Annotated in this window: 55 protein-coding genes, 1 pseudogene and 1 riboswitch (1 of these 57 cut by a window edge); of the genes and pseudogenes, 27 read left to right on the forward strand and 29 right to left on the reverse strand. The window is 70.9% G+C overall.

All coding sequences use genetic code 11. From position 1 onward, the window contains the following. Positions 1–152: 152 nt before the first annotated feature. The gene (gene sodN / locus ACFVX6_RS14875) at positions 153–548 is read right to left on the reverse strand and encodes a superoxide dismutase, Ni (protein WP_030709803.1); all 396 of its coding nucleotides are present in this window, start codon (positions 546–548) and stop codon (positions 153–155) included. 192 nt (positions 549–740) lie between these two features. Here sodN and sodX point away from each other — a divergent pair, with 192 nt between their 5' ends. Beyond that, the gene (sodX, locus tag ACFVX6_RS14880; protein ID WP_389691416.1) at positions 741–1,208 is read left to right on the forward strand and encodes a nickel-type superoxide dismutase maturation protease; all 468 of its coding nucleotides are present in this window, start codon (positions 741–743) and stop codon (positions 1,206–1,208) included. Here sodX and ACFVX6_RS14885 read toward each other — a convergent pair. Continuing rightward, positions 1,112–1,741, reverse strand: coding sequence for a CGNR zinc finger domain-containing protein (locus ACFVX6_RS14885; protein WP_266955249.1), 630 nt, complete (start codon positions 1,739–1,741; stop codon positions 1,112–1,114). The two genes, sodX and ACFVX6_RS14885, sit on opposite strands and share 97 nt — an antisense overlap. Positions 1,742–1,808: 67 nt before the next feature. Between ACFVX6_RS14885 and ACFVX6_RS14890 the strand changes: the two genes are divergently transcribed. Beyond that, positions 1,809–2,594 carry a class I SAM-dependent methyltransferase gene (locus tag ACFVX6_RS14890; RefSeq protein WP_389691419.1) on the forward strand — a complete coding sequence of 262 codons (786 nt, stop codon included), beginning with the start codon at positions 1,809–1,811 and terminating at the stop codon, positions 2,592–2,594. Positions 2,595–2,679: 85 nt separating this feature from the next. On the opposite strand, the gene ACFVX6_RS14895 is transcribed toward ACFVX6_RS14890, so the two are convergent. The 3 genes from ACFVX6_RS14895 to ACFVX6_RS14905 all read right to left on the reverse strand — a co-directional run bounded on the left by ACFVX6_RS14895 (position 2,680) and on the right by ACFVX6_RS14905 (position 5,410). Further along, the gene (locus tag ACFVX6_RS14895; RefSeq protein WP_266960087.1) at positions 2,680–3,432 is read right to left on the reverse strand and encodes an amino acid ABC transporter ATP-binding protein; all 753 of its coding nucleotides are present in this window, start codon (positions 3,430–3,432) and stop codon (positions 2,680–2,682) included. An 11-nt stretch (positions 3,433–3,443) separates the two neighbouring features. Next, positions 3,444–4,394: an amino acid ABC transporter permease gene (locus ACFVX6_RS14900; protein ID WP_389691421.1), complete on the reverse strand. Its 951-nt coding sequence runs from the start codon at positions 4,392–4,394 to the stop codon at positions 3,444–3,446. A 68-nt stretch (positions 4,395–4,462) separates the two neighbouring features. Then, entirely contained in the window at positions 4,463–5,410 is a 948-nt protein-coding gene (locus ACFVX6_RS14905) for an ABC transporter substrate-binding protein (RefSeq protein WP_389691423.1), read from the reverse strand. 524 nt (positions 5,411–5,934) lie between these two features. Here ACFVX6_RS14905 and ACFVX6_RS14910 point away from each other — a divergent pair. From ACFVX6_RS14910 to ACFVX6_RS14930, 5 genes are all read left to right on the forward strand, one after another. Further along, positions 5,935–7,137 carry an NADP-dependent malic enzyme gene (locus ACFVX6_RS14910; RefSeq protein ID WP_389691425.1) on the forward strand — a complete coding sequence of 401 codons (1,203 nt, stop codon included), beginning with the start codon at positions 5,935–5,937 and terminating at the stop codon, positions 7,135–7,137. 345 nt (positions 7,138–7,482) lie between these two features. Continuing rightward, positions 7,483–8,445: a zinc-binding dehydrogenase gene (locus tag ACFVX6_RS14915; RefSeq protein WP_389691427.1), complete on the forward strand. Its 963-nt coding sequence runs from the start codon at positions 7,483–7,485 to the stop codon at positions 8,443–8,445. A gap of 92 nt (positions 8,446–8,537) precedes the next feature. Continuing rightward, positions 8,538–8,747, forward strand: coding sequence for a helix-turn-helix domain-containing protein (locus ACFVX6_RS14920; protein ID WP_243336126.1), 210 nt, complete (start codon positions 8,538–8,540; stop codon positions 8,745–8,747). Next, positions 8,747–9,259 carry a Clp protease N-terminal domain-containing protein gene (locus tag ACFVX6_RS14925; RefSeq protein WP_389691430.1) on the forward strand — a complete coding sequence of 171 codons (513 nt, stop codon included), beginning with the start codon at positions 8,747–8,749 and terminating at the stop codon, positions 9,257–9,259. Before ACFVX6_RS14920 ends, ACFVX6_RS14925 begins: the two co-directional genes overlap by 1 nt. Before the next feature lie 102 nt (positions 9,260–9,361). Further along, complete coding sequence (locus ACFVX6_RS14930; protein ID WP_389691432.1) at positions 9,362–10,417, forward strand: ALF repeat-containing protein; 1,056 nt, start codon at positions 9,362–9,364, stop codon at positions 10,415–10,417. 58 nt (positions 10,418–10,475) lie between these two features. On the opposite strand, the gene ACFVX6_RS14935 is transcribed toward ACFVX6_RS14930, so the two are convergent. Further along, positions 10,476–11,399, reverse strand: coding sequence for a helix-turn-helix transcriptional regulator (locus tag ACFVX6_RS14935; protein ID WP_389691434.1), 924 nt, complete (start codon positions 11,397–11,399; stop codon positions 10,476–10,478). 1 nt (position 11,400) lies between these two features. After that, the gene (locus ACFVX6_RS14940; protein ID WP_389691436.1) at positions 11,401–12,369 is read right to left on the reverse strand and encodes a DUF4097 domain-containing protein; all 969 of its coding nucleotides are present in this window, start codon (positions 12,367–12,369) and stop codon (positions 11,401–11,403) included. Positions 12,370–12,515: 146 nt separating this feature from the next. Here ACFVX6_RS14940 and ACFVX6_RS14945 point away from each other — a divergent pair, with 146 nt between their 5' ends. Then, a complete protein-coding gene (locus ACFVX6_RS14945; protein WP_389691509.1) occupies positions 12,516–13,334 on the forward strand; it encodes a hypothetical protein in 819 nt (272 codons plus the stop codon). A 17-nt stretch (positions 13,335–13,351) separates the two neighbouring features. Here ACFVX6_RS14945 and ACFVX6_RS14950 read toward each other — a convergent pair whose 3' ends face one another. Continuing rightward, the gene (locus ACFVX6_RS14950) at positions 13,352–14,296 is read right to left on the reverse strand and encodes a LysR family transcriptional regulator (RefSeq protein ID WP_389691438.1); all 945 of its coding nucleotides are present in this window, start codon (positions 14,294–14,296) and stop codon (positions 13,352–13,354) included. 206 nt (positions 14,297–14,502) lie between these two features. On the opposite strand from ACFVX6_RS14950, the gene snpA reads away from it, so the two are divergent. Further along, positions 14,503–15,162 carry a snapalysin gene (snpA, locus tag ACFVX6_RS14955; RefSeq protein WP_389691440.1) on the forward strand — a complete coding sequence of 220 codons (660 nt, stop codon included), beginning with the start codon at positions 14,503–14,505 and terminating at the stop codon, positions 15,160–15,162. Here snpA and ACFVX6_RS14960 read toward each other — a convergent pair. The 5 genes from ACFVX6_RS14960 to ACFVX6_RS14980 all read right to left on the reverse strand — a co-directional run bounded on the left by ACFVX6_RS14960 (position 15,159) and on the right by ACFVX6_RS14980 (position 19,399). Then, complete coding sequence (locus ACFVX6_RS14960; protein ID WP_389691442.1) at positions 15,159–15,407, reverse strand: hypothetical protein; 249 nt, start codon at positions 15,405–15,407, stop codon at positions 15,159–15,161. The two genes, snpA and ACFVX6_RS14960, sit on opposite strands and share 4 nt — an antisense overlap. A gap of 36 nt (positions 15,408–15,443) precedes the next feature. Next, entirely contained in the window at positions 15,444–16,028 is a 585-nt protein-coding gene (locus ACFVX6_RS14965; RefSeq protein WP_389691444.1) for a dihydrofolate reductase family protein, read from the reverse strand. 102 nt (positions 16,029–16,130) lie between these two features. Continuing rightward, positions 16,131–16,730, reverse strand: coding sequence for a GNAT family N-acetyltransferase (locus tag ACFVX6_RS14970; protein WP_389691446.1), 600 nt, complete (start codon positions 16,728–16,730; stop codon positions 16,131–16,133). A 137-nt stretch (positions 16,731–16,867) separates the two neighbouring features. Next, positions 16,868–17,914 (reverse strand): family 2 encapsulin nanocompartment cargo protein polyprenyl transferase, encoded by a 1,047-nt coding sequence (locus ACFVX6_RS14975; protein WP_389691448.1) that lies wholly within the window; start codon positions 17,912–17,914, stop codon positions 16,868–16,870. A gap of 78 nt (positions 17,915–17,992) precedes the next feature. After that, complete coding sequence (locus tag ACFVX6_RS14980; RefSeq protein WP_389691450.1) at positions 17,993–19,399, reverse strand: family 2B encapsulin nanocompartment shell protein; 1,407 nt, start codon at positions 19,397–19,399, stop codon at positions 17,993–17,995. Positions 19,400–19,624: 225 nt separating this feature from the next. On the opposite strand from ACFVX6_RS14980, the gene ACFVX6_RS14985 reads away from it, so the two are divergent. The 4 genes from ACFVX6_RS14985 to ACFVX6_RS15000 all read left to right on the forward strand — a co-directional run bounded on the left by ACFVX6_RS14985 (position 19,625) and on the right by ACFVX6_RS15000 (position 23,107). Then, a complete protein-coding gene (locus tag ACFVX6_RS14985; RefSeq protein WP_389691452.1) occupies positions 19,625–20,077 on the forward strand; it encodes an RrF2 family transcriptional regulator in 453 nt (150 codons plus the stop codon). 170 nt (positions 20,078–20,247) lie between these two features. Beyond that, entirely contained in the window at positions 20,248–21,444 is a 1,197-nt protein-coding gene (locus ACFVX6_RS14990; protein ID WP_389691454.1) for a globin domain-containing protein, read from the forward strand. Positions 21,445–21,538: 94 nt separating this feature from the next. Continuing rightward, complete coding sequence (locus tag ACFVX6_RS14995) at positions 21,539–22,129, forward strand: N-acetylmuramoyl-L-alanine amidase (RefSeq protein ID WP_389691456.1); 591 nt, start codon at positions 21,539–21,541, stop codon at positions 22,127–22,129. Between the two features lie 75 nt (positions 22,130–22,204). After that, positions 22,205–23,107 (forward strand): 1-aminocyclopropane-1-carboxylate deaminase/D-cysteine desulfhydrase, encoded by a 903-nt coding sequence (locus ACFVX6_RS15000; protein WP_389691458.1) that lies wholly within the window; start codon positions 22,205–22,207, stop codon positions 23,105–23,107. Positions 23,108–23,134: 27 nt separating this feature from the next. Here the strand turns inward: ACFVX6_RS15000 and ACFVX6_RS15005 are convergent, their stop codons facing one another. Continuing rightward, positions 23,135–24,712, reverse strand: a complete 1,578-nt coding sequence (locus ACFVX6_RS15005) for a Na+/H+ antiporter (RefSeq protein ID WP_389691460.1) — start codon at positions 24,710–24,712, stop codon at positions 23,135–23,137. Between the two features lie 63 nt (positions 24,713–24,775). Between ACFVX6_RS15005 and ACFVX6_RS15010 the strand changes: the two genes are divergently transcribed. The 3 genes from ACFVX6_RS15010 to ACFVX6_RS15020 all read left to right on the forward strand — a co-directional run bounded on the left by ACFVX6_RS15010 (position 24,776) and on the right by ACFVX6_RS15020 (position 26,746). Further along, positions 24,776–25,036: a UBP-type zinc finger domain-containing protein gene (locus ACFVX6_RS15010; protein ID WP_250750367.1), complete on the forward strand. Its 261-nt coding sequence runs from the start codon at positions 24,776–24,778 to the stop codon at positions 25,034–25,036. 226 nt (positions 25,037–25,262) lie between these two features. Further along, complete coding sequence (locus ACFVX6_RS15015; protein WP_214949331.1) at positions 25,263–25,676, forward strand: anti-sigma regulatory factor; 414 nt, start codon at positions 25,263–25,265, stop codon at positions 25,674–25,676. Beyond that, positions 25,673–26,746: an RNA polymerase sigma factor SigF gene (locus ACFVX6_RS15020; RefSeq protein WP_389691462.1), complete on the forward strand. Its 1,074-nt coding sequence runs from the start codon at positions 25,673–25,675 to the stop codon at positions 26,744–26,746. Before ACFVX6_RS15015 ends, ACFVX6_RS15020 begins: the two co-directional genes overlap by 4 nt. Before the next feature lie 18 nt (positions 26,747–26,764). Here the strand turns inward: ACFVX6_RS15020 and ACFVX6_RS15025 are convergent, their stop codons facing one another. Beyond that, complete coding sequence (locus ACFVX6_RS15025; RefSeq protein WP_389691464.1) at positions 26,765–27,199, reverse strand: hypothetical protein; 435 nt, start codon at positions 27,197–27,199, stop codon at positions 26,765–26,767. 85 nt (positions 27,200–27,284) lie between these two features. Here ACFVX6_RS15025 and ACFVX6_RS15030 point away from each other — a divergent pair, with 85 nt between their 5' ends. Continuing rightward, a complete protein-coding gene (locus ACFVX6_RS15030) occupies positions 27,285–28,250 on the forward strand; it encodes a diacylglycerol kinase family protein (protein WP_250750363.1) in 966 nt (321 codons plus the stop codon). A 332-nt stretch (positions 28,251–28,582) separates the two neighbouring features. Further along, entirely contained in the window at positions 28,583–28,840 is a 258-nt protein-coding gene (locus ACFVX6_RS15035) for a WhiB family transcriptional regulator (protein WP_004937597.1), read from the forward strand. Positions 28,841–29,000: 160 nt separating this feature from the next. Here the strand turns inward: ACFVX6_RS15035 and ACFVX6_RS15040 are convergent, their stop codons facing one another. Continuing rightward, positions 29,001–30,470: a sensor histidine kinase gene (locus ACFVX6_RS15040; protein WP_389691511.1), complete on the reverse strand. Its 1,470-nt coding sequence runs from the start codon at positions 30,468–30,470 to the stop codon at positions 29,001–29,003. 896 nt (positions 30,471–31,366) lie between these two features. Between ACFVX6_RS15040 and nagB the strand changes: the two genes are divergently transcribed. Next, positions 31,367–32,152, forward strand: a complete 786-nt coding sequence (nagB, locus tag ACFVX6_RS15045) for a glucosamine-6-phosphate deaminase (protein ID WP_389691466.1) — start codon at positions 31,367–31,369, stop codon at positions 32,150–32,152. A gap of 179 nt (positions 32,153–32,331) precedes the next feature. Here the strand turns inward: nagB and ACFVX6_RS15050 are convergent, their stop codons facing one another. The 4 genes from ACFVX6_RS15050 to ACFVX6_RS15065 all read right to left on the reverse strand — a co-directional run bounded on the left by ACFVX6_RS15050 (position 32,332) and on the right by ACFVX6_RS15065 (position 37,184). Beyond that, the gene (locus tag ACFVX6_RS15050) at positions 32,332–33,822 is read right to left on the reverse strand and encodes a glycoside hydrolase family 3 protein (RefSeq protein WP_389691468.1); all 1,491 of its coding nucleotides are present in this window, start codon (positions 33,820–33,822) and stop codon (positions 32,332–32,334) included. Positions 33,823–33,828: 6 nt separating this feature from the next. Then, positions 33,829–34,665, reverse strand: coding sequence for a carbohydrate ABC transporter permease (locus tag ACFVX6_RS15055; RefSeq protein ID WP_389691513.1), 837 nt, complete (start codon positions 34,663–34,665; stop codon positions 33,829–33,831). Positions 34,666–34,721: 56 nt separating this feature from the next. Beyond that, entirely contained in the window at positions 34,722–35,744 is a 1,023-nt protein-coding gene (locus tag ACFVX6_RS15060; RefSeq protein WP_389691470.1) for a carbohydrate ABC transporter permease, read from the reverse strand. Between the two features lie 156 nt (positions 35,745–35,900). Next, positions 35,901–37,184, reverse strand: a complete 1,284-nt coding sequence (locus ACFVX6_RS15065) for an extracellular solute-binding protein (RefSeq protein WP_389691472.1) — start codon at positions 37,182–37,184, stop codon at positions 35,901–35,903. 296 nt (positions 37,185–37,480) lie between these two features. Here ACFVX6_RS15065 and ACFVX6_RS15070 point away from each other — a divergent pair, with 296 nt between their 5' ends. The 6 genes from ACFVX6_RS15070 (at position 37,481) to ACFVX6_RS15095 (ending at position 45,188) form a co-directional block, all read left to right on the forward strand. Further along, positions 37,481–38,245, forward strand: a complete 765-nt coding sequence (locus tag ACFVX6_RS15070; RefSeq protein ID WP_250750353.1) for a GntR family transcriptional regulator — start codon at positions 37,481–37,483, stop codon at positions 38,243–38,245. Positions 38,246–38,444: 199 nt separating this feature from the next. Then, the gene (locus tag ACFVX6_RS15075; protein ID WP_389691515.1) at positions 38,445–40,607 is read left to right on the forward strand and encodes a carbon starvation CstA family protein; all 2,163 of its coding nucleotides are present in this window, start codon (positions 38,445–38,447) and stop codon (positions 40,605–40,607) included. Beyond that, the gene (locus ACFVX6_RS15080; RefSeq protein WP_389691474.1) at positions 40,604–40,801 is read left to right on the forward strand and encodes a CstA-like transporter-associated (seleno)protein; all 198 of its coding nucleotides are present in this window, start codon (positions 40,604–40,606) and stop codon (positions 40,799–40,801) included. Before ACFVX6_RS15075 ends, ACFVX6_RS15080 begins: the two co-directional genes overlap by 4 nt. A 112-nt stretch (positions 40,802–40,913) precedes the next feature. Further along, on the forward strand, positions 40,914–41,411 hold the full coding sequence (locus tag ACFVX6_RS15085; RefSeq protein WP_389691476.1) for a GNAT family N-acetyltransferase: 498 nt from the start codon (positions 40,914–40,916) through the stop codon (positions 41,409–41,411). 91 nt (positions 41,412–41,502) lie between these two features. Then, a riboswitch (cobalamin riboswitch) is annotated at positions 41,503–41,585 on the forward strand. A gap of 181 nt (positions 41,586–41,766) precedes the next feature. Then, positions 41,767–44,169 (forward strand): ribonucleoside-diphosphate reductase subunit alpha, encoded by a 2,403-nt coding sequence (locus tag ACFVX6_RS15090; protein WP_389691478.1) that lies wholly within the window; start codon positions 41,767–41,769, stop codon positions 44,167–44,169. Further along, on the forward strand, positions 44,169–45,188 hold the full coding sequence (locus ACFVX6_RS15095; RefSeq protein ID WP_389691480.1) for a ribonucleotide-diphosphate reductase subunit beta: 1,020 nt from the start codon (positions 44,169–44,171) through the stop codon (positions 45,186–45,188). The genes ACFVX6_RS15090 and ACFVX6_RS15095 overlap by 1 nt, the downstream gene beginning before the upstream one ends. Here the strand turns inward: ACFVX6_RS15095 and ACFVX6_RS15100 are convergent. After that, positions 45,185–45,427, reverse strand: a complete 243-nt coding sequence (locus tag ACFVX6_RS15100) for a hypothetical protein (protein ID WP_389691482.1) — start codon at positions 45,425–45,427, stop codon at positions 45,185–45,187. The two genes, ACFVX6_RS15095 and ACFVX6_RS15100, sit on opposite strands and share 4 nt — an antisense overlap. Before the next feature lie 81 nt (positions 45,428–45,508). Here ACFVX6_RS15100 and ACFVX6_RS15105 point away from each other — a divergent pair, with 81 nt between their 5' ends. Then, a complete protein-coding gene (locus ACFVX6_RS15105) occupies positions 45,509–46,489 on the forward strand; it encodes a helix-turn-helix domain-containing protein (RefSeq protein WP_389691484.1) in 981 nt (326 codons plus the stop codon). 257 nt (positions 46,490–46,746) lie between these two features. On the opposite strand, the gene def is transcribed toward ACFVX6_RS15105, so the two are convergent. From def to ACFVX6_RS15145, 8 genes and pseudogenes are all read right to left on the reverse strand, one after another. After that, entirely contained in the window at positions 46,747–47,382 is a 636-nt protein-coding gene (def, locus tag ACFVX6_RS15110; RefSeq protein ID WP_389691486.1) for a peptide deformylase, read from the reverse strand. A gap of 65 nt (positions 47,383–47,447) precedes the next feature. Continuing rightward, complete coding sequence (locus tag ACFVX6_RS15115; protein ID WP_389691488.1) at positions 47,448–48,455, reverse strand: tetratricopeptide repeat protein; 1,008 nt, start codon at positions 48,453–48,455, stop codon at positions 47,448–47,450. A gap of 117 nt (positions 48,456–48,572) precedes the next feature. Then, positions 48,573–49,832: an HD-GYP domain-containing protein gene (locus ACFVX6_RS15120; protein ID WP_389691490.1), complete on the reverse strand. Its 1,260-nt coding sequence runs from the start codon at positions 49,830–49,832 to the stop codon at positions 48,573–48,575. Positions 49,833–50,107: 275 nt separating this feature from the next. Further along, positions 50,108–51,475, reverse strand: a pseudogene (locus ACFVX6_RS15125) (HD-GYP domain-containing protein); the annotation flags it as partial. A 229-nt stretch (positions 51,476–51,704) separates the two neighbouring features. After that, the gene (gene rsrA, locus ACFVX6_RS15130) at positions 51,705–52,043 is read right to left on the reverse strand and encodes a mycothiol system anti-sigma-R factor (RefSeq protein WP_389691492.1); all 339 of its coding nucleotides are present in this window, start codon (positions 52,041–52,043) and stop codon (positions 51,705–51,707) included. Further along, positions 52,040–52,684, reverse strand: a complete 645-nt coding sequence (locus ACFVX6_RS15135) for a sigma-70 family RNA polymerase sigma factor (RefSeq protein WP_008741505.1) — start codon at positions 52,682–52,684, stop codon at positions 52,040–52,042. The genes rsrA and ACFVX6_RS15135 overlap by 4 nt, the downstream gene beginning before the upstream one ends. 290 nt (positions 52,685–52,974) lie before the next feature. Next, entirely contained in the window at positions 52,975–53,646 is a 672-nt protein-coding gene (locus ACFVX6_RS15140) for an alpha/beta family hydrolase (RefSeq protein ID WP_389691494.1), read from the reverse strand. A 140-nt stretch (positions 53,647–53,786) separates the two neighbouring features. Continuing rightward, on the reverse strand, positions 53,787–54,602 hold the full coding sequence (locus ACFVX6_RS15145; RefSeq protein WP_389691496.1) for an SOS response-associated peptidase: 816 nt from the start codon (positions 54,600–54,602) through the stop codon (positions 53,787–53,789). 53 nt (positions 54,603–54,655) lie between these two features. On the opposite strand from ACFVX6_RS15145, the gene ACFVX6_RS15150 reads away from it, so the two are divergent. Next, positions 54,656–55,220, forward strand: the 5' portion of a protein-coding gene (locus ACFVX6_RS15150; RefSeq protein WP_389691498.1) for a M50 family metallopeptidase. The gene runs 149 nt beyond the window's last position; the window shows 565 of its 714 coding nt (coding positions 1–565); it begins with the start codon at positions 54,656–54,658; its stop codon lies beyond the right edge, outside the window.

Below are 55,220 nucleotides of genomic sequence, written 5' to 3' on the forward strand. Positions count from 1 at the left end.
CCCGGGGGGGGGGGCCCGGGTGCCGGCTTTGCCCAACTCCCTGTTTGCCCCGGGCCCCTCCCACGGCATTGCGTTGGGGGCCCCCCCGGGTGGGGGGGGGCCCCCTTCGTCATCGTCCCGCGGGACAAGGCCGATCAGACTGGAGAGTCCGATCAGGCGGCCTTGGTCTCCCAGAAGATGCGGTCGATCTCGGCGATGAGCTCCAGCGCCTTGGCGCCGGTCGCCGGGTCGTTCGACGCCTTGGCGGCCGAGAGGGCCTTCAGGGTGTCGTTGACCAGGGTGTGCAGCTGCGGGTACTTCTCGAAGTGCGGCGGCTTGAAGTAGTCGCTCCACAGCACGGAAACGTGGTGCTTCGCGAGCTCGGCGCGCTGCTCCTTGATGGTGATGGCGCGCGCGCGGAAGTCGGCGTCGTCGTTGGCCTGGTACTTCTCCTGCACGGCCTTGACGGACTCGGCCTCGATGCGGGCCTGGGCAGGGTCGTACACGCCGCACGGAAGATCGCAGTGGGCGGAGACCTTCGCCTTGGGGGCGAAGAGGCGGGAAAGCATGGAGTTTGTCCTCCTCGTGATCGTCTTCTCAAGGGGGAGATTACTCCGTGAGAAAGACGATTTCGCGGCCGCCCCCATGGGGTTGGGACAAAAGTCCAGGGGTCTGCCCGGGCCGGTGACCGAATGTACGGAAGAGTGCGGCAGCATGCGGGGGGCACGAAGAGTGCACCAGCGCGGTTACGGAGGTCACGGATGACGGGGAGCACGCGCTCGCGCGGCCGGACGCGGGAGTGGGAGTCGCCGTTGAAACGGATCGGGACCGTGGAGGTGAGGGGCCCCTCGATGGCGCCGACCCTGGAGAACGGGGACCAGCTGCTGGTCCGCTACGGAGCCCCCGTGCGGCCGGGCCACGTGGTGGTGCTGCGCCACCCGTTCCAGCAGGACCTGCTGGTCGTCAAGCGGGCGGCGGAGCGGCGGCCGGGCGGCTGGTGGGTGCTGGGCGACAACCCGTACAACGAGACGGGCGACAGCACGGACTACGGGGCCGTCCCCGACGAGCTGGTGCTCGCGACCGCGGTGGTCCGCTTCCGGCCGCGCCCCCGGCCGGAACACGCGGCGGAGGGTCAGCGCTCGCTGAGGGCGTGGCTCTCCTGGGCTTCCTCGGCGCTGCGCCCGCTGTGGGCGGACTCCTCGGCCTCCAGCCGCTTGCGGGCGCGGTAGGCGGCGACGTTGGCGCGCGTGGCGCACCGGTCGGAGCAGTACCGCCGGGAGCGGTTGGTGGAGGTGTCGAGGTAGGCGTTGCGGCAGGGCGGGGCCTGGCAGAGGCCGAGCCGGTCCGGGCCGTGCTCGGTGAGGTGGAAGGCCAGCCCGAAGCACGCGATCGCGGCGTAGCCGGCGGAGGCGTTGGAGGGGTGGTCGGCCAGGTGGATGTGCCAGTTCGGGCCGCCGTGCTCACCGATCGTCTCGTGCCCGGAGACCTGCGGGCTGACCGGGAACTCCATGAGCAGGGAGTTCAGCAGGTCGACGGCGAGGACGTGGTCCCCGCCGTCGGCGGCCTCGAAGACGGTGCGCAGCCGGCCGCGGACGTTTCGGAAGCGGGTGACGTCACCATCCGTGACCCGGCGGGCCATCTGCACGCTGGCGCCGAAGAGGGCGCGGACGGCGTCCACGGAGGTCAGCGAGTCCTTGTTGCGGGCCGGCTCCTCGGTGTTGACCAGGCGCACGGCGTAGTCCGAGTAATGGGCCAGTTCCACTTGTAGTCCTTACGGCTGCGGATTAGTGTCTCCGGTAACGGCTGAGACATGTTCGAGGGTATTACGCATGGAGGATTTCGTGGCGGATACGGCGCGCTCCGATACGGCACCGTCCGACTGGCAGGCCTGGCAGGACAGCTGGGACCGGCAGCAGGAGTGGTACATGCCCGACCGCGAGGAGCGGTTCCGGGTGATGCTGGACATGGTGGAGGCGCTGGTCGGCACCGCCCCCCGGGTGCTCGATCTCGCGTGCGGTACGGGAAGCATCACGGACCGCGTCCTCAAGAGGTTCCCGGAATCCACCAGTACGGGAGTCGATCTCGACCCCGCGCTGTTGACGATCGCCCGGGGCCACTTCGACGGCGACCCCCGCGTCACCTTCGTGACCGCCGACCTCAAGGACCCCGACTGGCCCGCGGCCCTCCCCCACGGCTCCTACGACGCCATCCTGACGGCCACCGCCCTGCACTGGCTGCCCAGCGAGGACCTCGCCGTCCTCTACGGGCAGCTCGCGCCCCTGCTGCGCACCGGCGGGGTGTTCATGAACGCCGACCACATGCCCGACCCCGCCACCCCCCGGATCAACGCCGCCGAGCGCGCCCACCGGCACGGCGGAATGGACCGGGCGAAGGCGGCCGGGGCGCTGGACTGGCGCGAGTGGTGGGAGCTCGCGGCCGCCGACCCCGCGCTCGCCGAGCCGACGAAGGCCCGCTTCGAGATCTACGGCGAGCACGCCGACGGCGACACCCCGCCGGAGTCCTGGCACGCGGCCACACTGCGCGGCTCCGGCTTCTCGGAGGCCCGTACGGTCTGGCGCTCGCCCTCCGACGGGCTGGTGCTGGCCCTGAAGTAGTCCCCGGGCCGCAGCGGCGGGCCGGTCATGCGTGAGGGGCGGTACGGATGTCCGTACCGCCCCTCACGCGTGGAACGCAGCCGCCCTAGAGGACCTTGGAGAGGAAGGCCTTGGTGCGGTCGTGTTGGGGGTTGCCGAGGACTTCGCGGGGGTGGCCGGATTCGACGACGACGCCGCCGTCCATGAAGACGAGGTTGTCTCCGACCTCGCGGGCGAAGCCCATTTCGTGGGTGACCACGATCATGGTCATGCCCGATTCGGCGAGGTCCCGCATGACGTCGAGGACGTCGCCGACGAGCTCGGGGTCGAGCGCGGAGGTGGGCTCGTCGAAGAGCATCAGCTTGGGTTCCATGGCCAGCGCGCGGGCGATGGCCACGCGCTGCTGCTGGCCGCCGGAGAGCTGGGTGGGATAGTTCCCGCCCTTGTCACCGAGACCGACGCGGTCCAGGAGCTTGACCGCGCGGGCGCGTGCGACGGCCTTGCTTTCGCCCTTGACCATGACGGGGGCTTCCATGACGTTCTCTATGGCCGTCATGTGGGGGAAGAGGTTGAAGCGCTGGAAGACCATGCCGATGTCCCGGCGCTGGGCCGCGACCTCGGAGTCCTTGAGCTCGTAGAGCTTTCCGGCCTTCTCCTTGTAGCCGACGAGCTGTCCGTCGACGGAGAGGCGTCCGGCGTTGATGCGCTCGAGGTGGTTGATGCAGCGCAGGAAGGTGGATTTGCCGGAGCCGGAGGGGCCGACCAGGCAGAACACCTCGCGGGGGGCGACTTCGAGGTCGATGCCCCGCAGGATGTGGGCGGGGCCGTAGGACTTGTGGACGGCCTCGGCCTTGACCATCGGCTGGGCGGTCACTTCGCCACCTCCGTACGGCGGAACATGTTCAGGTTGGCCCGCAGCCGCTGGAACGGCGTGGGCGGCAGGGAGCGCAGCGATCCGCGGGCGTAGCGGCGTTCCAGGTAGTACTGGCCGACGCTGAAGACGCTGGTCAGGGCCAGGTACCAGATGGAGGCGACGAACAGCATCTCCATGATGGCGCCGGCCGTGGACCCGATGTTCGAGGAGGCCCGCAGGAGTTCGGTGTACTGGACCGCGGACACCAGGGACGAGGTCTTCAGCATGTTGATGAACTCGTTGCCCGACGGCGGAATGATCACGCGCATCGCCTGCGGGAGAACCACGCGGCGCATGGTCTGCGTCTGGGTCATGCCCAGTGCGTGGGAGGCCTCGCTCTGGCCCTCGTCGACGGACTGGATGCCCGCGCGGACGATCTCCGCCATGTAGGCGCCCTCGTTCAGGCCCAGGCCCAGCAGGGCGACCATGAACGGGGTCATCAGCTCGACGGTCTCTTGCTTGTAGATCGGGCCGAGGTTCACGTACTGGAAGATCAGCGACAGGTTGAACCACACCAGGAGCTGTACGTAGACCGGGGTGCCGCGGAAGAACCAGATGTAGAGCCAGGCGACGGTGTTGGTCACCGGGTTCTTCGAGAGGCGCATGACGGCGAAGAGGATGCCCAGGACCAGGCCCAGGGCCATCGCGGACACGCTGATGATCACGGTGTTGCCGAGGCCGGCGATGATCGAGGGGTCGAAGAGCTTGTCTCCGACCGTCTTCCAGATCACGTTGCCCTGGGAGAAGGCGTAGACGAGCCAGGCCAGCAGGACGACGACGACCGCGCCGCTGATCCAGCGGCCGTAGTGCCGCACGGGGATTGCCTTGATGGCCTCGTACGGGTTGCCCGAGGCGCCGGGACCGGCGGGCGGGGTCGCGGCCGGATCCTTGTCGATCTTGTCAGTCACAATGACTGCCCTTCAGTGGAGCTCAGGAACCAGGGACCGGGGGCGCGGGCGCCCCCGGTCCGCACGGGTCACTTGCCTGCGTTGACCGTCGCGGACTGAACGGCGCTGTCCTTGACGTTCCACTTCTCCAGGACCTTGGCGTAGGAGCCGTCCTTGATGATCGCGTCGAGGGCCTGCTTCAGGGCGTCGCGCAGCTGGGTGTTCTCCTTGCTGACGCCGATGCCGAAGAGACCGACGTCGGCCTGCGCGCCGCCGACCTCGAAGTCGTTGCCGCCGCCCGAGGTCTTCGCGATGTACGCGGCGACCGGGAAGTCGTTGAGGTCGGCCACGGCGCCGCCGGCCTTGACGCGGGTCTGGGCCTCGGCGTCGGTGTCGAAGGACTCGATGGTCAGCTTCTTGTCACCGCACTTCGTGGCCTGGGCCTTGAAGGTGTCTTCGTAGATCGTGCCGCGCTGGACGGCGACGGTCTTGCCGCAGAGGTCGTCCAGGGACTTGATGCCCTGCGGGTTGCCCTTCTTGACGAGGAGCGAGACGCCGGAGGAGAAGTAGTCGACGAAGTCGACCCCCTTGCCGATCTGCTTGCCCTCGTCGTCGAGGCCCTTCTGGCGCTTCTCGTTGTCCGTGACCGAGGACATGATCGCGTCCTGGCGGCCGGAGTAGATCGAGGTGATCAGACCGTCGAAGCTGCCGGAGGTGAACTCGAACTTCACACCGAGCTGCTTGCCCAGGGCCTCGGCGATGTCGGGGTCGACACCGACGATCTTGCCGCCCTCGGTGAACTCCATCGGCGCGTACGCCGCGTCCGTGCCGACCTTGATGACACCCGCGTCCTGGATCTTCTTCGGCAGGGCGGAGAAGAGGGGGGCGGCGTTGGACTTCGTGGCGTCCCCGGACCCCTTCTTCTCGGTCTGGTCTCCACAGCCGGTGAGGATCAGGGCGCCGGCGACCGCGATCGCGCCGACCGCGGCGATCCGGGACCGGGCGGCGGTCGTACGGCGGGTGGTGCTTGCGGTCATGAGCTGGTTCCTCCGGCAGGTGGAAAGCATCGAAAAGCGGTCGGGCACGCCCCATCGAGTGTCGCGACCTTGTGTGATTAGGGGCATCTTGCCATTCGGACTGAGTCATTCAGGCAGCCCGTCAGGTCAAAATCGGATAACGGCAGCCCCTTCGTACCCAACAGGACTGCGGACAAGGCCCCTCAGAGCCGCACGAACGGCCGTGACCTGGTCCTTTTGCCGCACTTTTTGCGGCGCGTCTCGCCCATCGGACAGAGAGGTTTGGACTTTTCACCAAAACCGGGACAAGGAGCTTATGGTCGAGCGGGAATCGACTCGTCTGGGTGAGCGTTCTTCGGGTAGAACAGATCCTTACACCCCTCATCCGGGGCTCAGGGCGCGCGTGCGGCGCGCCCGCGCGTACGAACCTCCCCTTCGCGGAGACGGGCCTACAACCGTCGTCGCGAAGACGGACGCGGTGCCCGCCCACCCCTTAACCAGGAGTGGCCACCCTCAACGATTCAAAGACTTAAGGGGTTAAGACAGTGGCAGCGGAGATCGTCAATCCTCGCAGCGACAGCGTGACGGACAACAACCCGGATGCTGTGTTCGCGCTGCACCGGGGCGGCAAGATGGCCATCGTGGCCACCGTGCCGGTCCACAACAAGGACGACCTGTCCCTGGCGTACACGCCCGGCGTTGCGAAGGTCTGCAGCGCCATTGCCGAGCAGCCCGAGCTCGTGAACGAGTACACCTGGAAGTCCAACGTGGTCGCCGTCGTCACCGACGGTACGGCCGTGCTCGGACTCGGTGACATCGGGCCCGAAGCCTCCCTCCCCGTGATGGAGGGCAAGGCCATTCTCTTCAAGCAGTTCGGTGGCGTCGACGCGGTTCCGATCGCGCTCGCCACCAAGGACACGGACGAGATCATCGAGACCGTGATCCGCCTCGCGCCGTCCTTCGGCGGGGTGAACCTGGAGGACATCTCGGCGCCCCGCTGCTTCGAGATCGAGCGCCGCCTCCAGGAGGCGCTGGACATCCCGATCTTCCACGACGACCAGCACGGCACGGCCATCGTGACGCTGGCCGCCATGCGCAACGCCGCGAAGCTCACCGGTCGCACCCTCGCCGACCTGCGCGCCGTGATCTCGGGCGCCGGTGCCGCCGGCATCGCGATCGCCAAGATCCTCGTGGACGCGGGCATCGGTGACGTCTGCGTCACCGACCGCAAGGGCGTCGTCTCCGCCGACCGCTCCGACCTGACGGACGTCAAGGCGGAGATCGCGGGCCTGACGAACAAGACCGGCCAGACCGGTTCCCTGGAGAGCGCCCTCGCCGGCGCGGACGTCTTCATCGGCGTCTCCGGCGGTACGGTCCCCGAGGCCGCGGTGGCGACGATGGCGAAGGACTGCTTCGTCTTCGCCATGGCCAACCCGAACCCGGAGGTCCACCCCGACGTCGCGCACAAGTACGCGGCGGTCGTGGCCACGGGCCGCTCGGACTTCCCGAACCAGATCAACAACGTGCTGGCGTTCCCGGGCATCTTCGCGGGTGCGCTGAAGGTCCGCGCGACCCGGATCACCGAGGGCATGAAGATCGCCGCCGCCGACGCCATCGCCGGCGTCGTGGGTGACGAGCTCGCCGCCGACTACGTGATCCCCTCGCCGTTCGACACCCGCGTCGCCGAGGCCGTCACGGCCGCGGTCGCCGCGGCGGCGAAGGCCGACGGCGTGGCCCGCCTGGCCTGATCGCTGCGCTGAGCTGCACGAAGCGGGGCCCGTCCGATCACTTCGGCGGGGCCCCGCTTCCATTCCCCCGGGCACATCCAGCCCCTGGGCACACCCAGCCCCTCCGGCGAAGATCCAGCCCCTCCGGCGTGTGAGGAGCGGGGGTCCGGGGGTCGGCCCCCGGCAACGGCGCCGCACCCGGCGAAGGGGTCCGGGCAGAGCCCGGGGAACGGTGGAAGGGCGGGTAGGGGACGGCCCCCGCAGGGCGCACTCCCGCCGACGGGAGCGGGGAGCAACCCCGAACAGCCGCCCGCAGGGCCGGGGCAGGCCTGGATCCCCGGGCTACCGACCGGTAGCCTCGCGGCCATGTTCGCTGCCTACGCTGCCCGAATCGACCGTGACCAGCCGCTGAACGGCCTCGTGCTGGGCGAACGCCCGGCCCCGCAGGCCCGCCCCGGCTGGGTGACCGTGAACGTCAAGGCCGCCTCCCTCAACCACCACGACCTGTGGTCGCTGCGCGGGGTCGGCCTCGGCGAGGAAAAGCTCCCCATGATCCTCGGCTGTGACGCCGCCGGGATCGACCAGGACGGCAACGAGGTCGTCCTGCACTCCGTCATCGGCCAGACCGGCCACGGAGTCGGCCCCGACGAGCCCCGCTCGATCCTGACCGAGCGCTACCAGGGCACCTTCGCCGAGCAGGTCACCGTCCCCGCCTGGAACGTCCTGCGCAAGCCCGCCGAGCTCTCCTTCGAACAGGCCGCCTGCCTGCCCACGGCGTGGCTGACCGCGTACCGGATGCTCTTCACCAACGCCGGCGTCCGCCCCGGCGACTCGGTCCTGGTCCAGGGCGCCGGCGGCGGGGTCGCCACGGCCGCCATCGTCCTCGGCAAGGCGGCCGGCCTGCGGGTCTTCGCGACCAGCCGCGACGAGGCCAAGCGCAAGCGCGCGGTCGAGCTGGGCGCCGTGGAGGCCTACGAGCCCGGCGCGCGGCTCCCCCAGCGGGTCGACGCGGTCATCGAAACGGTCGGCGCCGCCACCTGGTCGCACTCGGTCAAATCACTGCGCCCCGGCGGCACCCTGGTCATCTCGGGCGCCACGAGCGGGGACCGCCCGGCGCACGCCGAGCTGACCCGGATCTTCTTCCTGGAACTCAAGGTGGTCGGCTCGACGATGGGCTCGAAGGACGAGCTGGAGGACCTGCTGTCCTTCTGCGCGGCGACCGGCGTCCGCCCGGTGATCGACGAGACCCTGCCGCTGGACCGGGCCCGCGAGGGCTTCGAGAAGCTGGAGTCGGGCGACGTGTTCGGCAAGATCGTCCTCACCGTCTAGCCCCGGAGTCCCCGGAGCCCGCTGCCCCGGCACCGCCCGCCGATGTCAATGTGGGTTGACACCCTCCCGTGTGTCAACCTACATTGACACCCATGACGGAAGCTACCGATCTGGCCGAGCGCGCCGGTGACCGCGACCCGCGCGTGGGCCTGCGCGCCGTGGCCGCCCTCCGGCGACTACTGGAACAGCTGGAGGCCGTACAGGTGCGCGGGGCCCGTGCGCAGGGCTGGTCCTGGCAGGAGATCGCGGCCGAGCTGGGCGTCAGCCGGCAGGCCGTACACAAGAAGCACGGGAGGCTCTGATGTTCGAACGGTTCACGCAGGACGCCCGCTCCACCGTGACGGGCGCGGTCGCCGAGGCCGAGCGGACCGGGGCGCAGCGGGTCGGCGAGGAGCACCTGCTCCTCGCCATGCTCGCCCTGGGCGCCCTCGACCCCCTGGGCGTCGACCGGGCCGCGATCTCCGCCGACCTGGCGGCGGCGCGCCGCCGGGGCGGCATGTCCAAGGCGGACGAGGAAGCCCTCGCGGGCCTCGGCATCGACCTCACGGAGATCGTCTCCCGCATCGAGGAGACCCACGGCGAGGGCGCCCTGTCGACCCCCGCCCCGCGCAGCCGCTCCGGCCGTACCCGCTTCACCCCGGGGGCCAAGAAGATCCTGGAGCAGTCCCTGCGCATCGCCCTGGGCCGCAAGGAGCGCCACATCTCCACCCTCCACCTGCTCCTCGCCCTCCTCTCCCGCCCCGGCACACCCGCCGAGGTCCTCACGGACCACGGGGTCACCTATGCGGGAGCCGAGGCGACCCTGACCGCCTGAGGCACGGACCCCCCTGCCGAATTCTTTGCTGCCGCGTACAACCATCGGCCCGGCCGGTGAGTCTTGTGCTGCGAAAAGAACGTTTCTCCAGGGGGTTGTCCCGTGAAGTTGTCCCGTCTCGCCGCAGCGATCACCACTGCCGCCCTGGCTCCGGCCGTCCTCCTCGCATCCCCGGCCTTCGCCACCGGCGAAGAAACCAGCGCGCCCGCCAGCCCTACGGCTCCGGCCGCGCCCGACCAGCCCACGGCGGTGCAGCCGCCGGCCGAGCAGCCCACGGCTGTTCAGCCCCCGGCCGAGCAGCCGGACGAGAGCCAGGCCGAGCAGGACCGCAAGACGATCCTCGCGATCATCGCCGACCCGATGGCCAGTGCGTACATGAAGGAAGCGGGCCACAAGGCCATAGCCGACGGCGCCGCGGCCATGCGCAAGTTCATCGAGAAGGACCAGCACACGATCCGCCGCGACGACTACCGGGTGCTGATCGCCCGTCTGGCGAACGACGCCGGCCCCGGCCTGAAGGAGGGGATCAGGAACATCTTCGAGATCGACGCGACCGTGGAGCAGCTGATCCACTTCTACGAGGTCACCCAGCACGAGCTGCGCGACGACGACAACAGGGTCGACATCGCCCGGCTGAGCAACGGAGCCGGCCCCAACCTGAAGGAAGGCGCCAAGAAGGCGCTCAAGGGCACTCCCGCCGACCGCGTCGAGTTCCTGAAGACGGGCCAGCACCACCTGCGCGACCAGGACAACCGGATCGAGATCGCGCAGGTCATCGACGGCGGGGGCCCGGAGCTGGTCAAGGCAGGCCTTGCAGCACTCAACGGCACGCCCGCGGACCGCGTCGAGTTCCTGAAGACGGGCCAGCACGAGGCGCGCGCCAAGGACAAGAAGGCCCAGGAGGACAAGGAGAAGGAGGAGGGGAAGCAGCCGGACCAGACCACCCCGACCCCCACTCCCGCTCCCACCCCCGGGACTTCCGGCTCCGGGAGCAGCAGCGGGAACACCGCCGTCACCCCTCAGGGCGGCAGCGGTCCCCTCGCCACCACCGGCGCCGGGGACACCGGCTGGATCGCGGGCGGCGCGGGCACCGCACTCGTCGCAGGCGCGGGTCTCCTGCTCGCCGCGCGGATGCGTCGCGCGGGCGCCGGGCGCTGAACCATCTCGCCGCGGCCGTACAGGGGTCGGCCGCGGCGAGGACCCGAACGATGAGTGCCTAGTCCTGCGGACCGAGGGCCGAGGCGATGCGGGCGGCCGCCTCCGCCAGGTGGGTACGGGCCTGCGCCAGCTGGTCGTCGTTGATCCCCCGGTCGCGGGCCGCGTCGCGGATGTCGTCGCGGAAGCGGTCCAGCAGCCGGTCCAGGTCGCGGGCCGGGTCCCCCGTCGGCGGCACGTCACGCGCCCAGTCCGCGTCGGGAGCGGCGGCCGGGGCAGCCGAACGAGCGGAGGGCTCGGACGGCGCGGAGGGCTCGGACGGCGCCGTCGTCGAGCCGGATCCGCCGAGCCAGGCTCCCGCCAGGCTGCCCAGGACTCCTCCCGACTTCGCGAACTGCTCCTGCAGCTGCCCTGCGATGCGCTGGACCTCCTCACGGGCCCGCTCCTGCGCCTCCTTGGCCTGCCGGCGCGCCTGCTGGGCCTCCTCGCGGGCCCGGCGGCTCTCGTCCTTCGCGCGGCGCGCCTGTTCCTTCCACTCGGCCTTCGCCTTGCGGAGTTCCTCCTTGGCGGCCTTCCAGGACTCGTCCTCCACCTGCGTGGCCGACGCGCTGGCCGCGGCCCGCAGTTCGCGCCGCAGATCGCCCGCCGCGCCGCTCACGTCGGCGCGGATCTCGGCGGCCAGCTCGGAGACCGAGTCGCGGATCTCCAGCTCCAGGTCGGCCAGTTCGCCGCCGCGGTCGGCCAGTTCGGCGCGGCCCGCGTCGGTGATCGAGTACACCTTGCGCCCGCCTTCGGTCGCGTACGTCACCAGGCCCTCGGTCTCCAGCTTGGCCAGGCGCGGGTACACCGTGCCGGCGGAGGGCGCGTACAGCCCCTGGAAACGCTCCTCCAGCAGCCGGATCACCTCGTACCCGTGGCGCGGAGCCTCGTCGAGCAGCTTGAGGAGGTAGAGGCGGAGGCGGCCGTGGGCGAAGACGGGCGGCATGTCAGAGCACCTTCTTGTCGAGCGCGAGCGGGGCGGCCGGGGCTCCGGCCGGGTCTGCGGCCGGGCGGCGCAGCAGCGCGATGGAGCCGGAGACGGTGGTGGCGCGCAGGGTTCCGGTGCCGGCGCCCAGGGTGCCGGTGATCCTCTTGGCGCCCATCTGGCCCGAGACCCGCAGGTCCTCGAAGGCGTTGGAGACGCCGCCGGTGGCGGTGTTGGCCTCGACCCGGGCGTCGGCCGGGTGCGGGAGGCGGATGGCCACCTGCCCGGAAACGGAGTTGAGGGAGATGTCGACCGGCCGGGGCGCGGGCCGGTCCTCGAGGGCGAGGTCGATCAGCATGTCGCCGCTGACCGAGTCGGCCCGCACGCTGCCCACCGCGCCGTCGACGACCGTAAGGCCGCCGGACACGGAGTGGAATCCGAGCTCGCCGGTCACGGACTGGGCCTCGACCCCGCCGGAGACCGTGTGCGCCTTGACCCGGCCGGACAGGCCGACGAGCGTGGTGTCGCCGGAGACCCCGTGGATGTCGGTGCCGCCGTCGATGCCGGAGACGAAGACGGTGGCGCTGACGCTGGCCAGCTGCACCCGGGTGGCGGCCGGGACCGTGAGGGTCACGGTCGCGCTGCGCTCCCAAGCCTTGCGGCCGGAGTCGGAGGTGGACCAGGCCTTCCAGGGCTTGCTCTCGAACCACTGCTTGAGCCCCTGGGAACCGTTCCAGGGAAGGTCCTCGTAGGAGACGGTGAGGGTCCCGCCCTCCTGCACCACGTACAGGGGCGGCCCGTCGACCTCGGACACCTCGAGGCGGGCCGGACCCTCGTCGGCGACGACGTTGACCGTACCGCCGGCCATCCGGACGCGGACCTCGGTCACCGGCTCCTCGAAGGCGAGCTTCTGTGGTGCGGCGACCGACCATGTTTTTTGCGGGTTTTGCGGGTTTTGCGGATTCTGCGGATCCCGCGCTGCCTCTGCCATGGTGCTGACCCTCCTCGGCGTACGTGCACGCAACATATCGCGTCTTCTGACTAACACGATATATCGCGGTTGCGGGAAGTCAAGCGCGTCAGGATGATCCAAAATCATCACTTTGGGCCGTTTTGGCTTAGCGTGTGGACATGTCGATCTCCCAGACCACGGCGGGCGGACTGCTGCTCTGCCGCACCGAGCCCCTCGCCGCCCGACCCGCCGCGCACATCCTGCGCGAACGCCTGCTGCTGGCCCCCGCCGGCGAGTGGAGCGTGCTGGTGCCCGAGGCCGAGCCCTGGCTCGGCGGCACGGAATCCGTGGCCGAGGTCATGGCGGGCTGGGGCGCGGCGGTCGCACTGAGCTCCAACTGGCCGGTGCTGAGCCTGTGGTGGGAGGAGGGCCGGACCGGCTTCGTACTGTCCTCCGGATTCCGCCGGTCCGCGGCCTACGAGTGGGACGCGGCGGGCCGTCCGCACGGCGAGCGGGACGCCCCGGACGCAGACGCCATGCGGGTGCTGGCGGCGCGGCTCGGACTGGACCCGGTGCTGGACCTGGAGGAACTGGAGCGCCTGACCCGCCCCGACGAGGCGGCGGACGGCGAGTCCCGACTGCTCGGCGTCGTCGCACTGCTGGCCCGCGCAGGGCTGGCGCTCCCGGCGGGCCTGAACCCGGGCGAACCCGCCGACCGGCTGCGGGAGGCGGCCCGGGTCGCACCGGCGGCGGAGCGGGTGGAGTGGGCGGGCTGGCGCGACACGGTGCGGGCGGAGCTCGCGGTGGTCGAGGACAGCCCCCTGGGCCCGTGGCTCCGGGGCCCCAAGGCGCGCCTGGCGGGTGCGGCCCAACTGGCCGCCGGAGCCCCCCTGATGATGTGGGCGGCCCGCCGCCGCAGTCCGGGCTGGCTGGCCGCGGGCACCGTCCTGGTGACCCACGGCGCGGCCGCCCTGGCCTACGACCGGGCCCGCCGCCGCGCCTAGGACCTGTCGGCCGCCCCCTACGCCGCCAGCAGCGGGCTCGCGTTGCGGCGCAGCCAGGCCCGGTAGGGCGGAGTCTCCAGCGCCGCTTCGCGGTAGGCCGCGCGCAGGTCCTCGTACACCCCGTCGGACACCTGCGCGTGCACCCCGGGGCGGGTCGCGAGGAGGAGGCGTACGGCGAGCGGATCGCCCGAGAGCGGCCGGATCGCCATGTCCTCGCGCATTCCGGAGGTGGGCTGGCAGGGGGCGACGGCCTCGCCGGAGGCGATCAGCGAGGCGGCCGTGTGGTAATCGGCGTGCAGCAGGGGCGGGTCGAGGCCGGCGCCCGCGAGGACCCGGCGCAGGCCGTCCCATTCGCCGTCCACCGACGGGTCCACGGTCCACCGGTCGGCGGCGAGGTCGCGCAGCTCCACCACGGCACGCGCCGCCGCAGGATGGTCCCGGGACATGGACACGAACTGCGGTTCCCGCTCCATCAGCACCCGTAACTCCAGCCCGGCCGGCACCCGCAGCGGGCTGCCCTCCACCTCGTGCACGAACGCCACGTCGAGCCGGCCCGAAGCCGTCATCCGCAGCAACGCGTTGGCGGACACGTCGACCATCAGGTCGGTCTCCGTGTCGGGCAGCCGCCGGTGCAGCCGCCGCAGCCAGCCGGGCAGGGCGCGGCTGGCCGTCGAGCCGATCCGCAGCCGGGGCCCCTGCGACAGCGCCCGGGCCTCCGCGACCAGGGCGGCCATCTCGGCCAGGAGCGGTCGCGCCCGCCCGAGTATGGTGCGCCCGAAGGGAGTCGGCCGGCATCCGGTGCGCTCGCGCAGGAACAGCTCCCCGTCCAGGGCGCGTTCGATGCGGCGCAACTGGGTCGTCAGGGAGGGCTGGCTCACGCCGAGTTGCCGGGCGGCCTTGTGCAGGCTGCCGGCGTCGGCGATGGCGCACAGGGCGCGCAGGTGCCTGACCTCAAGCTCCATGCCCCGAGAGTAGGCCGGGCCGAGCCGACCGCACCAGTAACCGGTATCCCCTCGAATCCCGCCATTCTCATGGGTGTTGGGCTTCCGAAACCCTCCTGATAGTCCGGCGTTATCGGGGTCTGACATCATCCGCCGACCCCTCCCGCTCCCGCAGACTCCGGTACCGAACGACCCCCCACCGCACCGGATGAGCAGGAGTCCCCCACATGCGCCACTCCCGCAAGACCACTCTGTCCGCCGTCGGCCTCGGCATCGCCGCCGTCCTCGGCGCCGTCGTCCCGGGCGCCACCGCCTCGGCCTCCCCGGGCGCCGGCAGCCCGGCCACGTACGCCGCGTACGAGCAGTCGAAGGAGAACCAGGCCGCCAACCGCGCCTTCTTCGAGGCCGTGCAGCGCGCGGTGGCCGAGCAGCGCGCCGCGGCCCCGGGCCTGGCGGCCGTCACCGTCACCTACAACACCCGCAACGCGCCCAGCTTCCGCACCCAGATAGCGCGCTCCACGCAGATCTGGAACGGCTCGGTGGTCAACGTCAAACTGCAGGAGGTGTCCTCGGGCGGGAACTTCTCGTACTACGAGGGCAACGACTCGCGCGGCTCCTACGCGAGCACGGACGGCCACGGCCGGGGCTACATCTTCCTGGACTACCGGCAGAACCAGCAGTACAACTCCACCCGCGTGACCGCGCACGAGACCGGCCACGTGCTCGGCCTGCCGGACCACTACTCGGGTCCTTGCAGCGAGCTGATGTCCGGCGGCGGCCCCGGCACCTCCTGCACGAACGCCAACCCGAACTCCGCCGAGCGCTCGCGCGTCAACCAGCTGTGGGCGAACGGGCTCGTCGCGTCCGGTCTGGACGCGAAGGGCTAGGCCCCTTCGGCCCGGGATCCCTCGATCGGGGGCTCCTCGTACCCGGGCTCGTACGCCGTGCACTCCCGGTTCCGACAGGGACCGGGGGTCCACGCCGGGACGAAGATCCCCAGGGATTTGCGCCGTCCGACCATCGTGTCGACGGGGCTCCCGCAGGCCGGGCACGACTGCTGGTCGTGCCCGGCCCGCGGGGCGACCGTCCCGTGTGCCCGCTGTTCCCGCTGTTCCCGCTGTTCACCGGCCATACCTCCACGGTAGGCCGGTTTCGCCGCTTCGGCGGGTCAGCGCTTGACGGCGTACGAGGTGACGACCTGGCCGCCGCCGAGGGCCTTGAACCCGGTCAGCTCCAGGGGGCGCGACCCGAACCCGGCGCGCGACATCGGCATGCCGGTGCCGACGAAGACCGGGTACGTCTTGACGACGAACGCGTCGATCTCGTCGATGAGCTGCCCCGCGAGGTCCGCTCCGCCGCACAGCCAGATGCCGAGCCCGTCCTGGGCCTTCAGTTCACGGACCTTCGCCACCAGGTCACCCTCGATCAGCCGGACCGCCGGGTCCGGTGCGGTGGTGAGCGAGCGCGAGACCACGTACTGCTCGCGCATGTGTCCGTACGGGCTGGTCAGGCCCTGCTTGAGGCCGGGCTCGTACGTACCGCGGCCCATGAGCACCGTGTCGAAGTGCTTGGGTTCGGCGTCCGCGATCCCGAGCTGGGCGCGCCCCGGGGTGGAGATGGTCTCCGGGTACTCGGCCTTGAGGTGATCGATGAACTCGCCGTCGAGGTAGCTGTAGATGAAATCGGTATCGCCGTCCGGGGCTCCGATGAAGCCGTCGACCGAGGTGGCGATGAAGTACGTGAGCTTGCGCAAGCGATTCTCTTCCGTTCGACAGTGCACCCCCATCGAGGCACGTCGATCAAAGTACTTCAGCTGAAGTGGTTCGGCAAGGGGTCATGTGCCGGCGATCGGGAATCACTGCGGCTTGCGCCACATCGGCCACATCGGCGGACCGTCCGGCAGCCGCACCGCCTCGCCCGTGAACTGCCAGCCCAGCCGCTCGTACAGCCCCTTGCTGCGCTCGCTGCTCGCCTCCAGGTACGCCGGCACGCCCTCGCGGTCGCAGCGCTCCAGCACCGGCCGGATCAGCTCCGTGCCCAGCCCCTCGCCCTGCCGCCCGGGGGCGACCGCGATCATCAGCAGGTACTCGTGCTCCTCCGCCATCGGGTGCACCGCACCCGTGAGCCGACCCACCAGCTCGCACCGCTCGTTGTCCGGGTCGGCCACGGCCCGCATCTTCGCCGGGATCTCGTCCTCGACGTGCTCGCCCTCCGGATCGGCCGCCGGGATCCGCAGCCACAGTGCCGCCGCCGAACCGTCCACCGCGTAGTCGATCCGACCCTCGGCCAGCGCCACGTCCACGAAGACGCCCAGGAACTTCCCGTGCACCGCGGCCCGGTGCTCCGGGTCCGGGAACACCCAGCTGCTCACGGGATCGGTGCGGAAGGCCTCGTCGAGCAGCCGCGCCACGGCGTCCCGGTCCGACTGCCCGGCTTGACGTATCTCCAGCCCCATGGGTCACACCCTTCACATCACTCACGCGTCAACAACCGTGAGTGATCCTAGAGTTGCCCCACCGACGCAGAAAGGCCCGTTCCGGCACCGTGCGGTGCCGGAACAGGCCTCCGGGGTCCCCCATGCCCCCTACGCGGTCACTTCGTACGCCGCGTCACGAACTCCGCCAGCGCCAGCAGCCCGCCCGCCGCCCCGAGGTCCGGGACGGCCCGCGACAGCTGCTGCACCGCCCGCCCCATCCGGTCGGCGGCATGGGCCTGCGCCCAGTCCCGCCCGCCGGCCCGCTCCACCGCCGCGGCGGCCCTGCCCACGTCGTCCCCGTTCATGGGACCCGCGTACAGCGCGGCCAGTTCCTCCCCCGCCGTGGTGCCCGAGGTGAGGGCGGCCACGACCGGGAGGGACTTCTTGCGGGCGAGCAGATCGGCCCCGGCGGGCTTGCCCGTGTGGCCGGGGTCCCCCCAGATACCGATCAGGTCGTCGATGAGCTGGAAGGCCAGCCCGGCCTCCCGGCCGAAGGCGTCCATGGCGTCGACCTCGTCCGGGCCGGCCCCCGCGTACAGCGCGCCGAGCGCGCACGCGCAGCCCAGCAGGGCTCCGGTCTTGGCCGTCGCCATGATCAGGCACTCGTCGAGGGAGACGCTGGGGCGCTGCTCGAAGGCGCAGTCCGCCTGCTGGCCCGCGCACAGTTCGACGATGCAGGCGGCGAGCCGCGCCGAGGCCGCCGCCGAGGCCGGATGCGGGTCCTCGGCGAGCAGCCGCAGCGCGAGCGCCATCATCGCGTCGCCGGTGATGATCGCGTCCGACGTGCCGAAGACCGTCCAGGCCGTCGGCCGACCCCGCCTGCGCACGTCCTTGTCGATGACGTCATCGTGCAGCAGCGTGAAGTTGTGCGCCAGCTCCACGGCCACCGCCGCCCGTACGGCGCCCCCGGCCACCCCGTCCCCGCGCAGGGCCTGCGCGGCGGCGAGCACCAGGGCGGGCCGGATGGCCTTGCCGGTGCTGCCCGCCGCCGGGGTGCCGTCCTCGTGCTCCCAGCCGAAGTGGTACATCGCCACGCGCCGCATCGAGCCGGGCAGGCTCTCCACGGTCCGGCGAAGTTCGGGGTTGACCGTTTCTCTCGTCCGCTCCAGCAGGACGGCGGCTTCCTGCCCCTCGCTGGTGGTGATCGCCTCAGTGGTCGACATGGCGTGTGCGCTCCGTCCCGTCCTGCCCCGTTTTACGTCGGTCCCTTCGCTCCGGCGTCAGCGCCGGAGCCGGCCGGGTCAGCTCCAGCGGGCGATCTCGACGTTCTCCAGGACGCCGAGCGCGTCCGGCACCAGTACCGCGGCGGAGAAGTAGGTGGTGACCAGGTACGAGATGATCGCCTGCTCGCTGATCCCCATGAACCGCACCGAGGTGCTCGGCTCGATCTCGTCCGGGATCCCGGGCTGGTGCAGGCCGATCACGCCCGACTCGTCCTCGCCGGTGCGCATGCAGAGGATGGAGGTCGTACGGGCGTCGCTGATCGGGATCTTGTTGGACGGGAACATCGGGACCCCGCGCCAGGACGGCACCCGGTGCCCGCCGATCTCGACCGACTCCGGGTACAGCCCGCGCTTGTTGCACTCGCGCCCGAAGGCGGCGATGGCCTTGGGGTGTGCCAGGAAGAACTTGGATCCGCGCCGCATGCTGAGCAGCTGGTCCATGTCGTCGGGGCTGGGCGCTCCGTCGTGGGACTGGATGCGCTGGTCGTAGTCGGCGTTGTGCAGGAGGCCGAAGTCGCGGTTGTTGAGCATCTCGTGCTCCTGGCGCTCGCGCAGCGCCTCGACCGTGAGCCGCAACTGCTGCTCGGTCTGGTTCATCGGCTGGTTGTACAGGTCGGCGACGCGGGTGTGGACGCGCAGGACCGTTTGCGCAATGGAGAGTTCGTACTCGCGCGGGCGGGCTTCGTAGTCGACGAAGGTGCCCGGCAGGACGGCTTCGCCCTGGTGGCCGGCGGAGAGGTCGATGGCGGCCTCGCCGTACTTGTTGGTGCGCTGCTCGGGCAGGGCCCGTACGGAGTCCACGTGCGCCCGCAGCGAGTCGACGCGGTCGGCGAGGATCTGGAAGTCCTGGCGGGAGAGGACGAGCACGGTGCCGGCGGTGGCGGCGCGGGCGGTGTACTCCCAGATGGCCTCCTCGTCGACGAGGGAGTCCTCGCCGAAGAAGGCCCCGTCGGCGACGGTCTGCAGGACGGCGTCGTCACCGTAGGGGCCGGGGCCGATCTGGTCGATGCGCCCGTGGGCGAGCAGGAACACCTTGTCGGCGGGGCTACCGAAGGAGGTGAGCTCCTGGCCCGGCTCGAAGTCGATCTGGTGGCAGCGCGCGGCGAGTTCGGCCAGCGCCTCGGGGTCGTCGTAGTCGCGCAGCACGGGGAGCTCCCCCAGCTCCGCCGGAATCACCTGCACCTGCGTGCCGGTCTTGATGAACTCCACGATGCCGTTGCCGACCGAGTAGCTCAGTCGCCGGTTGACCCGGTACGTGCCGCCCTGGACGGACACCCAGGGGAGCATCTTCAGGAGCCACCGCGAGGTGATCTCCTGCATCTGCGGCGCGGACTTGGTCGTGGTTGCCAAGTTCCGCGCGGCCGATGTCCCCAGACTGCGCTGCGGTGCCTGGGTCTCGGATTCGGAACCTGCCTGGACCGACATGAATTTCCCCTTCGATCACTCCATGAATCTGCGGGAGGAGCCTGTCAGCACGGAACGTGGTCGGACCATTACACAAAAGGGTGGGACTACTCCGTTCGTGGCTGGGCATTCTCCTGAGTTCAACTCCCGCCCCATGAGGCACTTGGACCCCACCCGTTTCAGCCATCCCGCGCGATGACCTCTCTTTAATTTGCACCCTGGATGCAAGTTTTCTACGCTGACCCCATGCGGCTGACCCGATTCACCGACCTCGCCCTGCGCGTCCTGATGCGCCTGGCCGTCGCGGGGGAGGACCTCCCGACCACCCGTGACGTGGCGGCCACGATGGAGGTCCCGTACACCCACACCGCCAAAGTGGTCGCCAAGCTGCAGCATCTCGGTCTGGTCGAAGCCCGCCGCGGACGCGGCGGCGGCCTCACCCTGACCCCCGCCGGGCGTGCCGCCTCGGTGGGCGGGGTGATCCGCGAGCTGGAGGGCGCCGGCGACGTCGTGGACTGCGACGGCACCGTCGCGTGCCCACTGCGGAGCGCGTGCATCCTGCGCGGGGCGCTGCGCCGGGCTCAGGAGGCCTTCTTCGCCTCCCTGGACCCACTGACGGTGAACGACCTGGTCGCAGCCCCGACCGGTCCGCTCCTGCTGGGCATTTCGGGCGGATCGACGGGGGCCGGAAGACCCTGACGACGGGGGCCGGATGGCCGATTCACACCGGCACTGGACCCGCATAACCTGATGTCCGCAGACGTTTCGAACACAGATCCGTATCGCCACAGACACCCGCGCCGTCTGTTCATAAATACGCATTTCACATTCCAGTTTTGCGATCCACCCCGACCCGAGGAGTCACCCGAATGCTTTCCGAGAAGTCGACCGCGACCGTACGAGCCACCCTGCCCGCCGTGGGCGCGGCCATCGGCGACATCACGGAGCTCTTCTACGGGAAGCTCTTCGCGGCCCACCCCGAACTGATCCGCGACCTCTTCAACCGCGGCAACCAGAACGCCGGGCTCCAGAAGCAGGCCCTCGCCGGCTCCATCGCCGCCTTCGCGACCCACCTGGTCGACCAGCCCGGCGCCCGCCCCGACGTGATGCTCAGCCGCATAGCCCACAAGCACGCCTCCCTCGGCGTCACCCGCGAGCAGTACCCGATCGTCCACAAGCACCTCTTCGAGGCGATCGTGGAGATCCTCGGCGAGGCCGTCACCCCCGAGGTCGCCGCAGCCTGGGACGAGGTCTACTGGCTCATGGCGAACGCCCTCATCACCATCGAGGAACGCCTCTACGCCGAGCAGCAGGTCCTCGCCGGCGACGTCTGGCGCACCTGGACGGTCGCCGCCCGCATCGAGGAGACCGCGGACTGCACCACCTTCCACCTCACCCCGGCCGACGGCTCCCCGGCGCCCGGCTTCAAGCCCGGCCAGTACGTCTCCGTCCAGGTCGAACTCCCCGACGGGGCTCGCCAGATCCGCCAGTACAGCCTCTCCAGCGCCCCTGGCTCCCCCATCCGCTCCATCACCGTCAAGCGGGTCCACGGCCCGGCCGCCACCGGCCCCGACGGCGAGGTCTCCAACCACCTGCACGCCGAGATCCGCACCGGCGACACCCTGCGCGTCTCGACCCCCTACGGCGACCTGGTCCTCCAGGACACCACCGCACCGGGGATCCTGGCCTCGGCCGGCATCGGCTGCACCCCGATGCTCTCCATGCTGGAACACCTGGCCGACACCGCGCACACGGCCCCGGTCACCGTCCTGCACGCCGACCACTCCCCCGCCGACCACGCCCTGCGCACCGACCACCGCGCCCTGACCCACAAGCTCCCCGACGCCTCGGCGCACTTCTGGTACGAGGCCGACGCCGAGCCCGGCGATCACGAAGGCCGCCTCGACCTCACCGCCGTCCCGGTCGCCCCCGGCACCAAGGCCTACCTCTGCGGCCCCCTCCCCTTCATGCGGGCGGCCCGCGAACAGCTCATCGCCAAGGGCGTGGCTCCCGCGGACATCCACTACGAGGTCTTCGGCCCCGACCTGTGGCTCGCCTCGGCCTGATCCGTGCGCCGGGTGCGCGCCCTTGCGACGGAATGACCACCTCCGCTACACGTTGAGTAATCACCTGACTACTCACAGCCAAAAGGAGGCGGTCATGGCCGCACCCCTGTCCGCGGACCGGTTCATCGGCGCCCTGCGGGCCGAGGGCCTGACGGTCGTCGAAGTCGGCGGCTGGCGCACCCACAACCGCAACCACAAGGGCCCCTGGGGGCCGGTGCACGGGGTGATGCTCCACCACACCGTCACCCACGGGACCGCGTACACCGTCCAGCTCTGCCGCGACGGCCACGCAGACCTCCCCGGCCCGCTCTGCCACGGCGTGATCACCAAGGACGGCCGGGTCCACCTGGTCGGCCACGGCCGCGCCAACCACGCCGGCGCGGGCGACTCCGACGTCCTGGCGGCGGTGATCGCGGAGAAGCGCCTCCCGCCCGACCAGCACGCGAACACCGACGGCAACCGCCACTTCTACGGCTTCGAGTGCGAGAACCTCGGCGACGGCAAGGACCCCTGGCCGGCCCTCCAACTCGACGCGATGGCCCGTGCGTCGGCCGCCCTGTGCCGCGCCCACGGCTGGACCGCCCGCTCGGTCGTCGGCCACCTGGAATGGCGCCCGGGCAAGATCGACCCGAAGGGCTTCACGATGGCCTCGATGCGCACCCGCGTCGAGGAGCGCCTGAAGTAGCTGCCGGGGCGGCCGTCCGGGGCAGACCCGCTCTGACGTGCGACGGAACGGTCGGGTGCGGCACACAATGGGCGGGTGGAACGTTCAGTCACCCCCGGCCCCGACCCCGACCTGATCCTGCGCCCCCGCCCGGCCTCGCCGCTGCGGGAGGTCCGTGACGAGCGGTTCGCCGCGCACGGGGTGCGGCTGCTGCTCAAGCGGGACGACCTGGTCCATCCGGAGTTGCCCGGCAACAAGTGGCGCAAGCTCGCGCCGAATCTGCGGGCCGCCGTCGCGGGCGGGTACCCGGAGCTCGTGACCTTCGGCGGGGCCTACTCCAACCACCTCCGGGCCACCGCCGCGGCCGGCCGGCTGCTGGGGCTGGCGACGGTCGGGATCGTACGGGGGGACGAGCTCGCGGGGCGGCCGCTGAACGACTCGCTGGCCCGGTGCGCGGCGGACGGCATGAGGCTGCACTTCGTGCCGCGGTCGGCCTACCGGGACAAGGCCGGGCTGCCCGCGCTGGCGGGCGCCGAGGGGGCCTACGTGATCCCCGAGGGCGGCAGCAACGCACTCGCCCTGCACGGCTGCGCCGAGCTGGGCCGCGAGCTGAGCGGCGCCTGCGACGTGGCCGCCGTGGCCTGCGGGACCGGGGGCACGCTGGCCGGGCTGGCGGCGGGACTCGGCGCGGGCCAGCGGGCGGTGGGGGTGCCGGTGGTCGGGGGCGGCTTCCTGGAGGCGGAGATACGTTCCCTCCAGACGGCCGCTTTCGGCGGCCCGGCGGGCGACTGGTCGCTGGCCGAGGGCTACGCCCACGGGGGCTACGCCCGGGTCCCCGCCGAGCTGGCCGAGTTCGCGGCGGACTTCGAGGCCCGCCACGGCCTGCCGGTGGAGCGGATCTACGTGGCGAAGCTCCTGTGGGCCCTGCTCGCCCTGACCCGCGAGGACGCCTTCCCCCGCGGCACCACCCTGACGGCGGTCGTCACGGGCCGCCCGTAGCCCGCCGGGCGGGCCCGCGCCGCGCCGTCAGCCCGCCTCCTCCCGGTACGCCGCCGCCTCCTCCAGGTCCAGGCGGCGCAGCAGGGCCCGGAGCATTTCGTCGTCGATGCGGCGGGCGTCGCGCAGGGAGACGAAGACCTCGCGTTCCGCTTCGATCATCTCCCCCGCCAGGCGGCGGTAGACGTCGTCCGCGGACTCGCCCGTCACCGCGTTGACCTCCCCCAGCCGCTCCCACACCGCGTTGCGGCGCCGCTCCAGCACCGTGCGCAGCCGGTCCGCCAGCGGGGGCGGGAGGGCGTTCGCGGGGGAGGCCAGGAGTTCCGTCAGGCGGTCCTCCGCCGCCCGCGAGGCCTCGCTCTGGGCCTGGGCCTCCGCCAGGGTCTCGGCGTGGGTGTCCTTGGGCGGCAGCCGCAGCAGCCGGATCAGCGGCGGCAGGGTCAGGCCCTGGACCACCAGCGTGCCGATCACCGTCGTGAAGGTCAGGAACAGGATCAGGTTCCGGTGCGGCACGCTCATCGGCACGGAGAAGGCGATCGCCAGCGAGACCACGCCCCGCATGCCCGCCCAGCCCACGACGACCGGAGCCTTCCAGCTCGTCTCCGGCTCGCGCGTGCGGATCCGCTGCGAGAGCCTCGGCAGGAACGTCGCCGGGAAGACCCACGCGAAGCGGGCCGCGACCACGACGAGGAACACCACCACCGCATAGCCCGCCGCGGCCGGGCCCTCGTACTCCCCCAGCCCCTTCAGCACGACCGGCAGCTGGAGCCCGATCAGCGCGAAGACCACCGATTCGAGGATGAAGGCGACCATCTTCCAGACCGCCTCCTCCTGGAGCCGGGTCGCGAAGTCGACCTGCCAGTTGCGGTGACCGAGGTACAGCGCGACCACCACCACCGCCAGCACTCCCGAGGCGTGCACCCGCTCGGCCGCCGCGTAGGCCACGAAGGGGATCAGTAGCGACAGGGTGTTCTGCAGGAGCGGTTCGCGCAGCTTCTTGCGCAGGACGTGGATCGGGACCATCAGCAGCAGGCCGACCGCGACCCCGCCCACCGAGGCCGTCAGGAACTCCCGGATCCCGTCCGTCCAGCCGGCGCTCGTCCCGACCGCCGCCGCCAGCGCGACCTTGAACGCGGTGATCGCGGTGGCGTCGTTGACCAGGGACTCACCCTGGAGGATGGTCGTGATCCGGTTCGGCAGTCCGAGCTTGCGTGCGATGGCCGTGGCCGCGACCGCGTCGGGCGGGGCGATGACCGCCCCCAGCACCAGCGCCACCGGCAGCGAGAGCCCCGGCACCAGCAGGTACGCCGCGTACCCGACGGCGACGGTCGCGAAGAGCACGTACCCCACCGAGAGCAGCGCCACGGGCCGGATGTTCGCCCGCAGGTCCAGGTACGAGCTGTCCACCGCGGCCGTGTAGAGCAGCGGCGGGAGCAGCAGCGGCAGCACGATGTGCGGGTCCAGGTCGTACTCGGGCACGCCCGGCACATAGGCCGCGGCCAGTCCGGCGGCGACCAGCAGCAGCGGCGCCGGCACCGGGGTGCGGCGGGCCAGGCCCGCGACGATCGCACAGCCGGCGACCAGCGCCACCAGCGGCAATACCTCCATCGAAGATCATCCTCGCTTGAGTCATGTCATCCCGGGCGCCCGCACCTCAGTACGCTGGCCATCATGAGCGAGTGCACCCACGTTCCCGAACTGCCGCGCCCCGAGCCGGTCCCGCTTGCCCAGACCTGCCCCGAATGTCTGGCGCTCGGCAGCCATCCCGTCCAGCTCCGGCTGTGCCTGGGGTGCGGGCACGTCGGCTGCTGCGACTCCTCGCCCCATCGGCACGCCACGGCGCACCACCGGGAGACCGGACATCCGGTGATGCGCAGCTTCGAACCGGGCGAGACCTGGCGATGGTGTTTTGTCGACGGTTCGATCGTCTGAACCGGGGTAGATCAACCCTCCGCCGGTTCCCCTGATTTGGGCCCGCAGACCCCTAGCCACTGTGCGTCCCCATGGGCTTACCATCAGTCACTGGTCGCAGGTACGGCCTCTCGGCCAGCTATGTTCGACGGGGTTCTGCACCCTCCGACAGGGGTGCCGCGACACGATCGCCCGGATCGCGATAGCGTCACCGGCGAACAGAGCTCGTACCACCTTGGAGGTGAGGGTGTCCCAGATCGCAGGCGAGCCCGGGACCCAGGACTTCGTGGAAGTCCGGCTGCCCGCTGCGGGTGCCTACCTGTCTGTGCTGCGGACGGCCACGGCCGGCCTCGCGGCACGTTTGGACTTCACCCTCGACGAGATCGAGGACCTCCGCATCGCGGTGGACGAGGCCTGCGCGATCCTGCTCCAACAGGCCGTGCCCGGCTCCGTCCTCAGCTGCGTCTTCCGGTTGGTGGACGATTCGCTGGAGGTGACCGTCTCCGCCCCGACCACCGACGGCCGGGCGCCGGAGCGCGACACGTTCGCGTGGACGGTCCTCTCGGCACTCGCCGGGAAGGTCGAGGCCACGGTCGAGGAGAACAAGACGGTGAGCATCAGCCTCTACAAACAGCGCGGCGCGGGACCAGGCCCGGCGTGAGCGGCGGGGAGGTCCCGGTGCGGGGCGGGGATCGGCCCCGGGTAGGACACGAGGTCGACGGCGGCATTCCGGAGCAGCAGCACGCCCGGCCGCACCCGGCTGACACGGATGCGGAAAACGGCTTTTTGGACTCGGCGGAGCGACGGGCGGGCCCTGTGAGCGAGAACCAGCACGACCAAACACTGCCGGTCCAGCCACCGGGGGCCGCTGCCACGGCCCCGCCGGCGGCCCCGGCCGCGGACACAGCACCGGCCGCGGACACCACCGAAGCCCTCCGGGCTCCGGTGTTCACGGCGCCGGTACCCCTGCCTGATCCGCGTGACCGCAGCGGCGCGCGGGCCCTCTTCATCGAGCTCCGGGCGCTGCCCGACGGCTCGCCGGAGAAGGCGGAGCTGCGCAACCGGCTCGTACGGATGCACCTGCCGCTGGTCGAACACCTGGCCCGGCGCTTCCGCAACCGCGGCGAGCCGCTGGACGACCTGACCCAGGTCGCCACCATCGGCCTGATCAAGTCGGTGGACCGCTTCGACCCGGACCGCGGGGTCGAGTTCTCCACGTACGCCACGCCCACCGTGGTCGGCGAGATCAAGCGCCACTTCCGCGACAAGGGCTGGGCGGTACGGGTCCCCCGGCGCCTGCAGGAGCTGCGGCTCTCGCTGACCACGGCGACGGCGGAACTGTCCCAGCAGCACGGCCGCTCCCCCACGGTGCACGAACTGGCGGAACGGCTGGGGATCTCCGAGGAGGAGGTGCTGGAGGGCCTGGAATCGGCCAATGCCTACAGCACGCTCTCGCTGGACGTCCCGGACACCGACGACGAGTCGCCGGCGGTCGCGGACACCCTGGGCTCGGAGGACGAGGCGCTGGAAGGCGTCGAGTACCGCGAGTCCCTCAAGCCGCTGCTCGAAGGGCTGCCGCCGCGGGAGAAGCGGATCCTGCTGCTGCGGTTCTTCGGCAACATGACCCAGTCGCAGATCGCCCAGGAGGTCGGCATCTCACAGATGCACGTCTCCCGGCTGCTGGCCCGCACCCTGGCCCAGCTCCGCGAGAAGCTCTTGGTCGAGGAGTAGAAGAGCCGGTCGTACGGGTTATCGGGCCTGCTCCGCGGGCCCGATTCCCAGCGCCTCGGTGGCCTTCTGGTTCACCAGGAGGGCCGTGACGGCCACGGCGGCCATGGCCAGCGCCACGCCGGCGACCTTCATCGTCCCTCCCGCGGTCCACAGCATCCAGGCGACCGGCAGGGACATCAGCTGGGTGATCAGCGCCGGGCCGCGGCTCCAGCGGCGGCCCAGGAACAGCCCGCGCGCCGCGACCAGCGGCAGTGCGGCCAGGACGAGCAGGGTGACCCCGCCGGTCGCGGCCTGCAGGGAATCGCCGCCGCCGAAGACGGCCGTGTAGAGGTCGGCGATGCCGGGCCCGGCCAGGGCCAGCCCCTCCAGCGCGGTCAGCGCGGCGGCAGCGGTCAGCCGGCGGGGCAGCGCGACGGGGACGGCGGACTCGGTGGGGGTGGGCTTCGTACTCACCCCAGCAGCGTAGCCGCGCCCCTCCCGCACCCGGAGGGGACGGCCAGTATGGGCGGCGCCGGAAGGGGTCGGTAGGCTGACGCCCATGCGTGCACTCCTCGTGGCCAACCCAGCAGCGACGACCACCAGTGCGCGCACGCGCGACGTCCTGACCCACGCGCTCGCCAGCGAGATGAAGCTGGAGGCCGTCACCACCGAATACCGCGGCCACGCCCGGGACCTGGGCCGCAGGGCGGCCGAGACCGGTATGGACCTGGTGGTGGCCCTGGGCGGTGACGGCACCGTCAACGAAGTGGTCAACGGGCTGCTGCACGAGGGACCCGATCCGGACCGGCTGCCCGGACTCGCGGTGGTCCCCGGCGGCTCCACCAATGTCTTCGCCCGCGCACTCGGCCTGCCCAACGACGCGGTCGAGGCGACCGGCGCCCTGTTGGACGCACTGCGGGAGCGGCGCGAACGAACGGTCGGCCTGGGGCTCGCCGCCGGCACCCCGGGCACGGAGGACGAGTCGGTTCCGGCGCGCTGGTTCACCTTCTGCGCGGGCTTCGGCTTCGACGCGGGCGTGGTGGGCCGCGTCGAACAGCAGCGGGAACGGGGCAAGCGTTCGACCCATGCCCTGTACGTGCGACAGCTGATGCGCCAGTTCTGGGAAGAGCCCAACCGCCGGCACGGCACGGTGACGCTGGAGCGGCCCGGCGCGGATCCGGTGACGGACCTGGTGCTGTCGATAGTGTGCAACACCTCGCCCTGGACATACCTGGGCAACCGGCCGCTTTACGCCTCCCCGGAGGCGTCGTTCGATACTGCGCTTGACGTATTGGCACTGGACCGTTTGTCAACTCCGGCGGTCGCCCGCTACGCGACACAGCTCCTGACCTCGACTCCTGAGCGCGGTCCGCACGGCAAGCATGCGGTGTCTCTGCACGATCTGACGGACTTCACCTTGCATTCGAAGGTGCCGCTTCCGTTCCAGATGGACGGAGACCACCTCGGGCTGCGCACCAGCGTTCGGTTCACAGGCGTACGCCGTGCACTGCGTGTGATTGTGTGAGCGGAAGGGCCGAAAGGCCTTTCACTCGAACGTTTACACGCCGGTCCACCCCTAGGAAGTAGGGCTGTGACCTAGTAGACACCGACGAATCAAAAAAAACTTTCCGGAAGGGGTTGTATCCCCGTCCGAGGTTTGCGAATCTCTACATGGCGATCGGGACAGCCCGCAGAACCCGGCACCCACACAGACCGCCAGAACCCCTCCACGAATCTTCGGCAGCCCAGGGCGAGTTTTCCCCCAAACTGGGCGGTCTCCCTTCCCTCACGAAGGGATTCGTGAAAGCGTTCACATTCACAAGCAACCTGCCCGCAATACAAGGAGATGGAGCAGCCATGGACTGGCGTCACAACGCCGTTTGCCGCGAGGAAGACCCGGAACTCTTCTTCCCCATCGGCAACACCGGTCCTGCGCTGCTGCAGATCGAGGAAGCCAAGGCCGTCTGCCGCCGTTGCCCCGTCATGGAGCAGTGCCTGCAGTGGGCGCTCGAGTCCGGTCAGGACTCCGGTGTCTGGGGCGGCCTCAGCGAGGACGAGCGCCGCGCAATGAAGCGCCGCGCCGCTCGCAATCGGGCGCGCAACGCAACCGCCTGACATCGACTTTCGAGCCTCGAGCCGCAGCGCGTAGTACCCATATAAGCGCTCAGCAACGTGCTCTTGAACCCCGTACCGAAAACCATTCGGTCCGGGGTTCAGTGCTGTCCGGGGCCGGTGAGCAGCCCATGACGTCACCCTGAGTAACCGGTGCAACGCGCTACTTCTGCGGGCTGGCCGGTATGTCGAGGACGACCTTGGTGCCGCGCGGCTCGGACGCGACCATGTCGAAGGTGCCGCCGAGCTCGCCCTCCACCAGGGTCCGTACGATCTGCAGCCCGAGGTTGCCGGCCCGCTGGGGGTCGAACCCCTCGGGCAGACCGCAGCCGTCGTCGACCACGGAGATCAGCAGCCGGGCGTCGTCGCGGCCACTGCCCGAGCGGGCCGCGGACACCTCCACGGTGCCGCCCTCCCCCTGGGTGAAGGCGTGCTCCAGGGCGTTCTGGACGATCTCCGTCAGCACCATCGACAGCGGGGTGGCGACCTCCGCGTCCAGGATTCCGAAGCGGCCGGTGCGCCGGCAGGCGACCTTGCCCGGGGAGATCTCGGAGACCATCGCGATCACCCGGTCGGCGATCTCGTCGAACTCGACCCGCTCATCCAGGTTCTGAGACAGCGTCTCGTGCACGATCGCGATCGAACCGACGCGGCGGACGGCTTCGTTCAGCGCCTCGCGCCCCTGCGGCGAATCCATGCGGCGGGCCTGTAGGCGCAAGAGCGCGGCCACGGTCTGGAGGTTGTTCTTGACCCGGTGGTGGATCTCCCGGATGGTCGCGTCCTTGGTGATCAATTCACGTTCGCGACGGCGCAGTTCCGTGACGTCGCGGCACAGGACGAGCGAGCCGATCCGGGTGCCCTTGGGCTTGAGCGGGATGGCCCGCAGCTGGATGACTCCGCCGCTGCCCTCGGCCTCGGTCTCGCGCGGCGCCCAGCCGCTGGCGAGTTTGACCAGGGCCTCGTCCACCGGGCCGCGGGAGGGCGCGAGTTCGGAGGTGATGGTGCCCAGGTGCTGGCCGACCAGGTCGGAGGCGAGGCCGAGCCGGTGGTAGGCGGAGAGCGCGTTCGGGGACGCGTACGTCACCACGCCCTCGGCGTCGAGCCGGATCAGGCCGTCGCCGACGCGCGGGGAGGCGTCCATGTCGACCTGCTGGCCGGGGAACGGGAAGGAGCCCGCCGCGATCATCTGGGCCAGGTCGGAGGCGGACTGGAGGTAGGTGAGCTCCAGCCGGCTGGGTGTACGCACAGTGAGCAGGTTGGTATTGCGTGCGATCACGCCGAGGACCCGGCCCTCCCGGCGCACGGGGATCGACTCGACGCGGACCGGCACCTCCTCGCGCCACTCCGGGTCCCCCTCGCGCACGATGCGGCCCTCGTCGAGCGCGGCGTCGAGCAGCGGGCGGCGGCCGCGCGGGACCAGGTGGCCGACCATGTCGTCCTGGTACGAGGTGGGGCCGGTGTTCGGGCGCATCTGTGCGACCGAGACGTACCGGCTGCCGTCGAGCGTGGGAACCCACAGCACGAGGTCGGCGAAGGAGAGGTCGGAGAGCAGCTGCCACTCCGAGACCAGCAGGTGGAGCCACTCCAGGTCGGTTTCACTGAGAGCGGTGTGCTGGCGTACGAGGTCGTTCATGGAGGGCACCTGGCGAGCGTACCCCGGGTACGGGCCATGACTTTCCTCAGCGCGATACTCCGGAGTATCCAGGAGACCCCGCTTCCGCGTAGGGTTGGAGGAAGTGACGGTAATCAGGGTCCCGTCATTGGATGGACAGAACAGATTGGTCTAGTCCACAATTGCATCAAGCTTCCGCCCTCCCCGCACAGGAGGACGGATCGAGGTAAGCCGCGCGATCTGCCCTGACCGCGCGTCACCTCCCACCGGCCGTCGGGCACCGCACACCCGTCGACCGTAAGTACTCCGGGCTACGGTGCCGGGCGGGCTGAGGGTCCCGTTCGGCACCGTGGCCCAGAGGAATGCGACACAGAGGCATGCGACCCCGAGGAACGCGACCCCGCGCATGCGGCCCGGGGCGATGCGGCCCCTCCTGCGACCAGGCCCCCAGGGCCGGCTCCGCCACCGCCTCCACCACTGCCTCCGGCTCTTCCCGGCCCGCGCCGTCGCGCGACTGGCGGGACATCCCCTGCAGCACCGCTCCGGCGTGACGCGCCGGCGCCCACGCACCCACGCGTCCGTGCCGACCGACGGGACTCCCGGGTCGCCCCGATGAAGCCGTGGGCGCCATGGGGGCGACCCGGGGCCGCGCCTCCACGGTCGGGGCCGGGTTCGGCGTCCCGGGCGGCACGGAGGCCCTCTGGGCGGCGTACGCGACCCATCCACCGGCTGCCGAGGGGGCTCCGGCTCTCGCTGCCGTAGGGGGCGCCTCCCGGATCGGGCAGGGCCCGGTCCGGGAGGCCGGAGCGGCGGATCCGGCCCACCATGGAGTGTGCGCGAAGACCCGGCAACGGGGCACCGCCTCTGCTAGATTGGTCTATACCACAATCGTCACACTCCAGATCGGCAGGCCCCGCGTGGAAGTTGTCATCGTCCCGGACGCCAAGGCAGGCGGCGAGCTCATCGCGGAGGCCATGGCCGCTCTGGTCCGCCGCAAGCCCGACGCCCTGCTCGGCGTGGCGACCGGCTCTACCCCGCTGCCCATCTACGAGGCGCTCGCCGCCAAGGTCAAGGCCGGACTGGTCGACGCCTCCAAGGCCCGCGTCTGCCAGCTCGACGAGTACGTGGGCCTGCCCGCCGGGCACCCGGAGTCCTACCGCGCCGTCGTCCTGCGCGAGGTCGTGGAGCCGCTGGGCCTGTCCGAGGCCTCCTTCATGGGCCCGGACGGCTCGGCCGAGGACATCGTCGGCGCCTGCGACGCCTACGACCGCGCCCTGGCCGCGGCCGGCGGCGTGGACCTCCAGCTCCTGGGCATCGGCACGGACGGGCACATCGGCTTCAACGAGCCCTGCTCCTCGCTCGCCTCCCGCACCCGCATCAAGACGCTGACGGAGCAGACCCGCGTGGACAACGCGCGCTTCTTCGACAACGACATAGAGCAGGTGCCCCACCACGTCATCACCCAGGGCATCGGCACCATCCTCGACGCCCGCCACCTGGTCCTGCTGGCCACCGGCGAGGGCAAGGCGGAGGCCGTCGCGCAGACCGTCGAGGGCCCGCTGTCCGCCCTCGTGCCGGCCTCCGCGCTCCAGCTGCACCGCCACGCCACGGTGATCGTGGACGAGGCCGCCGCGTCCAAGCTGAAGCTCGCGGACTACTTCCGCCACACCTACGCCAACAAGCCCGCCTGGCAGGGCCTGTAGGCCCGTAGGCACGGCGAAGGCCGGGTCCTCCCCCCATGGGAAGGCCCGGCCTTCGCCGTATCCGCGCACCCGGCGGCCCGGACGCGGCGGCCGGACGCGGCGGAGCCGGGCACCCCCGTGACGGGTGCCCGGCTCCGGTCCGTGTCCTGTGCCGGACGTCCTGCGCCGGACGTCCTCCGCTAGACGCCCGCGATGATCTCCGCGGCGGCCCGCCCACAGACCCGGGCGGCGCCGTGCGTCGCGATGTGCAGCGCACCGCGCGGCTCGGCCCGCGGCAGCCCCATCTCGACCACGATCGTCTCCGGCCGCGCCGCGACGAGCGCGTCCAGGGCCTCGGTCATCCAGGGGTGCCGGTGCGCGTCGCGGACCACCGCGACGACGGTGCGGTTCCCCGCGGCGGCCAGGACGTCGGCGGCGGTCGACCCCTGCGGGTACACGCCCGACTCGGTGCCCGGGACCAGCGCGGACACCTCCCCGGCCACGCCCCACGGGGTCTCGTCGCCGACGGCGATGTTCGCCACCGGGGTGAGCGTGGCGATGTACGGGGCGTTCACCGGGGCAGCCGCCTTGGGCGAACCCGTCACGACCACCGCGCGGCGGGCCGCCGCCAGTCCGATCCCGGGCGCGCTGCTCCCCTCCGGCCGCGCGCCCCTGCGGACCTGGCGGGTCCACTCCGCCAGCGAGCGGACCCGGGCGGCGGCCTCGGCGAGGCGCTCCTCCGGGAGCGAGCCCTCGCGGACGGCCGCGACCAGCGCGTCGCGCAGTCTCAGTACGGTGCCCTCGTCGGCGAGCCCGCCGCCGACGCAGATGGCATCGGCGCCGGCCGCGATGGCCAGCACCGAGCCGCGCTCGATGCCGTACGTCCCGGCGATGGCGTTCATCTCCATGCCGTCGGTGACGATGAGGCCCTCGTAGCCGAGCTCCTTGCGCAGCAGACCGGTCAGGATCTGCGGGCTGAGGGTGGCCGGGCGGGTCGGGTCCAGGGCCGGCACCAGGATGTGGGCGCTCATGACGGCCTTGGTGCCGGCCTCGATGGCGGCCCGGAAGGGTACGAGTTCCCGCGCGGCCAGGGTGTCGAGGTCCACGTCGATGCGCGGCAGCGCGTGGTGCGAGTCGACGTTGGTGTCGCCGTGGCCCGGGAAGTGCTTGGTGCAGGCGGCGACGCCGGCGGCCTGGAGGCCTTCGACGTACGCGGCGGTGTGCCGGGCGGCGAGGTGGGTGTCGGCGCCGAAGGACCGTACGCCGATGACCGGGTTGTCCGGGTTGGAGTTGACGTCGGCGGACGGGGCCCAGTTGAGGTTGACCCCGCACTCGGCGAGACGGCGGCCCAGCTCGCGGGCGACGTCGCGGGTCAGGTCCACGTCGTCCACGGCGCCGAGGGCCAGGTTGCCCGGGAACGAGGAGCCGCCCCGGACCTCCAGGCGGGTGACGTCGCCGCCCTCCTCGTCGATGGCGACGAGGACGTCGTCCCGCTCGGTACGAAGCTGCGCGGTCAGCGCGGCGAGCTGCTCGGGCGAGGTGATGTTGCGGCCGAAGAGGCCGACGGCGGTGAGGCCTTCGGCGACCTGCCGGAGCAGCCAGGCGGGGGCGGTGGTGCCCTCGAAGCCGGGCTGGAGGACCGCGAGGGCGTCCCTCGTCAACGTGTCTGTGCGGTGCGCAAGGACAGTCATGGGCCGTTATCCCTTCACGGCGCCGGCGGTCATGCCGCCGACGGCCTTGCGCTGGAGGAAGACGAAGATGAGCAGCACCGGGACCGCGAAGAGCGAGGAAGCGGCCATGGTGGCGCCCCAGTCGTTGCCGAAGGCCGTCTGGAACTGGGTCAGCCACAGCGGCAGGGTCTGCGCGGTCTTGTCCTTGTTCAGGATCAGGACCATCGCGAACTCGTTCCAGGCCGTGATGAAGCCGAAGAGCGAGGTGGACATCAGGCCGGGGGCCAGCAGCGGGAAGATCACCTTGCGGAAGGCCTGGCCGCGGGTGCAGCCGTCGATCTGGGCGGCTTCCTCCAGCGTCACCGGGACGGCGGCGATGAAGCCGCGCAGGGTCCAGATGGTGAAGGGGAGGACCATCACGAAGTAGATCGCGGTGAGCAGCGGGAGGCTGTTCAGCATCTCGGAGTCGCGGGCGATCATGTACATCGCGATGACCATGACCTCCCAGGGCGCCATCTGGGCCATCATCACCGCGAGGACCAGGCCCTTGCGGCCCTTGAACCTCATGCGGGCGATGGCGAAGCTCGCGGCGAGGGCCACGAGCAGGGCCAGGGTGACGGCGCCGATGGTGACGATGAAGCTGTTCGCGACGTAGGTCCAGAACAGGTCGACGCCGGTGGCCTTGGTGAAGTTCTCCATCGTCGGCGCGAAGACGAAGACGGGGTCCTTGGAGAGGATCTCGCTGGACGGCTTCAGGGCCGAGGAGAACATCCAGTAGACGGGGAAGACGAAGAGGACGGCCAGCAGCAGGGCGCCGACGTTCTTGGCGACGGCCGCGGGACGGATCGGCCGGCGGTTGCGCAGCTGCTGGGGCTTCGCGGACGGCGCGGACGGCGCGGGCTTCGGGGCGGTGGTGGTGCTCACTGCTCCTCCTCCTGCTTCAGGATCAGACGGAAGTAGAAGGACATGACGATCACGAGCATCACGATCGTCAGGACGGAGATCGCCGCGGCCAGCCCGTAGTGGCCCTGGCTCTGGCCCTCTACGTACGCGTAGATCGTCAGGGTCTCCGAGGCGCGGTCGGGGCCGCCCTTGTTCATCGCGTAGATCTGCGTGAAGGCCTTGAAGATCCAGATGACCTCAAGGAACGTCGTGACCAGGAAGAACGACTTGAGGTTCGGGAAGACGACCTTCCAGAACGTCTGCCAGCCGTTGGCCCCGTCCATGCGCGCGGCCTCGTACAGCTCGCCGCTGACCGTGGTCAGGCCGGCGTACATGTTGAGGGCGACGAAGGGGATGGAGCCCCAGGCCAGCAGGACGGTGATGATCACCATGGTGGACATGCCGGTCTCGAACCAGTTGTGCTGGTCGTAGCCGGCGAAGCCGAAGGTGCGCATCAGCCAGTTCATGACGCCGTACTGCTCGTCGAACAGCCACTGGAAGACGGTCACGGAGGCGACGATCGGCATGGCCCAGGCCATCACCAGCGCCATCGACAGGACCAGGCGCATCCACTTGCCGAGCCGGTTCAGCAGAAGCCCGATGAGGCTGCCGAGCACCATGATCAGGAAGACGTTGCCCGCGGTGAAGAGGAAGCTGCGGACGACCACGGTCCAGAACTGCGAGTCGCCCAGCAGCTCGGTGTAGTTGTCCACGCCGTTGAACGGCGCCTTCCGCTGGATGAACTCGATCTTGTCGACCTTCTGGAACGACAGGATGATGTTCTTGATCAGCGGGTACAGCAGCAGGGTCGCCATGCTGAGCACGGCGGGCCCGATCAGGAGGTACGGCAACCACCCTGAGGGGAGCGACTTTCTGCCCCCGCGAGGAGACTGGGACGCTGCCTTGGCTCCGGTGGGCGGCGGCGTCTTGGCCGGCCCCGCGGACTCGTGTGGTGCGTCCTGTGGAGCGGAGGTCGCCGCTCCCTGGGAGTGCACGGTCATGTCTGGGCTTCCTCGCGGTTGACTGTGGCGACTGGCACCCGCTTCCCCGCTCGGAGCAGGCGGCGCTTACGTCTGTCAATGCGCGACCGGGGGCGAGGTGGGCGCTCTGGGCGCCCACCGCGCCCCCGGTGCGTTCAGTACGGGTACTTCGGGGTGTTACTTGTTGATGCGGCTCGCGATTTCCTTGTCCGCGTCCGCGCCCGCCTTGGCGGCGTCGTCACCCTTCAGGACCTTCGTCATGAACTCCTTGATGGGGTTCGGCTCGGTCTCGACGTTCGCCCAGCCCGGGGTCACCGGGGTGATGTTGCCGTTGACGCCGGCCTTGGCCATCGCCTCGGCGAAGGAGCCCGCGGCCGGGGTGAAGTTCGCGCCGGCCTGGTTCGGGAGCAGCGCGCCCTTGGTCTCGGCGGCGTACTTGGTCATCTGGTCCTTGCCTGCGGCGAGGGCCAGCCACTCCTTGGCGAGGTCCTTGTTCTTGGAGCGCTCGGCGATCGCCAGGTTCGAGCCACCAAGGAAGACGGTGCCCGGCTTGTCGGCGGTCTTGCCCGGGATCGGGAAGTAACCGAAGTCGGCTTCCTTGCCCGCGTCCTTCAGCGCCTTCTCGGCACCGCCGGCCTCCCAGCCGAGGCCGATCCAGGAGGCGACGCCACCCTTGGGAACGACGTCGGTGGACTGCTGCGGGTTCGCCTCGTCCTTGTCCTTCGGGGCGGTGGAGAAGGACTGGAGCTTCTTGTAGAACTCCATCGCGGAAGCGGCCTGGGGGGTACCGAGACCACCCTTCCACTTGTCGCCGTCCTTGGTGGCGAGGTTGCCGCCCTCGTCCCAGATGAGACCGGCGAGGACGTACCAGCTCTGGCCGGGCAGGTAGATCGGCTGCGAGGCCGGGTCGGCCGCCTTCAGCTTCTCCAGGCCGGCGACCCACTCGTCGCGGGTCTTGGGCGCCGTGACGCCCGCCTTCTCGAAGGCCTTCTTGTCGTAGATGACGACGCGGTTGGCCGCGTACCACGGAGCGGAGTAGAGCTTGCCGTCGATCTCGGCCGAGGCCAGACCGCTCTTGGCCCAGGCGTCCGCGCCGAGCTTCGCCTTGTCCTTGGTCAGGTCGGCGAGACCACCGGTGACCGCGTAACCGGCGGTCTGGGTGTTGCCGAGCTCCAGGACGTCCGGCGGGGTGTTCTCGGAGAGGGCCGTGGTGACCTTCTCCTGGATGCCCTTCCAGGGCTGGACCTCTACCTTGACCGTGACACCGGGGTGCTTGGCGGAGAACTCCGCGTTGACCGCGTCGATCCAGGTCTTCGGTGCGGAGCCGTCCATCACCCAGACGGTGATCTCCTTGGCGCCACCCGCGTCGGCCTTCGGCTTGTCGTCGCCGCCGTTGCCGCACGCCGCGACTCCGACCATCATGCCCGCGACACTGACCGCCGCGATGAGCTTGCGCTTCACGCCACCCTCCTCAGGGATGCTGCCTGCAACTTCCCTTGCCCGCCGCGGTGACTCAAAAAGCACCAAGTACTGCCCGTGGGGCCGGGATCTGATCCATATTGGTGTAGACCAGTAGCTGGAGCTTGGCCTAGACCTTTAGGGGTGTCAAGGGTCTAATGAGCGGGTGCTCGGTCCGTTATCGGACCGACACCTGGGGGAGGGAGAAGGCCCGCCCTCCCTGCCGTGTCACGATGTGACCGCACATATCGGAGGAGCCGGTGACGGCAACGAAACTGGAGTCGGGAAGGCGGGCGGCGATGGCCACCGAAGGGGCGATCACGGAGCCGGACAGCGGGGCGGCCACCCGCACGGCACGCGTTCCCAAGTACTACCGACTCAAGCGCCACTTGCTCGATATGACCGAAACCCTTCCACCCGGCACACCGGTGCCGCCCGAGCGCACGCTCGCGGCCGAGTTCGACACCTCCCGCACCACGGTGCGACAGGCTCTCCAGGAGCTCGTCGTCGAGGGGCGGCTGGAGCGGATCCAGGGGAAGGGCACCTTCGTCGCCAAGCCGAAGGTCTCCCAGCCGCTCCAACTCTCCTCGTACACCGAGGACATGAGGGCCCAGGGCCTGGAACCCACCTCCCAGCTCCTGGACATCGGCTACGTGACGGCCGACGACACCCTCGCCGGCCTCCTCAAGATCGCCACCGGCGGGCGGGTCCTGCGCATCGAACGGCTCCGCCTGGCCAGCGGGGAACCGATGGCCATCGAGACGACGCACCTGTCGGCCAAGCGCTTCCCCGCGCTGCGCCGTTCGCTGGTCAAGTACACCTCCCTCTACACCGCCCTCGCCGAGGTGTACGACGTGCGCCTCGCCGAAGCGGAGGAGACCATCGAGACCTCGCTGGCGACCCCGCGGGAGGCCGGGCTTCTCGGCACCGACGTCGGACTGCCGATGCTGATGCTTTCCCGCCATTCGCTGGACGCCGACGGGGAGCCCGTCGAGTGGGTGCGTTCCGTATACCGCGGCGATCGTTACAAGTTCGTCGCCCGACTCCAGCGTCCTGCCGTCTGATTCGTAGTTGACTCTCGTTCCGCTATACGGACGGGGGCTTACGTCCAGCGGGCGGTCCCCCGTAGATTCCCTGCGCTTACGCAGATGATCAACGAGGGGACGACGGATCATGACGGAACCGGAACCGGAAGCCGCACGGGCGGTACGGGACGCGGCGAGTCCGGGCACCACGCCGGACTCGCCTTCTCCATCAGGGGGCATGTCCCCCAAGGCCGTGGCCGTGTGGGTGCTGGTCGGCCTCGTGGGGGCCATCGGCTGGGGCGTGCTGGCGCTCTCGCGCGGCGAGGAGATCTCGGCCGCCTGGCTGCTCGCCGCCGCCCTGGGCTCGTACGCGATCGGCTACCGCTTCTACGCGCGCTTCATCGCGAACCGCGTACTGAAGGTGGACAAGACCCGCGCCACCCCCGCCGAACGCCTTGACAACGGTGTCGACTTCCACCCGACCGACCGAAGGGTGCTTTTCGGCCACCACTTCGCCGCCATCGCCGGCGCCGGACCGCTCGTGGGTCCCGTCCTCGCCTCGCAGATGGGCTACCTGCCCGGCACGATCTGGATCGTCGTCGGCGTGATCTTCGCGGGCGCCGTCCAGGACATGGTCACGCTCTTCTTCTCCACCCGGCGCAACGGCCGTTCGCTCGGCCAGATGGCCCGGGACGAGATCGGCCCGGTCGGCGGCGCCGCCGCACTGATCGGCGTCTTCGCCATCATGATCATCCTGCTGGCCGTGCTGGCCCTGGTCATCGTCAACGCGCTGGCGCACTCCCCGTGGGGCGTCTTCTCCATCGGCATGACCATCCCGATCGCCCTCTTCATGGGCTTCTACCTGCGCGTCCTGCGCCCGGGCCGGGTCACCGAGGTCTCCGTCGTCGGTGTGGCGCTGCTGCTGCTCGCCATCGTCGCGGGCGGCTGGGTCGCCGAGTCCTCGCTGGCCGACACCTTCACGCTGGAGAAGGAGACGCTGGTCCTCTGGATGATCGCCTACGGGTTCGTGGCGTCCGTCCTGCCGGTGTGGATGCTGCTCGCCCCGCGCGACTACCTCTCCACCTTCATGAAGGTGGGCACCATCGGGCTGCTCGCCGTGGGCGTGGTCATCGCCATGCCGACGCTGAAGATGCCCGCGGTCACCGACTTCGCCTCCCGCGGCGACGGCCCGGTCTTCGCCGGTTCGATGTTCCCGTTCGTCTTCATCACCATCGCCTGCGGGGCCCTGTCCGGCTTCCACTCCCTGGTCTCCTCGGGCACCACCCCGAAGATGATCCAGAAGGAGACCCAGGTCAGGGTCATCGGCTACGGCGCGATGCTGACCGAGTCCTTCGTCGCCATCATGGCGATCATCGCGGCCTGCATCATCGACCCGGGCCTGTACTTCGCCATCAACTCCCCCGGCGGGGTCGTCGGCGCCACCGTCGAGACGGCCTCGCAGGCCGTGACGAACTTCGGCTTCGCCATCTCCCCCGAGGCCCTCACCCAGGCCGCGAAGGACGTGGAGGAGACCAGCCTGCTGTCCCGTACGGGCGGCGCTCCGACCTTCGCACTCGGAATGTCGGAGATCTTCTCGGCCGTGATCGGCGGCGCCTCGATGAAGGCGTTCTGGTACCACTTCGCGATCATGTTCGAGGCCCTCTTCATCCTGACGACCGTGGACGCCGGCACCCGCGTGGGCCGCTTCATGCTCCAGGACACCCTCGGCAACGTGCACAAGTCCTTCAAGGACGTCAGCTGGAAGCCGGGCGTCTGGTTCGCCAGCGCGGTCGTCGTCGGCGGCTGGGGCTACTTCCTGTGGGTCGGCGTCAAGGACCCGCTGGGCGGCATCAACCAGCTCTTCCCGCTGTTCGGCATCGCGAACCAGCTGCTCGCGGCGGTCGCCCTGGCCGTCTGCACCACCCTGCTGATCAAGTCCGGCCGACTCAAGTGGGCCTGGGTGACGGGAGTTCCGCTGGCCTGGGACCTGGCCGTCACGCTCACCGCCAGCTACCAGAAGATCTTCTCCGACAACCCGAAGATCGGCTTCTTCGCGCAGCGGGACGTCTACCAGGACGGGATCGAGGCGGGCAAGGTCCTCAAGCCCGCCAAGAACATGGACGAGATGCACACCGTGGTCACCAACGCCACCGTGGACGGCGTCCTGTCGGTGTTCTTCGCCCTGCTGATCATCATCGTGCTCGTGGACGCCGCCCGGACCTGCCTGGGGGCCATCCGCAAGCCCGAGTCGGTCACCCTGGCCGAGGTCCCGTGGACCGAGTCCAAGCTCGTCGCCCCGGCCGGTCTGATCCCGACCGCCGAGGAGCGGGCGGAACTCGCCGCCGCCGGCCTCGACTCGGGCGGGGGCCGCGCGAAGGACTCCGTACGGGAACCCGCGTGACGCGCCTGCGCCACGCGCTGGGCCGGGCCCGGTTCTTCGTACGGGAGTTCTCGGGCGAGGCGGCCTACGACCGCTACGTGGCCCACACCCGTACGCACGACCCGGACGCGGTGGTCCAGTCGCGCCGGGCCTTCGAACGGGCCCGCACGGACGCCCGCGAGGGCGACCCGCGCGAAGGGTTCCGCTGCTGCTGAACCGGCTGCCGCCGACTCAGCGGGCCGAAAGGGCCGCCCCGTCTCCGCCGTCCCGGCGGGTACGCGGCGGCCCTTTTCCGCGTCCTGCCCCTCCTGTCGCACACTCGGTGGCATGGACATCATCATCAGGACGGCGGCGGCCGCCGAATACGAAGAGCTCGGCGAAATCACCGCACGGGCGTACCTCGACGACGGACTGCTCGACTTCGCCGAGGACGACCCCTACCTGAGCAGGCTGCGCGACGTTCCCGGCCGGGCACCCGACGGCGAGGTGCTCGTCGCGGAGTACGAGGGCACGCTGCTCGGCGGTGTGACCTTCGCCCCTCCCGGCAGCCCGCTGTGCGATATCGCGGGCCCCGGCGAGGCGGAGTTCCGGATGCTGGCCGTCTCCCCGGCGGCACGCGGACGCGGCGCGGGCGAGGCCCTCGTACGGGCCTGCGTGAGCCGCGCCCGGGAGCTGGAGGGTGTGAGCCACCTGGTGCTGTCGACCACGGAAAAGATGCTCGGCGCGCACCGGATCTATGACCGGCTGGGCTTCGTACGGACGCCCGAGCGCGACTGGTACCCGGTTCCGGGGCTGCCCCTGCTCACCTACCGCCTGGAGCTCTAGCGGTGCACCGCCCGCGAGGAGCGACACAACATGTGGGGGCTACCGCAAGCACCGGCCCCCACATGTATGCTCATGCTCGCTGTCGTCGCAGGGGAATCCGGTGAGAATCCGGAACTGTCCCGCAACGGTATGAAATGCACCGACCCGCTCGGCGCATCCGCAAGTCCGAGGACCTGTCGACAGTGCGCCCGGCTCGACCGATCCGGGTGCAGACACGTCCGGGCCCCGCGGTTGGGCCGGTGGACGCCACGTGGTGCACGCGCACTGCCCTGCCAGGCACGCGCTCCCCCACGTGCGCCCCCTCGCGCCCCGCACCAACGGTGTTCCCGGAGCCGAGCGAGGGAGAGCTCCCCCCGTGACCATCGCGCCTTCCGCACCGCGCGCCGAGTCCGACCCGTCCGCCTATGAGGGTCCGGGGGCCGCGCTCCTGCGCACGCTCACCGAGCTGACCGCCGACCTGCCCGACACCGACCCCGGCCGGGTCGCCGCCGCCGCGCTGCGCGGCCGCAGCGCCGCCGCCGACGAGGCGGAGCTCCGTACGCTCGCCACCGAGGCGGCCGCCGGGCTGATCTCCGAGGACCCGGCGTACTCCCGGCTCGCCGCCCGCCTGCTGACGCTGGCCGTCCGCGACGAGGCCGCGGGCCAGGGCTCCGGCTCCTTCTCCGGCTCCATCGAGGTCGGCCACCGCGAGGGGCTCATCGCCGACCGCACCGCGGACTTCGTACGCCTGCACGCGAACCGGCTCGACGCGCTGGTCGAGCACGCGCTCGCCGAGGGCGCCGACGACCGCTTCGGCTTCTTCGGCCTGCGCACCCTGCACAGCCGCTACCTGCTGCGGCACCCGATCACCCGCCAGGTCATCGAGACCCCCCAGTACTTCATGCTGCGTGTGGCCTGCGGCCTCGCCGAGAACGAGAGCGTCCAGGCCGTCGAGGAAGTGGCCTCGCTGTACCGGCTGATGAGCCGCCTCGACTACCTGCCCTCCTCCCCCACCCTCTTCAACTCCGGCACCCGCCACCCGCAGATGTCCTCCTGCTACCTGCTGGACTCCCCGCTGGACGAGCTGGACTCGATCTACGACCGCTACCACCAGGTCGCGCGCCTCTCCAAGCACGCCGGCGGCATCGGCCTCTCGTACTCCCGCATCCGCGCCCGCGGTTCGCTGATCCGCGGTACGAACGGCCACTCCAACGGCATCGTGCCGTTCCTGAAGACCCTCGACGCCTCCGTCGCCGCCGTGAACCAGGGCGGCCGCCGCAAGGGCGCCGCCGCGGTCTACCTGGAGACCTGGCACGCGGACATCGAGGAGTTCCTGGAGCTCCGCGACAACACCGGCGAGGACCAGCGCCGCACCCACAACCTGAACCTGGCCCACTGGGTGCCGGACGAGTTCATGCGCCGCGTGAACGCCGACGCCGACTGGTCGCTGTTCTCCCCCGCCGACGTCCCCGAGCTGGTCGACCTGTGGGGCGACGAGTTCGACGCCGCCTACCGCAAGGCCGAGGAGTCGGGCCTGGCCCGCAAGAGCATGCCCGCCCGCGACCTGTACGGCCGGATGATGCGCACCCTCGCGCAGACCGGCCAGGGCTGGATGACCTTCAAGGACGCCTCCAACCGCACGGCGAACCAGACCGCCGAGCCGGGCACCGTCGTCCACTCCTCGAACCTCTGCACCGAGATCATCGAGGTCACCAACGACGGCGAAACGGCCGTCTGCAACCTCGGCTCGGTCAACCTCGGCGCCTTCGTCCTGCCCGGGACGGGCGACGTCGACGGCGACATCGACTGGGAGCGCCTGGACGAGACCGTCCGCACCGCGGTCACCTTCCTCGACCGCGTCGTGGACATCAACTTCTACCCGACCGAGCAGGCCGGCCGCTCCAACGCCCGCTGGCGTCCGGTGGGCCTGGGCGCGATGGGCCTCCAGGACGTCTTCTTCCAGCTGAACCTGCCCTTCGACTCCCCCGAGGCGAAGGCCCTGTCCACGAAGCTCTCCGAGCGCATCATGCTCGCGGCGTACGAGGCCTCCTGCGACCTGGCCGAGCGCAGCGGCCCGCTGCCCGCGTGGGAGCAGACCCGCACGGCCCGCGGCGTCCTGCACCCCGACCACTACAACGTCGAGCTGAACTGGCCGGAGCGCTGGGACGCGCTGCGCGCCCGGGTCGCCGCGACCGGCATGCGCAACTCCCTGCTCCTCGCCATCGCCCCGACGGCGACCATCGCCTCCATCGCGGGCGTGTACGAGTGCATCGAGCCGCAGGTCTCCAACCTCTTCAAGCGCGAGACCCTGAGCGGTGAGTTCCTCCAGGTCAACGGCTACCTGGTGCAGGAGCTCAAGCGGCTCGGCGTCTGGGACGCCCAGACCCGCGAGGCGCTGCGCGAGTCCTCCGGCTCGGTCCAGGGCTTCGGCTGGATCCCGGCGGAGGTGCGCGACCTGTACCGCACGGCGTGGGAGATCCCGCAGCGCGCCCTGATCGACATGGCGGCGGCCCGTACGCCGTTCCTCGACCAGTCCCAGTCGCTGAACCTGTTCCTGGAGACGCCCACCATCGGCAAGCTCAGCTCGATGTACGCGTACGCCTGGAAGCAGGGCCTGAAGACCACGTACTACCTGCGCTCGCGCCCGGCGACGAAGATCGCCCGCGCCGCGTCCGGCTCCGCCGTCCCGGCCGCCGCCACCCCGCTCCCGCAGGCCGTCGACGCCGACGCGCTGGCCTGCTCCCTTGAGAACCCCGAGTCCTGCGAGGCCTGCCAGTAATGAGCACCACCCAGTCCACCAAGAACCTCCTGGACCCGGGCTTCGAGCTCACGCTCCGCCCCATGCGCTACCCGGACTTCTACGAGCGCTATCGGGACGCGATCAAGAACACCTGGACGGTGGAGGAGGTCGACCTCCACTCGGACGTCGCCGACCTCGCGAAGCTGACGCCCTCCGAGCAGCACATGATCGGCCGTCTGGTCGCCTTCTTCGCGACGGGCGACTCGATCGTCTCGAACAACCTCGTGCTGACCCTGTACAAGCACATCAACTCCCCGGAGGCGCGCCTGTACCTGTCGCGCCAGCTCTTCGAGGAGGCCGTGCACGTCCAGTTCTACCTGACGCTGCTCGACACCTACCTGCCCGACCCGGACGACCGCGCGGCCGCCTTCGACGCGGTCGAGGAGATCCCGTCGATCCGCGAGAAGGCGCAGTTCTGCTTCCGCTGGATGGACTCGGTGGAGAAGATCGACCGCCTGGAGACGGCCGCCGACCGCCGCCGCTTCCTGCTGAACCTGATCTGCTTCGCCGCGTGCATCGAGGGCCTGTTCTTCTACGGCGCCTTCGCGTACGTCTACTGGTTCCGCTCCCGCGGCCTGCTGCACGGCCTGGCGACGGGCACCAACTGGGTGTTCCGCGACGAGACCATGCACATGAACTTCGCCTTCGAGGTCGTGGACACGGTCCGCAAGGAGGAGCCCGAGCTCTTCGACGACGCGCTCCAGCAGCAGGTCGTCGACATGCTGAAGGAGGCCGTCGAGGCTGAGCTGCAGTTCGGCCGCGACCTCTGCGGTGACGGCCTGCCGGGCATGAACACCGAGTCGATGCGCGAGTACCTGGAGTGCGTCGCGGACCAGCGCCTGGTCCGCCTCGGCTTCCCGCCGGTCTACGGCTCGCAGAACCCGTTCTCCTTCATGGAGCTCCAGGGCGTCCAGGAGCTGACGAACTTCTTCGAGCGCCGCCCGTCGGCCTACCAGGTCGCGGTCGAGGGCACGGTCGACCTGGACGAGGACTTCTAGGCCTCCGTCACGTGGTGTCGGCGCCCCCGCCCATGGGGAGACCGGCTCGGTCCGCCGAGTCGCAGGGCGGGGGCGCTTCGCCGTTGCGGGTGTCGCCGCTCCCGCGGGACCTGCGCGCGCTGCTCGGCCGCACGGATCTGCCGGTCCAGGCGGCGCTCGCGCGCGGCCCAGTAGAGGGAGGGGCCCAGCAGGACGGCGGCGACGGTCAGGACGACGAGGTAGTCGAGGAACGTGTTCATGACTCCACTCTCGCCACCGCGGCCGAAACGGGACAGTGGCAGGACTGTCATGAAAGAGCGAATTACTGCCACACTGGAGTCATGCTGAAGCCTTCCTCCCTCAACAACGTGGCCGTGGCCGTGGTGAACGGGGTCACCCCCTTCGAGATGGGCATCTTCTGCGAGGTCTTCGGGGTCGACCGCAGCGCCATGGGCCTGCCGACCTACGACTTCGCCGTCTGCGCGATGGAGGAGAACCCGATCACCGTGGGCGACGGCCACTACAGCCTCACGCTCCCCCACGGACCCGAGCGGCTGGAGGAGGCGGACCTGATCTGCCTGCCCGCCGACCGCGAGGCCCCCACCCGCGTGTACCCGGAGCCGCTCCTCGAAGCCCTGCGGCGGGCCGTGGACCGGGGCGCACGGGTGCTGAGCGTGTGCAGCGGGGCCTTCATGCTGGGCGCGGCCGGGCTGCTGGACGACCGGCGCTGCACCACGCACTGGATGCACGCCCCGGCCCTGGCACGCCGCTTCCCGCGGGCCAGGGTCGACCCGGACGTGCTCTACGTGGACGAGGGCCCGGTCATCACCTCGGCCGGTACCGCCTCCGGGATCGATGCGTGCCTGCACCTGGTCCGGCAGGAGCAGGGCGCCGAGGTGGCCAACACCATCGCCCGGCGGATGGTCGTACCGCCGCACCGGGACGGCGGGCAGGCGCAGTACATCCAGCGTCCGCTGCCCCGCACCTCCTGCGACACGGTGGGCGAGGTGATCGGCTGGATGGCCCGCCACCTGGAGGAGGAGATCACGGTCGAGCAGCTCGCGGAGCGGGCCCACATGTCCGCGCGGACCTTCGCCCGCCGCTTCCTCCAGGAGACGGGGACCACCCCGTACCAGTGGGTGCTGCGCCAGCGGGTTCTGCTGGCTCAGGAGCTGCTGGAGGCCACCGACGAGACCGTGGACGCGATCGCGGGCCGCTGCGGCTTCGGTACCGCGGCCGCCCTGCGCCACCACTTCCTGCGGACGCTGAACACCACCCCGAACGCCTTCCGCCGCACGTTCCGGGGCCCGTCCGCGGCCTGACGTCCGGCCGAGTCCCTCAGCTGATCGAGAACTTCCCCCTTCTTGATCGTTTTCGCCCTACGGTTTGGTGGTTCACATACGACAGGGGGGTTCCCATGACTCGCGCCATCCGGACCGTCGGCCGGCACCCGGCCACGGCCGACCCGAGCGACCTCGGCTGGGACTAGCGCCCCGCCGTGCCGCGCCGAGCCGCGGCAAGCGAAAGGCGCCCCGCTCCTGACCGGAGCGGGGCGCCTTTCGCGTACGGGAGGGTGCGGCTACGCGTTCGGAACCGTCTCGTAGCGCGGGGTGCCCTCTTCCATCTGCCGCAGCGCGTCCTTGCGGTCCCGCTTCGAGAGCCGGTCGATGTACAGGTAGCCGTACAGGTGGTCGGTCTCGTGCTGGAGGCAGCGCGCGAAGTAGCCGGTGCCCCGCACCTTGATCGGGTTGCCCTGCGCGTCCTGGCCGGTCACCTCGGCGTAGTCCGGGCGGGCCAGCGAGGCGTAGGCGGTCGGGACCGACAGACAGCCCTCGTTCGAGTCGTCGAGGATGCGGGCGGCGGCCGGCAGCTCGACGAGCTTCGGGTTGATCACCACGCCCGTGTGACGGTTGCCGTCGTCGTCCGGGCAGTCGTAGACGAAGACCTTGGCGTCGACGCCGATCTGGTTCGCGGCGAGGCCCACGCCCTCGGCGGCCTTCTGGCTGGCGAACATGTCGTCGATCAGCTGCGCCAGCTCGTCGCCGAACTCGGTGACGTCCTTGCACTCCCGGTGCAGGACCGGGTTGCCGACCACCGTGATCGGGCGGGCGGTGCCGCGCTCGCGGTGGGCGAGCTCGCGCGCCTCACAGTCCTCGGTGTCGACGACGTACCCGTCGTTCACGCTCTCGACAACGTCGTTCTCCTGCTGCGCCATGTCCGCCGTACGCCTTCCGTAAGTCCACCAGTCACCGATGTGCCGGTACAGACTACGGCCCCGGCTCAGCAGACCTCTTCGAGATCCCGCCACTCCCGGCTGTCCGGACTGTCCGCGACCCAGCCGTCGAGCAGCCCGCGCACCAGGCCCGCCGGCGCCGCGATCCCGCACTCCCGCTCGGGCACCCACAGCGATCCGGACCCGGCCGTACGGTGACCCAGCGGGCCGGGGTGACCCGGTTCGCTGTGGTCGTGCGGGTCCAGGTGCTCGCCGTCGCCCTCGCCGCTCGGCATGGCGCTCTCCGAGCAGGTCCGGCACAGCAGCCGCACCGAGGAGGACCAGTCCTCGGCGGCGAAGCCGGCGTCGGAGGCCAGCTGCTCAAGGGCGTTGCGGTCGGCCTCGGTGGCCGCCTCCAGGAGCACCACCCAGGTGGGCACCGGAGAGGGTGCCCACAGCTCGATCTCGTCGAAGACGGGGTACGAGGGCCCGGCCGCGGTGACGCGCTCGCCGTGCGGGACCCCGTCGTGCAGGACCACCTCGCCCCAGCGCCGCCCCGAGGAGGGCAGCGGGATCGACAGGACCTCCATGCGGGCCGGGTCCAGCCTGCGGCCCCAGACCACCTCTGCCTCGCCCTCGGGCGACAGCCGCACGGCCGCGCTCCCGAGCTCCATGCCGACCGGTTCGCCGTGGGGGTGACCGCTGCCGGCCGCGCCGTGCGGGTCTCCGGGCACTTTCAGCCCGTACGCCTGCCAGGCGCGCCGGGCCAGCGGCCAGTCCTGCAGGGCGGTCGCGGCGATGCCTACGTTCCACCAGTCCGGGGCGCCGGTCTCCCGGTCGAGCAGGGCCACGGCGCGCAGCCCGGCGGCCCGCGCCTGCTCCCAGTCGTGGCGGAACTTGTGGAGCAGCGCCAGGTTGAACCAGGACTCGGACAGCCAGGGTTCCAGGTCCGCCGCTCTGGTCAGCAGCGCGCCCGCGTCCTCGTACCGACCGTCGCCGATCAGCGTGAACGCGCGGTCGGTGGCCTGCCGCCACGAGGCGGAGGGCCGATGCCGTACCTTCCCGAAGATCCTCACGATTCCCGCCTGCCGGACACTCTTGCTCGGGACACTCCTGCTGCGAACATTCCTGCTGGGAACACTCTCACTGGCATCCAACCATGCCCACTCGGACGGCCGCTCATTACCCATGGGTTACCCAGGCGGGACGGGTACGACTCTGGCACGTCCGCCCCGGGCGAGCACCCTGGCGAGACACTCCACGACTTCCGGCTGGTAGTCGTGCCCGGTCCCCAGGCGCAGCCGCTCCAGGGCCTCCAATGAGCCGCCCGGGTGACGGGCCCCGCCGGCGAGATCGTCGTACGCGTTGACCGTGCGCACGATCCGGGCGGCGACGGGCTGGTCGCGGTACGGGTCCGCCTGCAGCTCGACGACCACCGCGACCTCGGCCGGGACCCCCGTCTGGCGGGCCACCTCGCCGCCGAGACCGGCGATCCGGCGGGCCTCGGCCTCGGGCAGCTCGGCGGTGGCCCCGGCCGGGACCGGGTCGACGAGGGAGAGCTGCCCGATGTCGTGCATGAGGGCGGCGTACTCGAGCACCGTGATCTCCCGCTCCGAGAGGCCCAGCTCCCGGCCCACGGCGCAGCTGAGCGCGGCGACCCGGCGGGAGTGGCCGGGCCGGGTGTAGCCGGCGATCTCGGTGGCGCGGGCGAGGGAGGTGATGGTCTGGCGGTAGGTGGTGCGGATGGCGGTGATCCGGTGGAAGGACATCTGGGTCAGGAGCAGCGGCACGCTGAAGACGGGCACCGCCCACAGACCGGCGACGGCGACCCCGAGGGCCATGACCACGCCCGTGGCGCAGATCGCGGAGCCGATGCCCAGCTGGGCGCGGAGCTCGTCGCGGAGCAGGGGGACGAACGGCCAGCCGGTCCGGGCCCCGGCGAGGGCGGCGCCGAGGACGGCGTCGCACAGGGCCGTGAGCCCGAGGACGAAGACCAGGAAGAGCACGAGGTACGGGCCCTGGCCGGCCCAGCGCTCCAGCTGCCCGGAGTTGTAGAGCGGCTGGAAGCAGACGGCGGCGAAGGTGACGGTGAGGACGCGGCGGGCCAGGTGGTCGAGGGCGGGTCCGCGGCCCCGGGCGATGTGCGGGACGATCCCGAGGAGCGCGGCCGTGACCACGACGGCGACGATCTGCAGGACCCCGTGGTGGGTGGGGGCTCCGGCGTTCTGCCCGAGCAGGGCGTACGCGAGCGCCCCGGCGGATCCGAGCGGCGCGGGCTGCTGGCGGGCGGCGTCGCCGCTGTCCCGGCGGGCGAGCTCGCCGATGGTGATCAGGGCGCCGAAGGCGAGGGCGTTGCCCGGCTCGACCAGGCCGTTCCAGACGGTGTGCCCGAGCGCGGCCGCGGTCAGCACCCCGGCGGCCCCGCGGACGGTGCCGACGGCCCAGCCCCTCACGCGTTGGCTCCCGTGGCGGGGGCGGACGGGGGGCCTGGGGTTCCGGGCGCCTCCTTGCCGGCCGCTCCGGGCTCGGCGGCGGGCCCCGGCACGCAGTGGCAGGGGTCCCCGGCCGCGGCGGCCGGGATCGGGCCGCTCGCGGTCCCGCGGGCCTGGGACGGGGCTCCGGCCGGGGCGGCCTGGGCGGGCAGTCCGGTCAACGCCGCGCCGGCGGGCACGGCCTCGCGCAGGGCCCCCTGCGCCCCGGCGGCGGCCCCTTCCCGGAACTGTGGCTCGCCGGCGCCGGCCGGGATCACCTGGAGGTCGTCGTCCGAGGTCACCTTCGGATGCCAGCCCTGGCGGCCGATCGCGTCGACCAGCGCCCGCACCATGTCCGGGTCGAACTGGGCCCCCGCGCAGCGTTCCAGCTCGGCCAGGGCGACCCGCACCGGCCGGGCCCTGCTGTACGACCGGGTCGAGGTCATCGCGTCGAAGGCGTCGGCGACCGCCACGACCCGGGCGAGCACCGGGATCTGTTCCCCGGTCAGCCCGTACGGGTAGCCGGAGCCGTCCACCCGCTCGTGGTGGTGCAGGATCGCCGCGCGGGCCTCCCCCAGGAAGCCGATGCCGCGCACCATCTCGTGTCCGTACTCGGGGTGAAGTTCGATGATCCTGCGCTCTTCGGGGGTCAGCGGTCCGTCCTTGCGCAGCAGCCGGGTCGGGACGCCGAGCTTGCCCACGTCGTGGAGGATGCCGGCGATGCGGACGACTTCGAGGCGTTCCTCGCCCATGCCCAGCTCGCGGGCGATCATCGCCGAGGCCTGCCCGACCCGCTCGCTGTGGCCGCGCGTGTAGCGGTCCTTGATGTCGACGGCCTGGACCAGCGCCCTGATGGTGGCCTGGTGGGCGGCGCGCTCGCGGTGGTACTGGGCGAAGACCCAGCAGGAGATGTACATGGGCAGCAGGACGAGCAGTGCGGCCGGGAGTCCGTACGGGCTGCGCCACATGACGGCCATCATCAGCCCGGCGAGGCCGTGCACGCAGTGCGGGGCGAGGGACCGGGTCGCGAGGCCCCGCCAGGCGGTGGCGGCGGGGCGGCGTTCGGCGGCGGCGAGGATGCAGCCGTCGAGGGCGGTCAGCACCAAGCAGAAGACGACGGCCGCGGCGGCGGCGGGGAGCATCACGTACGGGAAGTCGGCGACCCAGGCGGCCGGACCCTCGGGACCCTCCGGGCCCGGCGGCCCGGTCCCGCCGAAGGAGCCCGTGCCCAGCGGCCCGGGCCCGCCCAGCAGCCCGTAGACCTGCCCGGCGGTCCAGGCGGCTATGGACTGCTGCGCCCCGTGCCAGATGCGCCGCACCCATGCGGGCCGCGCCGTCACGGTCCCGGCGAGTCCGCCGGGCAGTGCGACGAGGGCCGCCGCGGCCGGTGGCAGGAGGAACACGGAGGCGAGCACCACCGGGAAGAAGGAGCCGAGTCCCTCGGGCACCCGGTGGCCCATGAGGGGGCACACCTTGACGAGTTCGCAGCCGAGGTAGAGCACGGAGAGCAGACCGATGGAGGGCCACGGGGTGGCGGAACCGGTGACGGCCGGGGCGACGCACGCGCAGGCGGCCAGGACCGCGCACAGGACGTAGGCGCGCGCCAACGGCGGAAGTACCCGCATGGCGCTCTCCTCCCCCTGAGCCGTGCAAGTCAGGTACGAATCAAACCAGTACCGAATGGGGAGAATAAGTGGGCCCGGGAGCGAGGTGGGCCACATTTTTGCATTGCGCCATGCGGACGCCCCCGGATTACCACCTTCGAGTGAAGGAAGTGCCCTTCCGGGGGCGGCTGTTCAAGATTGTTCAATCAGGTACTACTCCACCGGCGAACATGGCCGGTTTTCAACTTTTTCAGCCCGCCGCTGATCCCGGCATCGGCTCGACGACGGCCGGTTCGGGTGGAGCGGCCGTAATGTCATGGTCCGGCACGGCCTGCCCCGAACGGATGAGCTCGATCCGTCCCATCACCTTCGAGCGCAGATCGGTCGGCACGTCGTCCGATCCGCAGCAGCGCTTGACCAGCTTCTTCACGGCCTGTTCCAGGCCGTACTTCTCCAGACAGGGATTGCACTCGCCGAAGTGCGCCTCGAACTTCGTGCAGTCGCTGTCGGGCATCTCTTGGTCCAGGAACTCATAAAGGTGGTCCAGGACCTCGGAGCACTCCGTCTCGTGCGCATCTCCGCAGCTCATGAGCCCGAGCCTTTCAGGTCGTTCGACTCTCCCGCGCCGGCCGGGACGAGCCCGCGCTCACGGGCGTAGTCCTCAAGCATTCCACGGAGTTGACGGCGGCCACGGTGCAGTCGCGACATGACCGTACCGATGGGTGTACCCATGATGTCCGCGATCTCCTTGTACGCAAAGCCCTCTACGTCGGCAAGATAGACCGCGATGCGGAACTCCTCCGGAATGGCCTGGAGCGCTTCCTTCACATCGGAATCGGGCAGGTGATCGAGAGCCTGCGACTCGGCGGAACGCAAGCCCGTCGACATGTGCGACTCGGCGCGCGCAAGCTGCCAGTCCTCGATCTCCTCCGCCGCACTGCGCTGGGGTTCGCGCTGCTTCTTGCGGTACGAGTTGATGAAGGTGTTGGTCAGAATGCGGTACAGCCACGCCTTCAGGTTGGTGCCCTCGCGGAACTGGTGGAAGGACGCGTATGCCTTCGCATACGTCTCCTGGACCAGGTCCTCGGCGTCGGCCGGATTGCGCGTCATGCGCAGGGCGGCCGAGTACATCTGGTCGAGGTAGCCGAGGGCGTCCCTCTCGAAGCGCGCATTGCGCTCCGGGGTCGTCTCCTCCGCGTGGCCTTCGTCGGTCCCAGCGACAGGACCCACCTCCTCCGACTGCGTGGCGACTCCGAAAGCGGACCCGCTCGAATCGGAGAATAGTCGACCATCCCGGTCGCCCGCCGCCCGAACCGAGCCGCGCTTGGGCGCGGGCAGCACTGTCCAGTCCAGGTCAGCGGCCTGCGGACGGTTCTGGCTGATGACCTGGGTCATGCGTTGCCTCTCCTCCGACGTGTTCCTGTGCGTACCGACATCCGGGACAACAGACGGCCTGGGTGACGCATTCCCCGGCAGGGCGCGGATTCCGGACCAAAGCCACCCCGGGAGCGGGGCGTAGGTCACACCGCGAGCCGCCCGAGCCACTCGGCCACCGCCCCGGTGATCACTGCCAGGGCCTCCTCCTGCGTGGGACCGGTCTTCTTCGGCACGGCGAAGCCGTGGTCCCCGCCCTCCACTTCCACCAGCTCGTACGAGGCTCCGCGCGCTCCCCGCGCCGGGAACTCCTCCGGCCGCCCGAAGGCGTCGCGGCCCCCCTGGACCACCAGCGCCGGCCGCCCGGCGCCCAGCAGCTCCTCGGCCCGGGACTTCTCCGGCCGGCCCGGCGGGTGCAGCGGGAAGGCCAGCGCGAGCACCCCGGCCGCGCCCAGCTCCGCGGCGGTCCGGCAGGCCACCCGGGCCCCGGCGCTGCGGCCGCCCGCGACGACGGGCAGCCCGGGCTCCGCGAAGGCGGGCCACAGGGCGTTCCAGCCCGCGTCCAGCACCTTGGGCGCGGCGGCGACCTTCTTCCCGGCGACCCGCCAGGGCTGTTCGGCGAGCGCCACGGTGATCCCCAGGGCGGGCAGGGCTGCGGCCAGGGCCTGGAGGTCCCGGGCCTCGATCCCGCCGCCGGCTCCGTGGCCCAGGGCGAGCACCAGGCGGGCCTTGCCCGCCGGGGCCGGGTGCCAGGTGATGCGGGCCTCGCCCGCCGGGGTGCCGATGATCTCGGTGCGCTCGGTGCGCGTGCTGCTCATGCCCCGATCATGCCGTCGGCGGCGGCCGTCGGAGTGACGCCGGGGCCGTACGGAGCCGGAGCCAGCCGGAAGGCCGGGCCCGTCCGGAGCGGCGGGACCGTCCGGAACGCCGGGGCGGGCCGTCCGGAACGCCGGGGCCGTCAGAAGAGCGTGCCCTCCTCCGGCCCTTCCAGTTCCTCCAGCAGTTCGGGCCCGTTGTTGCGGACGTTGCTCGCGGCCGTGGACACCGGATAGGCGCGCATCAGCCCGCCGGGCGGAGGGGCCAGCAGGGCCTGGAGCTCGTCGGGGTCGGTCCGCGCCGGGTCCAGCCAGGCGTCCCACCGGTCCGGGGTGAGCATCAGCGGCATCCGGGGGTGGATGTCGGCGAGCGAGCGCGGACCCTCGGCGGGTGCGACGCCGAGCGGACCGGTCTCGGCCTCGGCCGTGATCACCGAGCAGGTCGCCCACCAGGCGAGCGGGTGCTCGTCGGGCAGGGTCCGGTCGCGCCAGAACTCGTATATCCCGGCCATGGCGAAGACGGAGCCGTCGGAGGGGAGGACGAAGTAGGGCTGCTTGCGCATCCGCTTCTTCTTGCCCTCGACCTCGAGCTGCCGCTCGTCGTGGGCGGTGACCCACTCGTAGTAGCCGTCCGCCGGGATGATGCAGCGGCGCTGCGCGAAGGGGCGGCGGAAGGACGGCTTCTCGGCGATGGTCTCGGACCGGGCGTTGATCATCCGGGCGGCGCCGTCGGGATTCTGCGCCCAGGACGGGACGAGCCCCCATTTCAGGACCCTCAGCTGGCGAACCGGACGCGGACTCGGAGCGTCTTTCAGGGGACGGTCGAGGACGACGTGGACCTCTTTCGTCGGAGCCACGTTCCAGTCGGGTGCCAGCGTCTCCTCCGGCTCCCACCGCTCCACCCCGAAGACCTCGGCCAGCTCCTCCGGCCCACGACTCGCTGCATACCTTCCGCACATGGCTGCCACACTGCCATGTCACCCGATCGCCACCACAAGGAGTCCGCCACCTCATGAACACGAGCACCACGGCCGGCCTGTGGGACCGGCTCACCGGCATACAGGCGGCGCCCGACCAGTGGCTGGTGATCGCGACGGGGCTGGTGGCGCTCGTCGCTGTGGGCCCCCGGCCGGTGTGGCGACTCTCGCGCAACGCGATCACCATCGCGCACGAGGGCGGTCACGGACTGCTGGCGCTGCTGACGGGCCGCAGCCTGGACGGGATCCGGCTGCACTCGGACACCAGCGGGGTCACCGTCAGCCGCGGCAAGCCCACCGGCCTCGGCATGGTCCTCACCGCCACCGCCGGATACACGGCGCCCTCCCTGCTCGGCCTCGGCGGGGCGGCCCTGCTCTCGGCGCACCGGATCACCCTGCTGCTGTGGGCGGCGACCGCCCTGCTGCTGGCGGTGCTGGTGATGATCCGCAACGCGTACGGGCTGCTGACGGTGCTGGTCACGGGCGCCACCTTCGTACTGGTCTCCTGGCTGGCCCCCGCAGACGTACAGGCGGTCTTCGCGTACGCCGTGGTGTGGTTCCTGCTCCTCGGCGGCGTCCGGCCCGTCTTCGAGCTGGGCG

It is taken from the genome of Streptomyces sp. NPDC058289 (genome assembly GCF_042880975.1).
In the GTDB taxonomy this organism is placed as follows: Bacteria; Actinomycetota; Actinomycetes; order Streptomycetales; family Streptomycetaceae; genus Streptomyces; species Streptomyces stoeckheimensis.

What these genes read in the sequence shown, in the direction of transcription:
- sodN (WP_030709803.1), bottom strand. Translation starts at nt 548, where the DNA reads ATGCTTTCCCGCCTCTTCGCCCCCAAGGCGAAGGTCTCCGCCCACTGC.
- sodX (WP_389691416.1), top strand. Translation starts at nt 741, where the DNA reads ATGACGGGGAGCACGCGCTCGCGCGGCCGGACGCGGGAGTGGGAGTCG.
- ACFVX6_RS14890 (WP_389691419.1), top strand. Translation starts at nt 1,809, where the DNA reads ATGGAGGATTTCGTGGCGGATACGGCGCGCTCCGATACGGCACCGTCC.
- ACFVX6_RS14895 (WP_266960087.1), bottom strand. Translation starts at nt 3,432, where the DNA reads ATGGTCAAGGCCGAGGCCGTCCACAAGTCCTACGGCCCCGCCCACATC.
- ACFVX6_RS14905 (WP_389691423.1), bottom strand. Translation starts at nt 5,410, where the DNA reads ATGACCGCAAGCACCACCCGCCGTACGACCGCCGCCCGGTCCCGGATC.
- ACFVX6_RS14915 (WP_389691427.1), top strand. Translation starts at nt 7,483, where the DNA reads ATGTTCGCTGCCTACGCTGCCCGAATCGACCGTGACCAGCCGCTGAAC.
- ACFVX6_RS14920 (WP_243336126.1), top strand. Translation starts at nt 8,538, where the DNA reads ATGACGGAAGCTACCGATCTGGCCGAGCGCGCCGGTGACCGCGACCCG.
- ACFVX6_RS14925 (WP_389691430.1), top strand. Translation starts at nt 8,747, where the DNA reads ATGTTCGAACGGTTCACGCAGGACGCCCGCTCCACCGTGACGGGCGCG.
- ACFVX6_RS14935 (WP_389691434.1), bottom strand. Translation starts at nt 11,399, where the DNA reads ATGCCGCCCGTCTTCGCCCACGGCCGCCTCCGCCTCTACCTCCTCAAG.
- ACFVX6_RS14940 (WP_389691436.1), bottom strand. Translation starts at nt 12,369, where the DNA reads ATGGCAGAGGCAGCGCGGGATCCGCAGAATCCGCAAAACCCGCAAAAC.
- ACFVX6_RS14950 (WP_389691438.1), bottom strand. Translation starts at nt 14,296, where the DNA reads ATGGAGCTTGAGGTCAGGCACCTGCGCGCCCTGTGCGCCATCGCCGAC.
- snpA (WP_389691440.1), top strand. Translation starts at nt 14,503, where the DNA reads ATGCGCCACTCCCGCAAGACCACTCTGTCCGCCGTCGGCCTCGGCATC.
- ACFVX6_RS14960 (WP_389691442.1), bottom strand. Translation starts at nt 15,407, where the DNA reads ATGGCCGGTGAACAGCGGGAACAGCGGGAACAGCGGGCACACGGGACG.
- ACFVX6_RS14970 (WP_389691446.1), bottom strand. Translation starts at nt 16,730, where the DNA reads ATGGGGCTGGAGATACGTCAAGCCGGGCAGTCGGACCGGGACGCCGTG.
- ACFVX6_RS14975 (WP_389691448.1), bottom strand. Translation starts at nt 17,914, where the DNA reads ATGTCGACCACTGAGGCGATCACCACCAGCGAGGGGCAGGAAGCCGCC.
- ACFVX6_RS14980 (WP_389691450.1), bottom strand. Translation starts at nt 19,399, where the DNA reads ATGTCGGTCCAGGCAGGTTCCGAATCCGAGACCCAGGCACCGCAGCGC.
- ACFVX6_RS14985 (WP_389691452.1), top strand. Translation starts at nt 19,625, where the DNA reads ATGCGGCTGACCCGATTCACCGACCTCGCCCTGCGCGTCCTGATGCGC.
- ACFVX6_RS14990 (WP_389691454.1), top strand. Translation starts at nt 20,248, where the DNA reads ATGCTTTCCGAGAAGTCGACCGCGACCGTACGAGCCACCCTGCCCGCC.
- ACFVX6_RS14995 (WP_389691456.1), top strand. Translation starts at nt 21,539, where the DNA reads ATGGCCGCACCCCTGTCCGCGGACCGGTTCATCGGCGCCCTGCGGGCC.
- ACFVX6_RS15005 (WP_389691460.1), bottom strand. Translation starts at nt 24,712, where the DNA reads ATGGAGGTATTGCCGCTGGTGGCGCTGGTCGCCGGCTGTGCGATCGTC.
- ACFVX6_RS15010 (WP_250750367.1), top strand. Translation starts at nt 24,776, where the DNA reads ATGAGCGAGTGCACCCACGTTCCCGAACTGCCGCGCCCCGAGCCGGTC.
- ACFVX6_RS15030 (WP_250750363.1), top strand. Translation starts at nt 27,285, where the DNA reads ATGCGTGCACTCCTCGTGGCCAACCCAGCAGCGACGACCACCAGTGCG.
- ACFVX6_RS15035 (WP_004937597.1), top strand. Translation starts at nt 28,583, where the DNA reads ATGGACTGGCGTCACAACGCCGTTTGCCGCGAGGAAGACCCGGAACTC.
- ACFVX6_RS15040 (WP_389691511.1), bottom strand. Translation starts at nt 30,470, where the DNA reads ATGAACGACCTCGTACGCCAGCACACCGCTCTCAGTGAAACCGACCTG.
- ACFVX6_RS15050 (WP_389691468.1), bottom strand. Translation starts at nt 33,822, where the DNA reads ATGACTGTCCTTGCGCACCGCACAGACACGTTGACGAGGGACGCCCTC.
- ACFVX6_RS15060 (WP_389691470.1), bottom strand. Translation starts at nt 35,744, where the DNA reads ATGACCGTGCACTCCCAGGGAGCGGCGACCTCCGCTCCACAGGACGCA.
- ACFVX6_RS15070 (WP_250750353.1), top strand. Translation starts at nt 37,481, where the DNA reads ATGGCCACCGAAGGGGCGATCACGGAGCCGGACAGCGGGGCGGCCACC.
- ACFVX6_RS15075 (WP_389691515.1), top strand. Translation starts at nt 38,445, where the DNA reads ATGTCCCCCAAGGCCGTGGCCGTGTGGGTGCTGGTCGGCCTCGTGGGG.
- ACFVX6_RS15085 (WP_389691476.1), top strand. Translation starts at nt 40,914, where the DNA reads ATGGACATCATCATCAGGACGGCGGCGGCCGCCGAATACGAAGAGCTC.
- ACFVX6_RS15095 (WP_389691480.1), top strand. Translation starts at nt 44,169, where the DNA reads ATGAGCACCACCCAGTCCACCAAGAACCTCCTGGACCCGGGCTTCGAG.
- ACFVX6_RS15100 (WP_389691482.1), bottom strand. Translation starts at nt 45,427, where the DNA reads ATGAACACGTTCCTCGACTACCTCGTCGTCCTGACCGTCGCCGCCGTC.
- ACFVX6_RS15105 (WP_389691484.1), top strand. Translation starts at nt 45,509, where the DNA reads ATGCTGAAGCCTTCCTCCCTCAACAACGTGGCCGTGGCCGTGGTGAAC.
- def (WP_389691486.1), bottom strand. Translation starts at nt 47,382, where the DNA reads ATGGCGCAGCAGGAGAACGACGTTGTCGAGAGCGTGAACGACGGGTAC.
- rsrA (WP_389691492.1), bottom strand. Translation starts at nt 52,043, where the DNA reads ATGAGCTGCGGAGATGCGCACGAGACGGAGTGCTCCGAGGTCCTGGAC.
- ACFVX6_RS15140 (WP_389691494.1), bottom strand. Translation starts at nt 53,646, where the DNA reads ATGAGCAGCACGCGCACCGAGCGCACCGAGATCATCGGCACCCCGGCG.
- ACFVX6_RS15145 (WP_389691496.1), bottom strand. Translation starts at nt 54,602, where the DNA reads ATGTGCGGAAGGTATGCAGCGAGTCGTGGGCCGGAGGAGCTGGCCGAG.